The following is a 56,544-nucleotide window of genomic DNA, read 5'->3' on the forward strand; positions in this document are numbered from 1 at the left end:
ATGGTGCACTGGTAAATATAACTAGTTAATAAGGAATAGATCACATGCCGAACATCACTGTTCGGGCAGCCGCCGAAGGTATGCCCGATGTCAACCGCCGCCGCCTTCTGCTTGGCCTCGCGGCTGCTTCCACCGCCGCCGCCGCTCTTACCGTGGCACCGCCCGCGCACTCTGCCACGGTGGCAGAAAACCCCGAGCTGATCCGGCTTGGCAACCAACTGCCGGAAGCCTCCACCGAATATCTCGCCGCGCTCGAAGAAATTGAATGGATCGCCGCGGAATGGAAACACCGCTGGCCACTTGCGCCCGACGAAATCACCCTGCCGCGCGGGAACTACATAGACGGCGAGCGGGATATCGCCGGACGGTTCCTTAGGCGTCCAGGAGAAGAGCTTCGCTGTGTACGCGATATTGAAAACCTCACGGCCATAGTGGCCACCGACCGCCCGCTGCGACACAACGCGAGTGAGGCTATGCGCGTTAGGCGTGCGGACTGGCTCGCCAGAGCCAAGAGAGAGCTCAAGATGGGCAAGGCCTATCACGCTGAAACCGCCCGTCTTCGGGATGTCTCCGGAATGGATCGGGCGAAGGCGAGGGCCGCTGCTGCGAAGAAGTCACTTTCCGATCTGGTGACGGCTATCATGGAGCAGCCGGGAACGACCATGGAGGGGATGCTGATCAAGGCGCAGGCGATCACCACCTTCAACAAGGCGATTGCGCGCAAATACCCCTTCGAAGCCGAACTTTGGGCAGCGCAGTTGGCGGAATCGGTTCTCCAGTTGGCTTCGGAAGGGGAAGCATCATGAGCGACGCCAAGGAAAAGATGACGTTCGCAGATCAGGAGCAACGGCAATGACGGTCGCCTTCATCCTCACGGGCCTTGCCGCCACGTTCGTGATCGGCTTCCTTCTCGGCGATCGGCGCGGCGTCAAGCAGTGCAACGCAATCCTTGACGAGAATTGGCGCGAGCTGATGAAGTCGATCAGGGAAGACGGTTTGCCACAGCCCGCCGAGCGCGAGGAAACTGTCACACAGGCGACAATCCACTGAGGCATTCTCAACGCTTCTCAGGCAACAGCGCCCGTCACTGTCTCCACGGTGGCGGGCTTTTTGTTCGCCTGCTACTTACCGAGGTATGGCCAAGAACAAGCCGCCAGCCGACCATCATTTCGTGCCGCAGTTTCTTCTCCGAAACTTCGTTGACGATGCTGGCGCTTTGCACGTCTTTGATCGGCGAACGCTTGCCCGGGGGGTGTTCCAGAATCCACCTGGTAAGGTTTTCTTTGAACGACAGCTTTACACCTCATTTGAAGAAGACCTGTCTAAAAACGTCGACCTTGAGCTCGCCTTTTCCCATCTGGAGGGAATTGTAGCGCCGCTGATAGCGCGCATCGTGGAGACGGCGAAACACAACCGAGGCGTCGCACTGCATTCGAACGAACGTCAGTTGCTTGCGATCTATACCTACTACCAGTGGAAGCGGGTGCCAGACAATTTTAGGCAGTTCTCCAGCCTTGCAACGTTTCGGATCGATGGCGAGAAGGCGCTTCGCGAGTTCGAAACCCGATACCGCCCGCTCGATGATCATGAAAGGGAATACTTCGGAAAGGAGGAGACGTGGAGGCGGATGCTCCAGAACGTCCGGCGCGACGTAATTTCCAAAGGGAATGCGTCCATTGTCGAGACCGTCGAATCAATGAACCTCTGCATCATGAAGATCTCGAACCCGAAGAAGGCCTTCATCATATCGAGCTATCCGGTCTACAAACTCAATTTTCCAGGCAGAGCCGCACTCACCGATCCCACCGTTGAATGGTGGTTTCCTATTTCCTCCGAGGTCTCGCTGGTTTGGACAGGAAGAGGTCGAGCAACGCTCTTTCGAAATCTCTCTGATGACCAGGAGGTCAGGCGGCTGAACCAGGCCGCCGCGGCGAAAAGCAACATGATAGCTTCACGCTCAAGATCACTTACGGCGTCACTCCGAGATTCTGTTGGCGCACAGATAGCCTGACCTCGCCATCGCGGCTGCTGGAAATTGGCCAAAGGTTGGACAAAGGAGAGAAGTCTTCGGCTAAGTTATTGAAATCTTTGGTACGCCCAAGGGGAATCGAACCCCTGTTCCCGCCGTGAGAGGGCGTTGGGTGATACTGAAGCTCGTGCAAAGCCCATCCGTCACGCCGATCGCGGCAATCATCAGATCAGGCCCATAGCGAAACCAGATTCTGTAGATATGCTGTAGATCAGCCGCTTTCCGGAGATATTCAGGATCGACTAAGTCTTTGAAAAATTTGGCTCCCCGGGCCGGATTCGAACCAGCGACCAACCGGTTAACAGCCGGTTGCTCTACCACTGAGCTACCGGGGAACAGAGGCTCTCATGTGAGTGGCGCAGCCTATAGCAAACCCGTTTCGGCTTTGCAAAGAAGCATTTCGTTTTTTTCGACGCTTTTTCCCGCCACGATTTCTGGCAATCATGTGCGCGCGTCCTCATATGAGCCGTCTGACGGGGTGCGCGGAACCGAAAACGCGGTTGCGGCTTTCGTCAGCTGGTGCTTTTACCTTGCCCGAACGGACCATTAACCAGACATGAGCGCAGCGAGCCACAACCATCCACCGGCACGGAAAATATCGGTCTTCGGCCGTCAGTTCACCATGCCGCGTTCGCGCGGCCTCAGGATTGCGATCGGCGTCGTGCTGATCTTCGGCGGCATTCTCGGCTTCCTGCCGATCCTGGGGTTCTGGATGATTCCGATCGGATTGCTGGTGCTCTCCTACGAGTTTGCCTTGGTGCGCCGCCACCGGCGCCGGCTTGTCGTGTGGTGGGAGCGGCGGCGGCGGCCGAACTGACGGGTTTGCACCGCAGGGGCAAGCTTCTGTGAAGGGGCGTCTTTCCGGCTCGACTAAATCTGGCCAATGCCCGGAGCGCTTTTCCGGCCCTCGCAGCTCTCCTTCAGAATGGCGGACCTTCTGCTTACGCTACGTAAAGTCCAGGTCCCGGGCTTCCCTTTGCCATACTCCGTACTTAACAATTAACTAATATCTTAATTGCAGGATGCGTATCGACGATTCGATGCGTGGCATCATGGCCAAGGGGGAAACCGTCCGGAATGCACCATGGCCGCTTGACGGCATTTTCGCCGCAACCTATTGGAACCGGGTGGAACGCCGGGAGCAATGAGGCCTCGTGGCGGAGTGGTTACGCAGAGGACTGCAAATCCTTGCACCCCGGTTCGATTCCGGGCGAGGCCTCCAAATGCCCAAGCTCCCGCGCACCAGCGCCAGGGGGCTTGAGTTCCGGTCGAAATGAGCCGCGGTCTTGGCGCGGCAAGCAGATTGGTTTTGGGCGGATTGGTTGGAACATGAGCGCTGATTTTGCCGAACGTCGGGTGAAAATGGTCGATGGCCAGATCCGCACCACCGACGTGACCAGCGCGCCGCTGCTCGAGGCGATGCTTGTCGTGCCGCGCGAGGCCTTTGTCGCCCCCGGCCAGCGCGATCTGGCCTATATCGACGAGGACATCCGCATCACCAATGCAGCGGACGGCCCACGCTATCTCATGGAGCCTTCGCCGCTGGCCAAGCTGATGCAACTGGCCGAGATCGGCCCTGGCGATTCGGCGCTCGATGTCGGCTGCGGCACCGGCTATGCGGCGGCGATCCTGTCGCGGCTGGCAAAGTCGGTCGTCGCGCTGGAAAGCAATCCGGCATTGGCCGAGACCGCCATGTCGACGCTTTCGGCGCTGGGCTGCGACAATGTCAGCGTGGTCAAGGGACCGCTGCCGGAAGGCCATGCCGCAGGAGCACCCTACGACGTCATTTTCATCGGCGGCAGTGTGGAGAAAGTGCCGGAATCGCTGCTCGACCAGCTTGCGGAAGGCGGCCGGCTCGTCGCCGTGGAAGGGCAGGGGAATTCGGGTGTGGCCCGATTGTTTTTGAAAACAAGGGGGGGTGTAACCGGAAGAGGCGCATTTAATGCGGCAATTAAGCCACTACCGGGATTTGAACGTGCTCGTGCGTTTGAATTCTGAGTGATTTTGGCTTGCGGCAAAGGCGTTGTCATGTTCGCTTGCGCTTGAACAATCGTTGCTGATCCGCATAACCGGGGTGTTCTTTTGGGGGCTGACAGCAGGGGACCTGAAACACACCGCGCCGGCTGCTCGAATGGGAGAAGCCGGCGCGGTGTGGTTCCCATGCAAAACGAATGAGGGAATAACGTGCCGTCTTTACGCAAGAGTCTTTTTGCCGCCGTCCTCTTCTCGGCGACCGCGCTTTCTCCGCTGGCCGCCTCGGCGGAAACCATTCTCGGTGCACTTTCAAAAGCCTACCAGAACAATTCCGAGCTCAATTCGGCTCGTGCCGGCGTCCGCGTCACCGATGAGAGCGTTGCCATCGCCAAGTCCGGCTGGCGCCCGACCATCACCGGTTCTGCCGACATCGACTACTCGAACAGCCATTTCAATGCCCGCGGCAATGTCCCCGGCGCGAACGAAAGCACGCGTTTGACCACCGGCAACTTCGGCGTCCAGATCGACCAGACCCTGTTCGACGGCTTTCAGACCAGGAACAACGTCGCTGCAGCCGAATCCCAGGTCCGCGCCTCGTTCGAGAGCCTGCGCAATACCGAAGAGAACACTCTGTTCAACGCGGCAAGCGCCTACATGGACGTGATTCGCGACCGCCAAGTGGCGGTGCTGACGGAGCAGAACCTGCAGTTCCTGACCGAGCAGGCGCGCGCCGCGCGTTCGCGCTTCGAAGTCGGCGAAGGCACCCGCACCGACGTGGCCCAGGCCGATGCCGAGCGCTCCTCCGCTGTGGCGGAACTGGCCGCCGCCCGCGCGCAGGCGCTGGCAAGCGCTGCGACCTATCGCCAGATCGTCGGCGATGAGCCAGGCAGGCTCAGGGCCGCTTCGCCGCTGTCGAAGCTGTTGCCGTCGAACCTCGATGCGGCGATCGCGATTGCATCCAGCGAGCACCCGGCCATCCTCTCCACCCAGCATCTGGTCGACGCGGCGGCGTTTTCGGTGAAATCGGCCGAGGGCGCGCTGCTGCCGCAGCTTTCGGCTTCCGCCGGCGTTTCCAGCGCCTATCAAAACACCGTGCCGCGCTTCGATCCCGGGGAGGGGCAGGATGGCACAACCAATTCGGCCAGCATCGGTGCCACGCTGACCATACCGATCTATTCGGGCGGGCGGACCTCGGCGATAGTGCGTCAGAACAAGGAATCGCTCAGCCAGGCCCGGATCGAGGTCGATGTAAGCCGCGACACCGTGCGGCAAGCCGTGACCTCGGCGTGGACGCAATATATCGCCGCCCAGCAAACCGTGGTGGCCAACAGGCAGGTGATTGCCGCCGCGCAGCTTGCCTTGAGCGGGGTCATCGAGGAGCGCAATGTCGGCCAGCGCACCACGCTCGACGTTCTCAACGCCCAGGCCACCCTCATCACCGCCAAGATCAATCAGGCCAGTTCCGAACGCGATTTGGTGGTGGCGAGCTATGCCATCCTCTCGGCGATCGGTCGTCTATCGGTCGAGCGTCTCGCCCTTCAGGTGACGAAATACAGACCCGAAGAGCATTACAATGCGGTCAAGGACAAGTGGATCGGCCTGCGCACGCCAGACGGCCGCTGATCGCGCCAGCAGTTTCAAATCCCGTCCAGTTTCAAGGCACTGGAGCCCGCGCGTTCGAAGGAACGCGCGGGCTCTAATCTGTTGAAATCCAACATGCCCTCAGATTGGGGATTCTCGTAACGCGATCCGTCGGTTACGCTGTCGTCATGATTCGAATCCGGCTTTGGCCGGACAGGGAATCTACAACGAGTCACAAGGGCGGCGGATGTGACGATGGCGACGGCAAGCAGCGTACAGCGCGAACCTTCCATGGAAGAGATACTGGCTTCCATCAGGAGGATCATCGAGGACAACGATACCGGCCGCAAGCAGCCGGATGAGGCGGACGACCTGCTGCAGGATTTGGCGTCGGTTGCCGTGCCGGCACCGGCGGCAGGCGGGGCGCCGCCGGAGGCAGGCGGAGCGCCGCCGGAGGTGAGCGCGTTTCGCTCCGAATTGCGTTCAGGATTGGACGCCAGGGGGCCGGTCACGCTGACCGAGGTGCAGGCGCAACCGTCGGCCGTCGAGCCCGTCATCGCACGCATGGAGTCGCGGGTGCATTCCGATCCGGCTCCGGTCAAAGCGCCCGTGACGCTTGCTGGTGCCAGGGTCGCGGCCGAACCGGTCCCGGCCGCCAAGCCAGAGCTAGATGCGCCTGCGATGGCAAGGGTTGCGGAGACGACCGACAGCATCGTTGCCGACTGGCGGCGGGAAATCGCCGCAGTCGGCGAAGCGATGACCGCGGCCAAGCCGGACAACACCCCGGACGCGGCCGAGGGGCGACGGACGCCGGACGCCGAACCGAAGCCCGAGGTTTTCGACGCGGCCGAACCTGCTTTCGAGCCGGCCCCGTCGCGAAGCGGGTTGGCGCGCCCGGCAAGCGAGGCGCCATCGGCTCGTCCGGCGATCCTTTCCGAACATACGGGCCGGCAAGTTGCTGCCGCCTTCGGCGAGCTTTCCGATGCGTTCGCCAGCCGCAGCAAGAAAACCTTCGACGAGATGGCCGAGGAGATGCTGAGGCCGATGCTGCAGGACTGGCTGGACAACAATCTGCCGACGCTGGTCGAGCGGCTGGTGCGCGAGGAAATCGAACGCGTGGCGCGCGGCGCGCAGTAACGCGTGGCGCGCGGCGCGCAGTAATAATTCCGACGGTCGACAGATGAACCCCGCCGCTGCGGGCGGCGTCTTCGTTGATGCGCGATGCAATGCCCACGGCCTCGGCAGTGGCATTGCCTGTGATCTTGTCCGATCTATCTGTATGGCAGGCGAGCCAGCTCGCCTGCCGCCTCGCGGTTGACTTGGCCAAAACCTTCCGATTTACACCGGACCAGCAAAAACCCGACAGCTCGGACCATTTCCCTATGCTCGAAAAAACCTACGACGCCAAAATCGTCGAGCCGAAGATCGCCAAAATCTGGGAGGAGGCCGACGCGTTTCGTGCCGGCGCAGGCGCCGAGGAGGGCGCGGAAGCCTTCACCATCGTCATCCCGCCGCCGAACGTCACCGGTTCGCTGCATATGGGCCATGCGCTCAACAACACGCTGCAGGACATTCTGGTGCGCTTCGAGCGCATGCGCGGCAAGAACGTGCTGTGGCAGCCCGGCATGGACCATGCCGGCATAGCCACGCAGATGGTGGTCGAGCGCCAGCTCATGGAGAAGCAGATCCACCGCCGCGACCTGACGCGCGATGAGTTCATCGAGAAAGTCTGGGAGTGGAAAGCCGAATCCGGCGGCGCGATCCTAAACCAGTTGAAGCGGCTGGGGGCCTCCGCCGACTGGAGCCGGGAGCGTTTCACCATGGACGAGGGCCTTTCCAAGGCGGTGCTCGAAGTGTTCGTCACGCTCTACAAGGAAGGCCTGATCTACAAGGACAAGCGCCTTGTGAACTGGGACCCGAAGCTCTTGACTGCGATTTCCGACCTCGAGGTCGAACAGCAGGAGGTCAACGGCAATCTCTGGCATTTCCGCTATCCCGTCGAGGGCGAGGTCTTCGATCCGGAAAATCCAAAAACCTTCATCACCGTAGCGACGACGCGTCCCGAAACGATGCTGGGCGATACGGCGGTGGCGGTGCATCCCGACGACGAGCGTTTCCGGCATCTGGTCGGCAAGAACCTCGTCCTGCCGATCGTCGGCCGCAAGATCCCGGTGGTGGCGGACCAATATTCCGATCCGGAGAAAGGCAGCGGCGCGGTCAAGATCACGCCGGCGCACGACTTCAACGACTTCGAGGTCGGCAGGCGCCATAAGCTGCCAGCGATCAATATCCTCACCGTAGAGGCGGCGGTCACCCTCACGGACAATGACGACTTTCTCGCCGGGCTGGAGGTGACGCCCGAGCGCCAGGCCGTCTGGGACGAACTCAATGGCCTCGATCGTTTCGTCGCGCGCAAGAAGATCGTCGAGCTGATGGAGGCGGGCGGTTTCCTCGAAAAGGTCGAGCCGCATCGCCATGCTGTGCCGCATGGCGATCGCGGCGGCGTGCCGATCGAACCGTTCCTGACCGAACAATGGTATGCGAACGCGGCGGAGCTCGCCAAGCCGGCTATTCGTGCGGTGCGCGAGGGCCGTACCGATTTCGTGCCGAAAAACTGGGAAAAGACCTATTTCGACTGGATGGAGAACATCCAGCCCTGGTGCATTTCGCGCCAGCTCTGGTGGGGTCACCAGATCCCGGCCTGGTATGGACCGGATGGACGCGTCTTCGTCGAGAAGACCGAAGAGGAGGCGCTCGCAGCCGCCGTCGAATATTATCTGGCGCTGGAAGGGCCATGGAAGGCCTGGGTCGAGGACAAGCTCGAGAACTTCAAGCCGGGCGAGATCCTGACCCGCGACGAGGATGTGCTCGACACATGGTTCTCGTCGGCGCTGTGGCCGTTCTCGACGCTTGGCTGGCCGGACCAGACGCCGGAGCTGAAAACCTACTACCAGACCGACGTGCTGGTGACCGGTTTCGACATCATCTTCTTCTGGGTCGCCCGCATGATGATGATGGGCCTGCATTTCATGGACGAGGAGCCGTTCCACACCGTCTATGTCCATGCGCTGGTGCGCGACAAGAACGGGCAGAAGATGTCGAAGTCGAAAGGCAACGTCATCGACCCGCTCGAACTCATCGACGAATACGGCGCCGACGCGCTGCGCTTCACGCTGACGGTGATGGCCGCGCAAGGGCGCGACGTGAAGCTCGATCCGGCCCGCATCGCCGGCTACCGCAACTTCGGCACCAAGCTGTGGAACGCGACGCGCTTTGCCGAGATGAACGACGTCGCGAGGAACGACGAGTTCTGGCTGAACGACGCCAAGCTGGCGGTCAACCGCTGGATCCTGACCGAACTGACGCGCGCCGCGCGCGAAATCACCGATGGCATCACCTCATACCGGTTCAACGAGGCGGCGGGCGCGGCCTACCGCTTCGTCTGGAACCTGTTCTGCGACTGGTACCTGGAACTGCTGAAGCCGGTTTTCACAGGTCCGGACGAGGCTGCCAAGGCCGAAAGCCGGGCTTGTGTCGCCTTCGTGCTCGACGAGATCTATAAGCTGCTGCATCCGATGATGCCATTCATGACCGAAGAGCTGTGGGCTGAGACATCAGGCGAGGGCAAGGAGCGGCCATCGCTGCTTTGCCATGCCGCGTGGCCGTCGCCCGATTTCGAAGATGAGGCAGCGGCCGCCGACATCAACTGGCTGGTCGATCTCGTCTCAGGCATCCGCTCCGTGCGCTCGGAAATGAACGTGCCGCCGGCTGCGATCGCGCCGCTGATGGTGATCGGCGCCAATACCGCAACCCACGAAAGGCTTGAGCGCCAGGCGTCGGCCATCAAGCGGCTGGCGCGGGTCGGCGACATCTCGCTGGTCGATGCGGCGCCCAAAGGCTCCGCCCAGATCGTGCTCAACGAGGCGACCATCTGCTTGCCGCTCGGCAGCCTGATCGACCTTACTGCCGAGGCGGCGCGGCTGCAGAAGGAACTGGTCAAGGTGACCGAAGAGATCGCCCGCCTGCACAAGAAGCTGTCCAACGAGAAATTCGTCGCCAACGCGCCGGAAGAGGTCGTGGAAGCCGAGCGCGAAAAACTCGCCGAATATCGCGAGGCGCAAGAAAAGCTTTCGGTGGCGCTGACACGGGTGCGTGAAGCCGGTTGACCTATCTCTGGTGTTTGAGAATCAGATTTTCTGAGCATCGGATTGTCCCAAAAACCGGGCGCCGCTTTGGGTCCGATGCTCTAGGTTCGCGAGTCTCCGAACCTGCTTTTCGGACGGGGTCCCTGCCACGAAAATAGGCATTCCGCAGCGTAAATCTTGACGTAAACGGAATGTTTTAGCCCTATTGTTGCCATAATGTAACAATGGGGGTTGGTTCTCGCAAAACGGGCCGTTTTTGCGCCGTTCCATGCGAGTTTTCCGAGTTTTTTTCTCAATTTGCAGCCAAATGAGCCGTTTTCCCGCTCTGCGGTGAAGCTGCCACTTTGTCTAAAATACGGTCGGCGAAGGCGTACATGTACGCGTCGAGAATTCGTTGTTGCGCCGTTAACCTGATTTGGTTCTAGCTTCGTCCATTCGTATTCGGGGAGGAGAGTCATGAACAATTTGCGTCTGAAAGCGCTGCTGGGGGCGTGGTGCTTCTCGCTATTGATTTCGGGCGTTGCGAACGCGGGCGGCTTCGACCGGGGCGGTGTCAACATTGACCAGTTGTTTGATGCCGCGCCATATTCGTTCGACGCCGGCGTCACCTATGTTTCGCCACAGCGCACACTGAAGAATGTGCAGCGCCTGGATGGCTCGGGAATGTCGTCTTCGTCAGTTGATGTCGACGGCGACTATGCGGTGCCGCGCATCGGTATCAAGGCCAACATTTTTGAACCAGTGGATTGCCTTGCGAGCTATACGGAACCGTATGGTGCGGAGGCAGACTTCGGAATGAACAACGCCTATTCGCCAACCGCGGTCGAATACTACGTCAAAACAAATGATTTCGGCCTTACCTGCTCCTACAAGATAAACGTCGGCAAGGGCTCCCTGCGGTTCATCGGCGGCGTCTCCTACCAGGAGGTCGATGCGTTTCTGTCGCGCCAGACCTTGCTGGCCTTCGGCAATACCGGCCTCGGAAAATTCAAGCTTTCCGACGAGGCATGGGGTTGGCGCGTGGGCGCCGCTTATGAAATTCCCGAAATCGCCTTGCGCGCAAGCTTGATGTACTCTTCGAGCTACAAATATGACGGACTGTCGGGAACCGTCGACACGACCGGATTTGCAGGTGGGCCGCTAGGAAATGTTACCGGAGTGTTCCCTGTCTCCGCCTCGGCCGAGATACCCCAGGCCGTGGAATTCAAGCTGCAGAGCGGGATAGCGCCTGGCTGGTTGGCCTTTGGCTCGGTTCGCTGGCAGGAGTGGAGCAAGCTTGGCATTATTCCAATTAACGGCGTGATTAACCCGGTTTTCGGTACACCCTCGCCCGTTTCTTTCGATCTGCTTTATCGCGACGGCTGGACGGTTTCGGGCGGCATAGCTCACAAGTTCACCGACCAATTGTCTGGCGCGGTTTCGCTGACCTGGGACCGTGGAACCTCGACGACCTCCGGCTATCAGTCGGACACCTGGTCCGTGGCCAGCGGCATTTCTTATTCGCCGAACGACAAGATTGAGGTCAGACTTGGCGGTTCGATCGGTGTTCTGACCAGTGGGTCGTCGACCTTCACCGGTGTTGGCGACACGGCAAATGCCATCACCTACACGTACGACGACGATCTGCTCCTTGCCGGCTCAGCTTCGGTTAAGGTCAAGTTCTAAATATAAGTTTTCAATAGTAAAAAGCCGGGTCATGCCCGACTTTTTTACTTGAGGGGGGCTTCCCGGTAACCAAGCGGCGTTGCAACGAGCCGCTTCCCTCTGCCTCACGCGATCGTGATGTTTTGGCAACAGTTTCTGAACAACCCTCGCGCCACAAGGGCGCCCGCCGACATTGCCTACTTCCCGCCATAAACCCGGCGCACCTCGAATTCGTCTCAGGGCATGTGCCAAAAGGCTCGGCAATGGGGCAGGTCGCACCGCTCGCGGCAAGGGAAGAGTATGAACGCCAGAGTCATCTCCAAGGCCAAGCTGCCCAGCCGGTATGTGACCGTCGGTCCGGCGCGCGCGCCGCACCGCTCCTATCTCTATGCGATGGGATTGTCGGCGGCCGAGATCGCGCAGCCGCTGGTCGGTGTCGCGAGCTGCTGGAACGAGGCGGCACCGTGCAACATCTCGCTGATGCGCCAGGCGCAGGTGGTCAAGAGGGGCGTCGCCGCGGCTAACGGCACGCCACGCGAATTCTGCACCATCACCGTCACGGACGGCATCGCCATGGGCCACCAGGGCATGAAATCGTCGCTGGTGTCGCGCGAGGTCATCGCCGATTCGGTCGAACTCACCATGCGCGGCCATTGCTACGATGCGCTGGTTGGCCTTGCCGGTTGCGACAAGTCGCTGCCCGGCATGATGATGGCCATGGTGCGGCTCAACGTGCCGTCGATCTTCATCTATGGCGGCTCGATCCTGCCCGGTTCCTACAAGGGCCGCCAGATCACCGTGCAGGATGTGTTCGAGGCCGTCGGCCAGCACTCGGTCGGCACGATCGGCGACGCCGAACTCCTCGAAATCGAACAAGCCGCTTGTCCGTCGGCCGGCTCCTGCGGCGCCCAGTTCACCGCCAACACCATGGCCACCGTCGCCGAGGCCATCGGTCTGGCGCTGCCCTATTCCTGCGGGGCGCCGGCGCCCTACGAGATGCGCGACCGCTTCAATTTCGCCGCCGGCGAAAAGATCATGGAGCTGATCGCAAACAATATCCGCCCGCGCGACATCGTCACGCTGAAGGCGTTGGAGAATGCGGCAACCGTGGTTTCGGCCACCGGCGGCTCGACCAACGCAGCGCTGCATTTGCCGGCGATCGCGCATGAGGCGGGGATAAAGTTCGATCTGTTCGACGTCGCCAGGATCTTCGAGAAGACGCCCTACATCGCCGACCTGAAGCCGGGCGGTAAATATGTCGCCAAGGACATGTTCGAAGCCGGCGGCATTCCGCTTTTGATGAAGACGTTGCTCGACCACGGCTATCTGCATGGCGACTGCCTGACGGTGACCGGCCGCACTTTAGCCGAAAATATGGAGCACGTTGCGTGGAATGATAGCCAGGATGTGGTCCGTCCCGCCAACCGACCAATCACCCAAACGGGAGGCGTCGTGGGCTTGAAGGGAAACCTTGCCCCCGAAGGCGCGATCGTGAAGGTCGCGGGCATGTCGGAGCTGAAATTCTCTGGTCCGGCACGCTGCTTCGATTCGGAAGAGGAATGTTTCCAGGCGGTTACGGATCGCAGCTACAGCGAAGGCGAGGTCCTCGTCATCCGCTACGAGGGACCGCGCGGCGGTCCGGGCATGCGCGAAATGCTATCGACGACGGCTGCTCTCTACGGTCAGGGTATGGGCGGCAAGGTGGCTCTCATCACCGACGGACGTTTTTCGGGCGCGACACGCGGTTTCTGCATCGGCCATGTCGGGCCGGAAGCCGCCGTGGGTGGTCCGATCGGGCTGCTCAGGGATGGCGATTTGATCTCGATCGACGCGGTGAGCGGCACGATCGAGGTGGCGCTGTCCGACGCCGAACTGGCGGCCAGGGCGAAGGCATGGAAGGCGCGCGCGACCGACTATCAGTCGGGCGCGATCTGGAAGTATGCGCAAACGGTAGGGCCTGCCCGCGACGGCGCGGTCACCCATCCCGGTGGTGCGAAAGAAACACATTGTTATGCGGATATCTGAGTTGCTGAGGTTGTCTGTCTTTTCGGCACTGGTCGCGATCGCCACTTTTGGCGCGACCTTGGGCGCCGCGGGCCAGGCCATGGCCTTCGACGACAAGGTGTTCGACGACAAGACCGGCGTGAAGCCGCAGTCCAGCCCATGGGCGGTGTTTCAGTTCGGCTTCTCCGCCTATAAGAACGGCCGCAAGGAGCAGGCCGCGGAGGCTTATAAGTACGCGGCCGAAAACGGCCAGATCGGCGCCACCTGGAAGCTTGCGCGTATGTATGCCGAGGGTGACGGCGTGGAGCGCGACGATTACGCGGCGTTCAAGTTCTTCAGCGAGATCGCCGACCAGGACGTCGAGCCCGGTTCGCCGGAAGAGAGCTATGTGTCGGACGCGCTCGTGGCGCTCGGCGATTATCTGAGGAAGGGCATCCCCGGCAGCCCCATCACAGAGAACGAGGTGGCGGCCCAGGAATATTACATGCGCGCCGCCGCCAATTACCGCAACCCGAATGCCCAGTTCGAGATGGGCCAGATCTTTCTGAATGGCAAGGGCGGCGTCAAGGCTAGCCTCAAGCAGGCCGGGCGCTGGTTCCAACTCGCTGCGGAAAAAGGACATGCCGGCGCACAGGCGACGCTCGGCCACCTGCTTTTCCAGAGCGGCAAGATCGTTCGGGGGCTGGCGATGATGACCGCGGCACTCGAACGGGCGTCACCTTCCGACCAGCCATGGATACGCGGCATGCAGGAAGAGGCGTTTGCCGCCGCGGGCGAGGCCGACCGCCGCACCGCGATTTCACTGGCCGACGACATCCTCACCAAGGGCGGCGGCGACCGGTAGTCGCGAAGCCAGTCACAAAGCCAATAGTCAGGAAGACTGGGTATCTCGAAGTCGGACAGCCGAGATCAATTCTCGGTCGGTTTCGTCGGAACGAGGCCGGACTCCGGCGTTGAAATAGGCGTGGCCGGCGGCGTCAGCGTGGTTCCCGGACAATCGTCCCGGATCTTTGTCCATGACGTGTTGTTGAGCACCATGTCGCAGCGGGCGAGATGGCTCCGGCCGGAAAGCGTCAGGCAGGCGACCTGGCCGATCTGGAATGACTTTCCGTTGGCCAGGCATTCAGGATCTGCAAACGCCGGCGTCGCCGTGAGGGCGAGCGCGACGGCACATAGGCAAATCGCAAACCTGATCGTCATCCTGAACCCCGGCCGAACCCGGATTGCAGCGGAACCCCCGATTGTGGCGATATGACGGTCCATCAACCGGGAATCCGGCGGTCCGGACCTCGAAATGATCAGATCGGCGCAAAAGCCAGTTCGACGGCCACCGGCACGTGGTCGGAGGGTTTTTCCCAGGCGCGCACATGCTTTTCGATCGAGGCCGAGGAAAAGCGGTTGGCGGCCTCGGGCGAGAGCAGCAAGTGATCGATGCGAATGCCGTTGTTCTTCTGCCAAGCGCCCGCCTGATAATCCCAGAAAGTAAAGGTGTCCGGCGCGTCGGTGACCGCGCGCACCGCTTCGGTGAAGCCAAGATTCTTCAGCCGGCGAAACGCCTGCCTCGTCTCGGGCTGGAACAGCGCATCGGTCAGCCAGTTCTCCGGGAATTTTGCGTCGATCGGTTCCGGGATGACATTGTAGTCCCCGGCCAGCACCAGCGCCTCTTCGAGCAAGAGCCGTTCCTCGGCCCAGCGCTCCAGCCGCGCCATCCAGGAAAGCTTGTAGGAGAACTTCTTCTCGTCATCGATCGGGTTGCCGTTCGGCAAATAGAGCGAGGCAACGCGCAACGCGCCCTTGTCGGTCGAGAACACGCCCTCGATGAAACGCGCCTGCTCGTCCGTATCGTCGCCCGGCAAGCCTCTGATAACCTCGTCGAAGCGCAGCTTCGACAGGATGGCGACGCCATTAAAACCCTTTTGGCCATGGATTTCGACGTTGTAGCCAAGCGCCTCGATCTCGGCGCGCGGAAACTGCTCGTCGACCGTCTTGATCTCCTGCAGGCAGGCGATATCAGGCGCGCTTTCCGTCAGCCAATGGGTCAAATTGCCAATGCGGGCCCGAACGCCGTTGATGTTCCAGGTGACGATTTTCATGACGGCCTCATTGCTGTTCCGGCGGATGACGTTCGACGAGGCCGATCGTATTGCCTGCCGGGTCCTTTAGGAAGGCCATCCATTCGCTTTCCCCCGCCGGCCCGAACAGGCCCTCGGTATCGCGATGGACGAGCATCGGCGGCGCGGTGAAGGGGACACCGGCGGCTTTTGCCGAGGCGTGAAAATCGTCGAGGCCCGAAATGTCGAGATAGACGGTGCCGGCCGGCAGGCCATCGGTGAACAGCAGCCGCACGTCGCCGGCCATGATGAAGGCGATGCCGGGCGGATCAAAGCGTGCGTGCACCGTCATGCCGAGCACGTCATGCCAGAACGTCAGCGTTGCATCGAGATCGCGCCCGGCTGAAAGCGCGACCTGACGGACCGCGCCGATGGCAGGCATTTCTAAATACTGAAACTAGTGCCGCAGCCGCACGAGGCGACCGCATTCGGGTTCCTGATCTGGAACGACTGGCCCATCAAGTCGTCGACGAAATCGATCACCGAGCCACCCATATAGACCAGCGAGAGGTCGTCGATCAGTACGGTTGCGCCGTCTTTCTCGATGGCGACGTCGTCATCGTTGCGCGTGTCGACCAGGTCGAACTTGTAGGAAAAACCGGAGCAGCCGCCGCCCTCGACCGAAACGCGCAGCGCCTTCTTGCCGGCTTCGCCAGATACAATCTTCGCGATCCTCCTGGCGGCGGCGTCCGTCATCTCGACTTTCATGGCAGTCTTGGCATCCGCGCCCATGGGCGTCACCTTGCTTTCGGTTTCACATGATAGGTATGAAGCGCGAGAGGGCAAGTCAACTGCGGCATAGGCTATGACAATTGAGTTGGGGCGATGACAAATGAGTTGGGCGACATCGGATTCGGTTATCGGCCGCGCGCAGCCTATGCCTGCGATCCGGCGAAGTCGCGCGGGCGGCTGTTCGACGAGGTGGAGAGCCCGACCCGGACGCCGTTCCAGCGCGACCGCGACCGCATCATCCATTCGACGGCATTCCGCCGGCTGAAGCACAAGACGCAAGTGTTCGTCGCGCATGAGGGCGATCATTACCGCACCCGGCTGACGCATTCGATCGAGGTGGCGCAGATAGCGCGCGCCCTGGCGCGGGCGCTGCGCGGCGACGAGGACCTGGCCGAAGCGGTGGCGCTGGTGCACGATTTCGGCCACACGCCCTTCGGCCATACCGGCGAGGACGCGCTGAACGAGAAAATGGTCGCCTGGGGCGGCTTCGATCACAATGCGCAATCGCTGCGCGTGGTGACGCGGCTGGAGAGCCGCTATGCCGAATTCGACGGGCTGAACCTCACCTGGGAAACGCTGGAGGGGCTGGTCAAGCACAACGGCCCGCTGACCGACGCCAGGGGAAAAGGCCTGAAGGGGCCGGTGCCGCAAGCGATCCGCGACTATTCGGAGCTGCACGACCTCGAACTCGACCGCTTCGCCGGCATCGAGGCGCAGTGCGCGGCAATCGCCGACGACATCGCCTACAACACCCATGACATCGACGACGGCCTGAGATCCGGCTTCCTGACGCTGGACATGCTGGAAAAGGTCTCGCTGCCCGGCTCGATCCTGGAAGGCGTGCGCCAGCGCTATCCGGCGCTGGACGATGTGAGGACAGGGCACGAACTGATGCGACGGCAGATCACGATGATGGTCGAGGATGTCATCGTTTCCACCACCGCCAATCTGGCCCGCATCAAGCCGGACAGCGCCGACGCGGTAAGGGCGGCAGGCGAGACGATGGTGACCTTTTCAGCCGAAATGGCCGCGTTCGAAAAGGAATTGAAGGCCTTTCTCTACAAGCATCTCTACCGGCACAGCGAGGTCATGCGCGTGCGTAACGAGGCCGAGCAGATCGTCAACGACCTGTTCGAGGTCTATTTCGCCGATCCGCGCGCCATGCCCGACGGCTGGCGCGAAGGGCTCGACCGGGCCGACGATCGCATCAAGGCGCGCAGCGTCGCCGATTTCCTGGCGGGTATGACGGATACGTACGCTTTGAAAGAACACCGCCGTTTGTTTGACCATACGCCTGAATTAAGCTAGGCCGAACTCGATTTGCCGGCCAATAAGCCGGATCCCTGCAAAGCCGCCAGAGCCACACCCCAGAGCCACCCCAATGAACATCTTCGCCGATTTCAACGCGCGAATCACCAGAGCTGTCGAAGCGCTTGATTTGAAAGACAAAGACGGCGGTGCGCTGGACCTGTCGCGCATCGCCGTCGAGCCGCCGCGCGACGCCAGCCATGGCGACCTGGCGACCAATGCGGCAATGGTGCTGGCCAAGCCGACCGGCCAGTCGCCACGCGCACTGGCTGAAAGGCTGGCGCAGGCGCTGCGCGCCGACATCGACATCGCTGCTGCAGACGTTGCCGGTCCGGGCTTCGTCAATCTCAGGCTCAAGGACGCCTTCTGGCAGGTACACCTGACTGCGCTGCTCGGCGAAGGCCGCGATTACGGCCGCTCGACAGTCGGCGGCGGCAAGAAAGCCAATGTCGAATATGTCTCGGCTAACCCTACCGGACCGATGCATGTCGGCCATTGCCGTGGCGCCGTGGTGGGTGATGCGCTCGCCAATCTGATGGCCTTCGCCGGTTATGACGTGACCAAGGAATATGTCATCAACGACGCTGGTTCGCAGATCGACGTGCTCGGCCGTTCTGCCATGCTGCGTTACCGCGAGGCGCTCGGCGACGACATCGGCGAGATTCCGGCCGGGCTCTATCCGGGCGACTATCTCATCCCGGTCGGCCAGGCGCTGGCCAGCGAATTCGACCGCTCCCTGCTGCAGATGCAGGACGAAGAAGCGCTTGCGATCGTCAAGGACAGGACGATCGATGCGATGATGGCGATGATCCGTGAGGATCTGGCGCTGCTCAATGTGCATCACGACGTCTTTTTCTCGGAGCGCACGCTGCATGCCGACAACGCCCGGAAAATCCGCTCGGCGATCAACGACCTCACGCTCAAGGGTCATATTTACAAGGGCAAGCTGCCGCCGCCCAAGGGCGAGAAGCCGGACGACTGGGAGGATCGCGAGCAGACGCTGTTCCGCTCGACAGCGGTCGGCGACGACATGGACCGGGCGCTGGTCAAGTCGGACGGCACCTTCACCTATTTCGCCGCGGACGTCGCCTATTTGAAGGACAAGGTCGATCGCGGTTTCGTCGAGCTGATCTATGTGCTTGGCGCCGATCATGGCGGCTATGTGAAGCGCCTGGAAGCGCTCGCCCGGGCGATTTCCGGCGACGAGGTGAAGCTTACCGTGCTGCTTTGCCAGCTGGTGAGGCTTTTTCGCGAGGGCGAACCGGTGCGCATGTCGAAGCGGTCGGGCGATTTCGTGACGCTGCGCGAAGTGGTGGAGGAGGTCGGCCGCGATCCGATCCGCTTTATGATGCTCTACCGCAAGAACGATGCGCCGCTCGATTTCGACTTCGCCAAGGTGACCGAGCAGTCGAAGGACAATCCGGTGTTTTACGTGCAGTACGCTTCGGCGCGCTGCCATTCGGTGTTCCGGCAGGCGAGCGAACAGTTGGGCGAGGCCAATTTCGACCGCAATCGGCTGGCCGCCGCCACCGCTTCGCTGACCGACGAAGGCGAGATCGGCCTGATCAGGAAGCTTGCCGAATATCCGCGGCTGATTGAATCCGCGGCACTTGCGCTCGAGCCGCACCGGCTGGCATTCTACCTCTACGATCTCGCCTCTAGCTTCCACGGACATTGGAACCGCGGCACCGAGAATCCGGACTTACGTTTTGTTAAGGTTAACGACCGACAATTGACGCATGCCAGACTAGGGCTGGTGCAGGCTGTTTCGGACGTTTTGACGTCCGGCCTGACGCTGATCGGAGCCGATGCGCCCACCGAAATGCGTTAGGTTTGACTAAAAAACCTGTCACCTTTTGCCCACATTGCGCTGGTAAGGGCCAACCCTACGCGACGTCCATGGCGTCCGAATGAGTGCGAGTTCGGGAACAATAATGGCAGACAGAACCCAGCTGAGAGCAGCCGCCCAAAACGATATCGCTGACGATGATCCGTTCGCGGAACTGACCAGGATCATGGGGTTCGACCCGCGCCAGCCCGTCAAGCCGCAGGCCCAGCCGAAGGCGGCTCCCGCCAGCCAGCCGGCGGACGAGGGCGATTTCGACATCGATCTCGAGAAGGAGTTGATGGGCGAATTCGGCGCCGACGACAACGACGGCGCAACCGAGATTCGCGAGCCGGCTTTCGAAGCGGCTGCCACCAACGCCGTGGACGACGAGCTTGCCGCGTCGCTCGAACAGGATTTGCTGCTGGACGATGATGCGGCGGACGAAACCGCCCATGCCGTTGCTGCCGACGACTCGCGTTCTGGTGTTGCCGAAGCATCCGCGCCGGCTGTTGAAGCTGCGTTCGATGACGATTTCGACGATGCGCTTGCCAGTTCGCTCGAAGGCGTGTCGCCATTCGAAGACGATTTGCCAGTGAACGACAAGCTTGGGAACGACGAGCTTGCCGCGTCGCTCGAACAGGATTTCCTGCTGGACGACGATGCGACGGACGAAACCGCCCATGCCGTTGCTGCCGACGACGTTCGTTCTGTCGTTGCCGAAGCATCCGCGCCGGCTGCTGAAGCTGCTTTCGATGACGATTTCAACAATGGGCTCGCCAGTTCGCTCGAAGATGTGTCGCCATTCGAAGACGATTTATCGATGAACGACGAGCTTGGGAACGACGAGCTTGCCGCGTCGCTCGAACAGGATTTACTGGTCGACGACGATGCGACGGACGAGGCCGAACAGAATACTGCCGCCATCGATGCATCCGCGCCGGCCGCCGAACCCGCCTTCGACGATGAATTCGACAATGCGGTCGCAAGCTCGCTGGAAGACGAGCTGATGCTCGACGAGCACGTGCCGATGGAGCACGCCGTCGCTGCCGAACCCGCTGAAATCTCCGCGCCGGTCGCCGAACCCGTCTTCGACGACGAATTCGACAATGCCGTCGCAAGCTCGCTCGAAGACGAGTTGATGCTCGACGAACATGGGCCGATGGAGCAGGCCGCTGTTGAGGCTCCTGCTGGGCCTGTTCGGGCTGTTTCGGACGAGTCCGATGAGGACTTTGCCGGCCATTTCGACGATGCCATGGTCGATGTCGACATGGATTTCGACGGTCGCACGGCTGAACCGGTCGAAATTGACGAGCCAGAAATTGACGAACCGGAGGCTATCGTCGCCAAGCACGAGCCTTCCGCCGCGACCCCGGAAGATGCGTTCGACGCCGATTTTGACCTGAGCTTCGAGGACGCGCTTGCCGAGGAAGCCGAAGAGCCGGTTGCGCAGGCCTCCGGCGTGGCAGCCCAACCGACGGCGCCGGCCGCCGTAGTCCAGCCGGCGGCGCCAGCCCCCGTCGCTGACGAGCGGAGCCTCGAAGACGAGCTGAACGCGCTGTTGGGCACCATGCGCACACGGGCTGCCCCCGTGGCGGCCTCCGCGGCCAACGAACCCGCTAAGGTTCAGCACCCTGTAGCCGCGACTGAAAAGGTCGCCGACAAATCAGTGAATCCTGTCGAAGAACTGGACTGGAGCCTCGACGAGCAAGACCTTTCGGAGTCGCCGGATAATAGCGCGGTTCAGTCCGCCGACGCCGATCTCGATACCGTTCTCCTCGATGAACTCGAGGGCCAGGATTTCGGCGCTGAAGATGCCGCCGGGCCGGCCGATGTCGATTTCGACGATGATGCATTGCATACCGCCTTCGCCAAGGACATCGGTCTGGATCATGGCGATGGCGATAACGTTGCGGCCGCCGCTACCCAGGAGGATCCGAATGACTCGCTCAACTGGCTGGCGGCACGCTCCGCCCCGCCGGCGCCGGCCCGTTCGTGGAGCCGCGTAACGCCGGTTGCGCAGTCGCAACCTGCCTTTGCAGCCCAGCCGACGGCTTCGGCGAGGACCACGGAAGCGACACCGCCAATGGCTACGGCACCGTCCTATCAGGATGAGCCGGCGCAAGACGATGCCGCCGATGCGCGATCTGCGCCGGCGCAAAGCGAACAGTCTTCGGCGTATGACGAGATGCCCGACGTCGAGACGGTCGATGTACCCGAGCGCGTCGTGGCGCTGGCGGACGACCTCGATATTCCGGAACTCGACTTCAATGAAGACGAACCGGCGGCGCCTGCCTATGACGATCTCGACACCGAGTTCGCCAGCCTTCTCACGGAAATGAATACCGTAGACGTCGCTGCCGCCCCGGCGCGCAGTGCGGCGTATGACGACGAATCCTACAATGCAGGTTTCCAGTCAGCGGCCGGTTTCCAGTCAGCGGCCGGGTTCCAGTCAGGCTATGAGCCCGACCGCGTTGAAACGCGGACCTATGCGGCGAGACCCGCACAAGCGTCTGTCAGTGCGTCTTATGCCGATGCCGCCAGCGGCTTCGATCTGGGCGACTTGCCCAACGGCCGGCCGGCCTCGCAGGCCGACGACTTTGGATTGGACGAATTCGACTACGACCCCGAACTGGATGAGGCCATGTCGGTTCCCGGCTTGGCTGAGCACGATGCCGCGAGGCCGCGGAGCCGCGGCCTGCTGGTCGCCGCAGTCATCGGCGCAGTGGCGCTCGCCGGCGGTCTCGGCGCCTTCGCGCTGTCTTTTGGCGGCGCCGGCGGCACCGATGCGCCGGTCATCGTCAAGGCGGACAACGCACCGATCAAGGTCAGGCCTGAAAATCCGGGCGGCGCCGTCGTGCCGAACCAGGACAATAAGGTCTATGACGCAGTGGCCAAGGGTGGCGCAAAGCCTGCCGAACCGGTCCAGGAAAAACTGGTCACCAACACCGAAGAGCCGGTGGACGTGGCGGCCAAGGAGCCGCCGCAGAGCCGTGTGGTCGATCTTTCGCCCGACGATATCGACACGGCTGAAGCCGCCGATGCAATCCGAAATGCCGAATCCGCCGCTGAAGGCGCCAATGCGATCCGCGGCACGCAAGCGGCCGGAAATGCTGACGCCGCCGCCGCGCCGGCACCCAAATCCGAGGATCGTATCGCCCAGGTTCTGCAAGAGGCCGACCAGGGCATCGACCCCGACGTCGTCGCCGTTGCACCGCGCAAGGTGAGAACCATGGTCGTCAAATCAGATGGCTCGCTGGTTGCGCGCGAGGATCCGGCGCCTGCGGCACCGCAGATGGCCGCCGTCGAACCTGTCGATCCGGCGCCGCAGCATGTGGCCCCAGCGGGGGAGGCCGACGACGCAGCAGAACAGACCGGTACGGTACCGCCTGTTGCCGACCAGGCAAGCGGCGACCTATTGGGTGTCGACCCGGTGGGCGGCGACCAGACCGAAACCGCCAAGCCGGAAACAGCCAAGCCGGAAACAGTCAATCCGACAACCGCGCCGGCAGCCGCGCCTGAGGCTGAGGCCCAAACCGCCCAGCCTGCCAATACGCCGGCCACGGTTCCGGTTGCGCCGCAGCGTCCGTCCGACCAGCCGGTCGACGTCGTCGGCGAGGTCAAGCCCGACCAGGTTGCGTCCATCAATCCGGCGGCCGCCTCGACCGGCGGTGGCTCGTGGTCGATGCAGATCGCTTCGCAACCGACTGTCGAAAGCGCCCAGTCGACCTATCAGGATCTGCAGCGCCGCTACGGCAGCGTGCTTTCCGGCCACACCGCCAACATCGTCAAAGCCGAGATCGCCGGCAAGGGAACGTTCTATCGCGTCCGCGTCCCGGCGAAGTCGCGCAACGATGCGATCAACCTGTGCACCAACTACAAGGCTGCCGGCGGCAACTGCTTCGTGTCGCGCTAGCCATTCCAAGTCTCCGGCCCTTGGGCGGAAAGAACCGGCGCGGTCATGAACCGCGCCGGTTTTTTTGTGGAAGGGGGTTCTTTGTGTGGGTTCTGGCTCAACCGCATGTGGTTCGATGCGATTCCCTTTGTCCGCGTGAAGCTCTAAACTCCTGCCCATGACCGAATCAAAATCCATGATCCTCGGCTGCGCCGGGAAATCGCTCACTCGCGACGAAATCAATTTCTATCGCAATGAATGCCCGTGGGGCTTCATCCTGTTTGCGCGCAATATCGGCGAGACCGAGCAGATCCGCGATCTGGTCGCTGCGATGCGCGACTGTGTCGAGCGTCCGGACGCCCCGGTGTTCATCGACCAGGAAGGCGGCCGGGTGCAGCGCCTGCGCCCGCCGTTGGCGCCGAATTATCCGGCCGGTGGTGCGCTCGGAGCCTTGTGGCGCAACGACCACGACGCCGGCAACCGCGCCGCCTGGCTGATGGCACGGCTGCATGCCTTCGACCTGCTGCGCTACGGCATCACGGCGGATTGCCTGCCGGTGCTCGACGTGCCGATCGAGGGCGCCAGCGACGTGATCGGCGCGCGCGCCTATGGCAAGGAGCCTCGTGCCGTGATCGAACTGGGTGGCGCCGCGGCGGAGGGCCTGATGTCGGGAGGCGTGCTGCCAGTGATGAAGCACATTCCCGGGCATGGACGGGCCTTTGCCGACACGCATTTCGAACTGCCGACCGTCGATGCCTCGATGAGCGACTTGCAGCGGCATGATTTCGCCCCGTTCAGGGAGCTCAATCATTTGCCGATGGCGATGACGGCGCATGTCGTCTACAGCGCGATCGACCCGAAGAACCCGGCCACGACGTCCGGCAAGGTCATCAACGAGATCATCCGCGGCGAAATCGGCTTCGACGGGCTGTTGATGAGCGACGACACCTCGATGAAGGCGCTTTCTGGGGATTTCCCGACAAAGGCGGCCGCGATCCTTGCAGCGGGCTGCGATCTGGTCCTTCACTGCAACGGCGTTTTCGAGGAGATGGCCGGCATTGCGTCGCGCACAACGGGGCTTGAAGGCACGTCGCTGCAACGCGCGCAACGGGCGTTGACCTATATCAAGGACCGCGATCGGGCTGATGAAGCCGAGATACGCGCCGAATTCGCCACCTATTTCGATGCGGTGGCCTAGACCATGATCCCGAAAAGTGGGAGCCGACTTTTCGGAACAGATCATGGTCAAACAAGAAGCTAGAAGCAAAGGAAAGCGACAGGAAATGGCGGAAACATTGGACAGCAAGGCCGGCAAGGCCGCACCGATGGACCGTCTGTGGGCCGAGAACGACGATTCGCGGCTGACCGGCGATCCCGCGCTGGTCGTCGATGTCGACGGTTTCGAAGGCCCGCTCGATCTTCTGCTGCATCTTGCCCGCAACCAGAAGGTCGATCTGTCGCGCATCTCGATCCTGGCGCTGGCCGAGCAATATCTGGCCTTCGTCGAGAAGGTGAGGGCGCTCAGGCTGGAGCTTGCCGCCGACTACCTGGTGATGGCGGCGTGGCTGGCGTTTCTCAAGTCGAAGCTTTTGATCCCCAAGCAACCCGGCGACGACGGCGAAAGCGGCGAGGAGCTGGCGGCGGTGCTGCAATTCCGGTTAAAGCGGCTGGAAGCGATGCGCGACGCGGCGGCACGCCTGGTCAACCGCAACCGGCTTGGACGCGACGTGTTCGCCCGCGGCATGCCGGAAATGGTCATCGTCGAGAAACGCAACGCCTATTCGGCCTCGCTCTACGATCTGCTGACCGCGTATGCGGCGCAACGCCAGAAGCAGGCCATCACTAATGTGACGATCGCCAGGCGCGGTGTGTGGTCGCTCAAGGATGCGCGCGATATCCTCAACAGGCTGATCGGCTCGCTTGCCGACTGGAAGGCGCTGGACAGCTTCCTGATCGAATATCTGACCAACCCGGACGAGCGGCGTACCGCGATTGCCAGTTCGTTCGCGGCGACGCTGGAACTGGTGCGCGAAGGCAAAATGGAAATGCGGCAGGACGAGGTGTTCGCGCCGCTCTATCTGCGCGGCCGTGCGCAAGGGATCAGGGCAGTCGAGGTGGCATCATGAGTGAACGCGCCAACGCTTCGGTCATTCCGTTCAAGGTCGACGACGAGACCGAAGAGGGCGTGCTCGCCGGGGCACCGGCAGAAAGCCAGGCCCAGAACTTGTCCCAGAATCCTGGCGAGCGGCTGCATATGGCGGAAGCCGTGCGCATGGCCGAGGCGATCGTTTTCGCCAGCGCCGAGCCGGTCAGCGAAAAGCAGCTTGCCGCGCGCCTGCCCGACGGCATCAGCATTGCCGCGGCGATGGCCGAACTGCAGCAGATTTATGCGCGGCGTGGCGTCAATCTGGTGCGCGTCTCCGATGCTTGGGCGTTCCGCACCGCCGGCGACCTCGCCTTCCTGATGAGCCGCGATACGGTACAGCAGAGGAAGCTTTCCCGTGCGGCGCTCGAAGTGCTGGCGATCATCGCCTACCACCAGCCGGTGACGCGCGCCGAGATCGAGGATATCAGAGGTGTCGAGACCTCGAAAGGCACGCTGGACATGCTGATGGAGACCGAATGGGTGAAGATGCGCGGCCGGCGCCGCACGCCCGGCCGTCCCGTCACCTACGGCACGACCGACATCTTCCTCGACCATTTCGCGCTGGAGGAGATCCGCGATCTTCCCGGCATGGACGAATTGAAGGGCGCCGGGCTGCTTTCGGGCCGCATGCCGTCGAATTTTTCCATTCCGCTGCCGCCGGCGGATCCGGATGCGCTGACCGACGACGAGGATCCGCTGACCGACATCGACCTCGAGGAACTCGGCCTGTTGACGCCGCGCGTCGAGGAAGATTGACCCAAACGACGTGCCGAAAGCCGTTGGTATTTCGCGGCTGCGCCGATTGGTAGCGGGCTATGGCGCCGAAAGTGCGTGACTTCGGCTACTCATTTATAAACTCTGTCGCGGTTGTGTTTGAAACCCGACGCGAAAGCGCATAGATCATCGTCAGAGAAAACTTTCGAGAGAGATTGTTATGGGTTCATTTTCGATTTGGCACTGGCTGATCGTTCTGGTGATTGTGTTGCTGGTGTTCGGCCGCGGCAAGATTCCCGAGCTGATGGGTGACATGGCCAAGGGTATCAAGAGCTTCAAGAAGGGCATCGCCGACGACGAGGTTGCCGAGGACAAGCGCACCGTTGAACACCGTGCCGACGAAACTGTTTCGGCAGTGAAGGAAAAGGCCAGCAAGAGCTGAGCCCAAAACTTAGTCGGAACGTATCGCCATGTTCGACATCGGCTGGACCGAGATGCTGGTGATCGCGATCGTCATGATCGTGGTCGTCGGGCCTAAGGATTTGCCCAAGATGCTGCGCACTTTCGGCCGCACGACGGCGAAGATGCGCGGCATGGCAGCCGACTTCCAGAAACAGTTCAACGACGCGCTGAAGGAGGCCGAGCTTGACGACGTCAAGAAGTCGGTCGATTCACTCAGAAGCCTTAATCCGGCCGCCGAGATCAGGAAACAGCTCAACCCGTTCGAGCAGGCGGCAGCCGACGTCCGTTCAGGCGTCGACGCGGCGATGAAGCCGAAGCCGGCTGCAGACCCTGTCGCGCCGGCTGCTTCGAGCCCGCAGGATACCGAGCTGAAGAATGGCGCGACGGTGTTGCCGGGCGTCAATGGCCCGGAAGCGGCGCCGGCGGCGCCGACCTTTCCGGCGATGACCGATGAGTCGGTGGTGACACCGCCTGTCGCGGCGGCGATGCCGGCTGCACCGCAAAAGGCCTCGGCGGCGAAGACGAAGGGTGCGCCAGCGAAAGCGATCCCGGCCTCCAAGGCCGCAGCGAAGCCAGCGGCAGCAGCGGCAAAACCTGCTGCGACAAAGACCGTGGCTAAAAAGGCCGAGCCGAAGCCTGCACCGGCAGCGGTGAAGAAGCCGACTGCAGCCGCCAAAAAGACGGCGGGAGCCGCCAAGTGAGCATTTCGGAAAAGGACGAGATCGATAAATCGGCGGCTCCGCTGATGGAGCATCTGATCGAGTTGCGCCGGCGGCTGATGTGGTCGATCGGCGGGTTCTTCGTCGCCTTCCTGTTCTGCTTCTTCTTCGCCAAGCAACTGTTCAACCTGTTGGTGATCCCGTTCAAATGGGCGACTCAATGGGCAGGGCTCGACCCGCACAAGGTCGAGCTTATCTACACGGCGCCGCAGGAATTCTTCTTCACCCAGGTCAAGCTGGCGATGTTCGGCGGCATGGTGATCGCCTTCCCGCTGATCGCCACGCAGATCTATAAATTCATCGCGCCCGGCCTCTACAAGAACGAACGCAACGCTTTCCTGCCGTTCCTGATCGCTTCGCCGATCCTGTTCCTGATGGGCGCGTCGCTGGTCTATTTCTTCTTCACGCCGATGGTGATGTGGTTCTTCCTCGCCATGCAGCAGGCCGGCACTGACGACCAGGTGCAGATTTCGTTGCTGCCGAAAGTGTCGGAATATCTCAGCCTGATCATGACGCTGATCTTCTCCTTCGGCCTGGTGTTCCAGTTGCCGGTGGTGACCAGCCTGATGACGCGGGTGGGCATGCTGTCATCCGAGGCGCTGGTTGAAAAGCGCAAATGGGCGATCGTCATCGCCTTCGTCGTCGCGGCTGTTCTGACACCGCCCGACCCGATAAGCCAGATCGGCCTGGCCGTTCCCACGATCCTACTCTACGAGGTCTCGATCTGGTCGGCCCGGCTGATCGAGCGTAGCAAAGAACGGGAACGTCTGGCGCGCGAGAAGCGGGAAGCTGCGGAAGCGGCGGCCGAAAAGGCAGCGGACGCGTCGTCGACATAAGTGCATCTAGTGTTCCGTCTCTAACGAAAGGATTCCCTTTAGCTCTCTGATGTGCGAGTCAGAGGGCATGTCAACTGAATCGGGCATCCGGTTGTCTCCTGAGGATCGGGCGACGCTGGAAGGTTGGGTGGCGGACCGCAACTCGCCACAGAAATGGGTTTGGCGGGCGCGGATCGTGCTGATGTGGGCGGACGGCGACGGCGTCACCGCGATTGTACGGGCGACCGGCAAAACCAAGCGAACCGCCTATCGCTGGCGTGATCGTTACGTTGCGTGCGGCATTGAGGGGCTGAAGCGGGATGCCAGCCGGCCGAGCCGCAAGCCGCCGCTTTCGGCCGAGGTGATCAAGCGTGTGGTGGATATGACGCTGCATCAGAAGCCGCCGGCGAGCACCCATTGGTCGGTGCGCAAGCTCGCCAAGGTGGTGGGGCTCAGCCCGTCGAGCGTGCAGCGCATCTGGGCAGCGCACGGGCTGAAGCCGCATCTGATCAAAAAATTCAAGCTGTCCAATGACAAGGCGTTCGTCGAGAAGGTCCAGGACGTCGTCGGCCTTTATCTCAACCCGCCGGACAAAGCCCTGGTGCTTTGCGTCGACGAGAAGAGCCAAATCCAGGCGCTCGACCGCACGCAGCCGGGGCTGCCCATCAAGAAGGGGCGGGCCGGCACGATGACCCATGACTACAAGCGCAACGGCACCACGACACTGTTTGCCGCCCTCGACGTGGCCACCGGCAAGGTCATCGGCGAATGCATGCCGCGACACCGCCACCAGGAGTTCCTGCGCTTCCTGCGCACGATCGATCGCAACACGCCCAAGCACTTCGCCCTGGATTTGGTGGTCGACAACTACGCCACCCACAAGCATCCCAAGGTCAAAGCCTGGCTTGCCCGGCATAAGCGCTTCCGCCTCCACTTCACCCCGACCTCTGGCTCCTGGCTGAACCAGGTCGAGCGCTTCTTCGGGCTCATCACCGACGACGCCATCCGCCGCGGCGTCTTCCGCAGCGTGACCGACCTGACGATCGCGATCGAGGCCTACCTGGAGCATCACAATGCCGACCCCAAACCCTTCATCTGGGCCGCCAAGGCTGCTGACATCCTTGAAAAGGTCGCACGAGGGCGTCGAGTGTTAGAGTCACAACACTAGAAGGCCTCGCTCCTTCGCGCCCCCTCTGTCCTGCCGGACATCTCCCCCACAAGGAGGGAGATCGGCAGTTTCGCCGACGGCTCGCTCCTTGGATTCTGGAGATTGGCGAAAGTCGTGATGGCAGCCAATCTCCCCACCCGTGGGGGAGATGTCCGGCAGGACAGAGGGGGCGCGAAGGAACTCGATCTTGACATCTTGCATCGGTCAAGGATGCGGTTTACGCCCTCTGACCTAGCTCAGGAGCGTTCAGGACCATGCTTGACATCAAATGGATTCGCGACAACCCGAAGGCCCTTGTCGACGCGCTCAGGAAGCGCTCGTGGTCCAGCGAGGACGCGCAGTCCACGGTCGATGATCTGATCGCCAGGGACGAGGCGCGGCGCGAACATCTGACCGAGCTGCAGACCAGGCAGGAGCGCCGCAACGCCGCCTCGAAGGAAATCGGCAACGCCATGCGTTCGGGCGACGCCGCCCTTGCCGAAAGGCTGAAGGCCGAGGTGGGCGAGATCAAGGCCTTCATCCAGAACGGCGAGGCGCGCGAACGCGAACTCGACAAGGCGCTGAACGACGCGCTGGCGGTGCTGCCCAATGTGCCGCTCGACGACGTGCCGGTCGGCAAGGACGAGCACGACAATGTCGTCAAGCGCATCGTCGGCAAGGTGCCGACCCGCCCGAACTGGATGAAGGAGCATTTCGAGATCGGCGAAGCGCTCGGCATGATGGATTTCGAGCGGGCGGCGAAACTGTCCGGCTCGCGGTTCACGGTGTTGAAAAGCGGACTGGCGCGGATGGAGCGCGCCCTCGGCCAATTCATGCTGGATCTGCACACGACCGAGCACGGCTATGAGGAGATCCAGCCGCCGCTGATGGTCAAAGACGAGGTTCTTTTCGGTACGGGGCAACTGCCGAAATTCGAGGAGGATCTCTTCTTCGCCCCGCGTGGAGACGGTAGGCTTGGCCTCATCCCCACCGCTGAAGTGCCGCTGACCAATCTCATGCGCGAAGAACTCATACCGCATGAAAAGCTGCCGTTGCGCTATACAGCGCTGACGCCGTGCTTCCGTTCGGAAGCGGGCTCGGCCGGACGCGATACGCGCGGGATGCTGCGTCAGCACCAGTTCTACAAGGTCGAACTGGTGTCGATCACCGACCAGGACTCCTCGCTCGCCGAGCACGAGCGGATGACCGAATGCGCCGAGGAAGTGCTGAAGCGGCTCGGCCTGCCGTTCCGCACCATGACGCTGTGCACCGGCGACATGGGCTTTGGCGCGCGCAAGACCTACGACATCGAGGTCTGGCTGCCGGGCCAGAACGCCTATCGCGAGATTTCGTCATGCTCGGTTTGCGGCGATTTCCAGGCGCGGCGCATGGACGCCCGCTACAAGGACAAGGACGGCAAGGGCAACCGCTTCGTCCACACGCTGAACGGCTCCGGCACCGCCGTCGGCCGCGCTCTGATTGCTGTCATCGAAAACTATCAGAATGAGGATGGCAGCGTAACCATTCCTGAAGCGCTTCGGCCTTACATGGGCGGTCTGGAAAAGATCGAATCAAAATAATGCGCATCCTCCTGACCAATGATGACGGCATCCATGCCGAGGGCCTTGCATCGCTCGAACGCATCGCCCGCACGCTGTCGGACGACGTCTGGGTGGTGGCGCCGGAGCAGGACCAGTCCGGCTACGCGCATTCGCTGTCGATCTCGGAGCCGCTGCGCCTGCGCAAGATTGGCGAAAAACACTTCGCCGTGCGCGGCACGCCGACCGACTGCGTCATCATGGGCGTGAAGAAGATCCTGCCCGCAGCACCCGACCTGATCTTGTCCGGTGTCAATTCCGGCGCCAACATCGCCGACGACGTCACCTATTCGGGCACCGTTGCCGGCGCCATGGAAGGCGCGCTGCTCGGCGTGCGTTCGATCGCGCTCAGCCAGGCCTATTCCTATCTCGGCGAGGATCGCGTCGTTCCCTATGAGACCACCGAGGCGCTGGCGCCGGCGCTGCTCAAGAAGCTTGTCGCCATGCCGCTGCCGGACGGCGTGCTGCTCAACGTCAATTTTCCGAATTGCGCGCCAGAAGAGGTCGCCAGCACGGTGGTCACCTCGCAAGGCAAGCTCGTACACAGCCTGTGGGTCGACGAGCGCCGCGATGGACGCGGGCTTCCCTACTATTGGCTGCGCTTCGGCCGCGAGCCGGTCGAGGGCAAGCAAGGCACCGACCTCCACGCCATGCGCAACCGGCAGGTATCGGTGACGCCGCTGCAGCTCGATCTCACCGCTCATGAAATCCGCGATCAACTGACCAAGGCGCTCGCATGAACCTGAACCATGGTCCGACGGTCGACGACCGCGAAGGCTTCGCCGCTTTCCTGCTCCGTCTGCGTGGCAAGGGCGTGGTGCCGAAGGCGCTGATCGCCGCCTTCGAGGCGACGCCGAGGCGCGGCTTCCTTTCCGCTCAGTTCCATCCGATCGCCTGGTCGGACCGCATGCTGCCGATCGAATGCGGCGAGGCGATCGAGGGCTCCGATCTCCAAGCTGCGGTGATCGCAGCACTTGCCATCGAGCCGGGCAACCGGGTGCTTGAGATCGGCACCGGGTCGGGCTACACGGCGGCGGTGATGTCGCGGCTTGCCGCGCGGGTCGTCACCGTCGACCGCTACAAGACGCTGGCCGAGCAGGCCAAGCAGCGCTTCGAGGCGCTCGGCATCGGCAATGTCATCGTGCGCCAGGCGGACGGCTCCAACGGACTGGCCAATGAAGCGCCGTTCGACCGTATCGTCGTATGGGCGGCCTTCGACAGCCTGCCGCGCTTTCTGCTCGACCAATTGTCGAGCGGCGGCATCGTCATCGCTCCGATCGGACCCGAAGAGGGCGAGCAGGTGCTGGCCAAACTGACCAAGGTCGGCAGCCGCTTCGAACGCGAGGACATCGGTCTCGTCCGCCTGCAGCCGATCCTGCGCAGTGTAGCCGCGGTCATCTAGGTTCTGTCGATATTCAGGTGATGGCGCAACCGACCTGTCTGGTCGCTTCGCGCCCGTCTGTGACTCGGCCCTACCTGAACCTCAACCCGACCAGGTCCAGCCTTAAATATTTTAAGAAAATTTGCGTCTGATTCTAAAGGTTTAACCGACCGGTAACATTAACGCGCTTTAATCACGGTCAGTCTGTACCGGGTATCTGCGGGTAAAAGCGATGCAATTCAGTATTTTGAAGGCAAACGGACGCAACCTGGCGCGTGGTTTCGCTGTCCTTATGGTTGCGGGCACCGCGGCGGGATGCAGTTCCCAGGTCTCGCGGTTCAACAGCGTCGATGACGTCTTCACCTCCTCGACCAACAACCAGCGCGCCATCATCGACAAGCAGGACGCGGCACAGCCTTATCCGGGCGATGCCCCGGTGTCCGCCGCCCCGCCCGACGGCAGCCATACCCAGTCGGTCAGCCGATCAAGCCTTGAACCGGTTACGACGCAGCAACTGCCGCCGGTCAGCCAGTCGCAGCCGGCCCCCGCCGCCAGTCCGGCTCGCACCGCTTCTGTGCCCGCCGCCCCACAGGTCGACCGTACTGCGACCGGGACCGCGGCAAAGCCGTTCAAGAACGCACAGCCTGATGCTCCGCGCATGGCGACGGCAGGCGGCGAACCGCGTGCCACCGAAATCATCGTCAAGGACGGCGAGACCATTTCCGGCCTGTCGCGGCGCTACGGCGTGCCCGCCGACGCCCTTATGAAGGTCAATGGGCTAAGCGCGACTAACGGGCTGAAGACCGGCCAGAAGCTCGTCATCCCGGCCTATGCGTATTCAGGCAAGAAACCGGCGCCGAAGCTTGCCGACGCCAAGCCTGCGAGCGACACCAAGCACGATTTGCCGGCCAAGGCGCCGGAGATGGTGGCCGTGCTGCCGCAGCAGCCGAAGCTCAAGGAGGGCAAGTCCGCCGCGCAGGTGGATGCATCGGCCGCGGCAAGCCAGCCGAAGGACGCCGCACCCAAGGCGGCTGGTGCCGGTGGCTCCTACACGGTCCAGCAGGGTGATACGCTGTCGGCCATCGCCAGGAAGACCGGCGTCGGCGTGGTTGCGTTGAAGCAGGCGAACGGTTTGCAGGACGGTCTGCTCAAGATCGGCCAGACCCTGAAGGTGCCGGCTGGCGGAACCGCGACGGTTGCCAGCGCCAAGCCGGCAAAGGTCGATCCGGTAACGACTGCCACCACCCCGCCTGCGGCGAAGACCACGCCGTCGGAGACGCTCGCCGCCTACACGCCGCCCCAAAAGGCCGCGAAGGTCATCCAGCAGGCAGAGGATGACGACGCGGTGGCGCCAAACGCCACCGGTATCGGCAAGATGCGCTGGCCGGTGCGCGGCCGCGTGATCTCCAGCTTTGGCGGCGGCAAGGATGGTGTCGACATCGCCGTGCCGGAAGGAACCCCGGTCAAGGCGGCCGAGAACGGTGTCGTCATCTATGCCGGCGATGGTCTCAAGGAATTCGGCAATACGGTGCTGGTGCGCCACGAGAACGGGTTGGTCACTGTCTATGGCCACGCCCGTTCGATCGAGGTCCAGCGCGGCCAGAAGGTCAAGCGTGGCCAGGAAATCGCGCAATCCGGAATGAGCGGCACCACCGACTCGCCGAAACTGCATTTCGAAGTCCGCAAGAATTCGGCGCCGGTCGATCCTTCGACCTATCTTGAGTAAAAGAAAGTCGATCCTTCGACCTATCTCGAATAGAACAAGAAAAGCAATTGCGCGCCGCCTGACCTCCAGTCCGGCCCGCCGGCTCAGCCCGCTCCGCCAGGGGCGGGCTTTTTCAGTCCTTGTCCCTAATCTTGGAGAGATTTGCCGAGCCGACCTGCCAGGTCCTGGGTGAATTGCCAGGCAACGCGGCCCGAACGGCTGCCGCGCGTCGTCGCCCATTCCAGCGCCTCGGCGCGCAGCGTCTCGGGATCGATGGCAAGACCGTGATGGCTGATATAACCGTCGATCATGTCGAGATACTCGTCCTGCGAGCATTTGTGGAAGCCGAGCCAGAGGCCGAAACGGTCGGACAGCGAGACTTTTTCCTCGACCGCCTCTGACGGGTTGATGGCGGTCGAGCGCTCATTGTCGATCATGTCGCGCGGCAACAGATGCCGCCGGTTCGACGTGGCATAGAAGATGACATTTTCCGGGCGGCCCTCGACGCCGCCTTCGAGCGCCGCCTTCAGCGACTTGTAGGAGGTGTCGTCGTGGTCGAAGGAGAGGTCGTCGCAAAACAGGATGAAACGGTAAGGTGCCGCCTTCAGCAAATTCATCAGCTTCGGCAGCGTGTCGATGTCCTCGCGGTGGATCTCGATGAGCTTGAGCGGCAGGTCCAGCTTTGCCGATGCGTTGACCGCTGCATGCACGGCCTTGACCAGCGAGGATTTTCCCATGCCGCGCGCGCCCCACAACAGCACGTTGTTGGCTGCGTAACCGGCGGCGAAACGCTCGGTGTTGTCGACCAGTATGTCGCGGACGCGATCGACGCCGCGGATCAGGCCGATGTCGACCCGGTTGACCTTGAGCACCGGCTCCAGATAGCCGGGATCAGCCTGCCAGACGAAGCAGTCGGCCCCGCCGAGATCGGTTTCCGGCACCGGCGGCGGAGCGAGGCGGGCGACCGCCTCGATCAGGCGGTCAAGCTTCTTGTTCAGGGCTTCGATGGTGCTGTCGGTCATTTCCTGTCTTTTTTTTGCATTCAGAAAGGCGTGACAACGGAACCTATTTGATTCCGGCGGTTTGGGAACCGGGTCCAACCTTTTGTTAGAGCATGATCTTTTTCAAAAACCGCGCTCCATTTTCTGGATCATGCTCTAACACGGCTCAACCAGCCCGAAAAGCAGCCGAAATGCCTGGCCGCAGTTGCATTGGCAACTTTACCGACTATATTCCGGCCAAATTTCACGGGGCCGCCAAATTTCCCCAGGACGGTTTGGCGGCTGTTTTTCAAAATTCAGGAGTACCTCGATGTTCGTGACACCGGCATATGCCCAAGGCGTCGGCACCTCCCCGGATATGTTCATCAGCATTTTGCCGTTTGTCCTGATTTTCGTGATCATGTATTTTCTGATCATCCGGCCGCAGCGCACGCAGTTGAAGAAGCGCGGCGAGATGCTGGCGGCGGTTCGCCGCGGCGACACGGTCGTCACCGGTGGCGGGTTTGTCGGCAAGGTGACCAAGGTGATCGACGACAACGAGCTCGAGATCGATCTCGGCGGTGGCACCAAGGTAACGGCGCTGCGCTCGACGATCGCCGATGTGCGCGTCAAGGGCGAGCCGGTGGCGAACCAGAACGCCAAGAAATAGCCTGATGTCGGCGGAACGATCCGCGGCGGGGCTCTGACGGACGACGCAATTTGCTGTATTTTCGCGATTCAAGACCATTTTGATCTGTCTGGCCACCCCAGGGCGCCAACGATCTTGTGATGCCATTGCGCGCTGGTCGCTTGCCGGCAAGATTGACAATAGTTGAAGAAAGCCCGATGGCAGCACCAAAGTGAATTGCCTGTGTTCGACAATCACCCATGTGCGGACCAAAGGCGAGGCAGTGGCAAAGCAGAACGCCAACAAATAACCCAATTCCGGGCGGAACGATCCGCCAGAACGCCCTGACGGACGACGCCATATGCTGTATTTCTCGCGCTTCAAGATGATCCTGATCTGGCTGGCCGTGGCCGCCACAGTGATCTTCGCTGCGCCCAATCTTTTCTCAGCCAGCACGCTGGCCAAGCTTCCCGACTGGGTGCCGAAGCGCCAGATGACGCTCGGCCTCGATCTGCAGGGCGGCTCGCATATCCTGCTCAGGATGGATCCGAACGATCTGACCAAGGATCGGCTGGAGACGACGCGCGACCAAATCAGGACACTGCTGCGCGATGCCAAGATCGGTTACACCGGCCTTGCCGGATCAGGCCGGACCGTGCAGGTCCGCATCACCGATCCCGGTCAGGTCGATGCCGCCAAGACGGCGCTGAAGACACTGACCGACCCGGTGGCCGCCGGCCTGTTCAGCGGCGGCTCCGTCCAGGAGATGTCGCTGGATGATTCCGAGCCCGGCCTGCTCAAATTCACCGTTACCGACGCCGGCATCAAATACCGCACGTCGACCGCGTTGGCGCAGTCACTCGAGGTCGTCGAACGTCGCGTCAACGAGCTCGGCACCACCGAACCGATCGTGCAACGCCAAGGCGAAGACCGCATTCTGGTCCAGGTGCCGGGCCTGCAGGATCCGCAGCGGCTGAAGGACATTCTTGGCCAAACCGCCAAGCTGACCTTCCAGATGGTCGACCAGTCCATGCCAGTGCAGGACGCGCTCAACGGTCGTCCGCCGGCGGGATCATCGGTGTTGTATTCGCAGGATGATCCGCCGGTTCCGTACCTGATCGAGAACCGCGTCATCGTTTCGGGCGAAAATCTCACCGATGCGCAGGCGACGTACAATTCCCAGACCAACGAGCCGGTGGTTTCGTTCACCTTCGATTCCAAGGGAGCGGCGCGCTTCGGCCAGGCGACCTCGCAGAATGTCGGCAAGCTGTTTGCCATTATCCTCGACAATCAGGTGATTTCGGCGCCGCAGATCCGCGAACCGATCCTTGGCGGCAGCGGCCAAATCTCGGGCAATTTTACCGCCGAGAGCGCCAACGACCTCGCCGTACTGTTGCGTGCCGGCGCGCTACCGGCGACGCTGACGGTGATCGAAGAGCGCACAGTTGGTCCTGGGCTCGGCGAAGATTCCATTCACGCCGGCAAGGTCGCCGGCGTGGTCGGGTCGATTCTCGTCGTCGCCTTCATGTTCGTCGCCTACGGCTTCCTCGGCTTCCTCGCCAACCTTGCGCTGGCGGTGCATGTGGCGATGATCATCGGGCTGCTGTCGCTTCTGGGCGCGACGCTGACCTTGCCGGGCATTGCCGGTATCGTGCTGACCATCGGCATGGCGGTCGATTCCAACGTTCTCATCTACGAGCGCATCCGCGAGGAGCGACGAGCCGGCCGCTCGGTCATCCAGGCGATCGACACCGGTTTCACCAAGGCTCTGGCGACCATCGTCGATTCCAACGTCACAGCGCTGATCGCGACCGTGGTGCTGTTCTGGATCGGCACGGGGCCGGTGAAGGGTTTTGCCATAACCTTCGCCATCGGCATTCTGACCACCGTCTTCACCGCCTTCACCTTCACCCGGCTGCTGGTGTCGATCTGGCTTCGCCGGGCGCGGCCGAAGGAATTGCCGCGGGCGCCGGTGACCTTCATTCCGCCCGGTACGAGAATTCCGTTCATGGGCATCCGCCGCTGGACGTTCGCCCTGTCGAGCCTGCTATCGGTGCTGTCGGTCGTGCTGTTCATGACCGTCGACATCAATTATGGCATCGACTTCAAGGGCGGCTCGCTGATCGAGGTGCAGGCCAAGACCGGCGACGCCGATCTTGCCGATATCCGCGGCAGGCTGACGGAACTCAACATCGGCGAAGTGCAGGTCCAGCAATTCGGCGAGCCGAACGACGTTTTGATCCGCGTCGGCACACAGGATGGCGGCGAGAATGCCGAGCAGACCGTCATCGACAAGGTGCGCGGCGAGCTGCAGGACCAGTATGATTTCCGCCGCGTCGAAGTGGTGGGGCCGACGGTTTCTGGCGAGCTCGCCAAGCAAGGCACGATCGCCATGCTGGTCGCGCTGCTTGGCATCCTGGCCTATGTGTGGTTCCGCTTCGAATGGCAGTTCGCGGTCGGCGCCATCATCGCGACGGTGCACGACATCGTCATGACCATCGGCTTCTTCGTCATCACCGGGCTCGAATTCAACCAATCGTCGCTGGCGGCGATCCTGACCATCATCGGCTATTCGCTGAACGACACGATCGTCGTCTATGACCGTGTTCGCGAGGATCTCAGGAAATACAAGAAGATGCCGCTGCCGCAATTGTTGAACAACGCCATCAACGAGACGCTGTCGAGAACGACGCTGACCGCGGTGACGACGATCCTGGCGCTTCTGGCGCTGGTCCTGTTCGGCGGCGAGGTGATCCGTTCGTTCACGCTGGCGATGCTGTTCGGCGTCGTCTTCGGAACCTATTCGTCGATCTTCATTGCCGCCCCTCTGCTCATCCTGTTCAAGCTGCGGCCACAGGCCGCGGCGGCCGATGAGGAGAAGCGGGTGAGCGGCGGCAAAGCCGTGGCAACCTGACGATTGCTGCGCCCGTGGCAAAAGGCATCGTCATCCGCGAAGCGCATTTCCCTGGCCGTGCGCCGATCGAGGCCTACGGCAATGGCGGGTTCCGTTTCGCCGACATGTCGCATCGCGGCTCGCTGCTGTGCCTGCCGTCGGGCATCTACGGCTGGGAGCCGGCCGATCCCCTGGCACTGACGGCGGCGGATTTCGCCAAGCTGCTCAACGAGGCTGACAAGGTCGAGATCCTGCTGGTCGGCGCCGGCAAGGATCTCAGGCCGTTGCCGGCTGCGTTGCGTGCCGCGCTGAAGGCGGCGGGCATTGCGGCCGACCCGATGTCGACCGGCGCGGCCGTGCGGACCTATAATGTTCTTCTTGCGGAAAACCGTGCGGTGGCCGCCGCACTGATTGCCGTCGAGTGACGTGAGCGAAAACGCCAAAATCGTCATGGAAACGGTGCGAGCCGCCGACCATGACCGCTATGTTTCCGCGCTCTATGCGCCTGAAGACAAGCGTGAGGCACTTTTTTCGCTTTATGCCTTCAATGCTGAGATATCTGGCATCCGCGAGCGTATCCGCGAGGCGCTGCCGGGCGAAGTGCGGCTGCAATGGTGGCGCGATGTCATCGCAGCCGAGGACAATGGGGTAGGCGTCGGCCATCCCGTCGCGGATGCGTTGAAGGCGACGATTTCCGCCCACCACCTGCCGAAACCCGCCTTCGAGAATATGCTCGAAGCCCGCATCTTCGATCTCTATGACGACCCGATGCCGTCGCGCACCGATCTGGAAGGCTATTGCGGCGAGACCGCAGCGGCGCTCATCCAGCTTGCGGCGATGGTGCTTGATCCCGCCGAAGCGCCGCGGTTTGCCGAACTTGCGGGCAGGGCAGGCTGCGCACAGGCGATGACCGGCCTGTTGCTGCTGCTGCCGCAGCACCGCAAGCGCGGGCAATGCTTTGTCCCGGCCGACATTCTGGCGGCGGCAGGGTCGTCGCCCGAGGAGTTCGTTGCGGGCGATGGCGGGCCTGGAGCGCAACGCGCTGTCGCAGCGATGATCGCGCTGGCGCGGGAGCATCTTGCGGCATTCGAGCAAGGCGCACCGTCATTGCCGGTTTCGCTGCGCCCGGCATTTCTGCCGCTTGCCTTGGCCCGCGCTTATCTCGGCAAGATGGAAAGTTCTCGTCATTCGCCTCTGAGCGGCGTGGCACGGCTCTCGCCCTGGCGCCGCCATTGGCTGCTGTTGCGCCGCGCGACTCGAGGCTGGCCGGACGCCTGAAGGCTGACACGAACTCCGTAACTGCTACTCCGCCGCTTCCGCCTGCGAAGGCAATCCCAGCCATTCGCGGCAGTCGGCCAGCGCGCGCGATGTCACCGCACGCCGCTTGGCGACGGTCTTGTCCTTGCCACGCAGGCGCTTTCCCTCTGACTTCAGCGCTTCCACCGGTGGGAACAGGCCGAAATTGACATTCATCGGCTGGAAGGAGCGCTTTCCCGGTTCGTCGTCGGAGACGATATGACCGCCGGTGATGTGGTTGAGCAGCGCGCCGAAAGCCGTGGTCATCGGCGGCAGCGCCGGCGCGTGGCCCAACCGCTCGGCGGCGGCAAAGCGCCCGGCAAGCAGGCCGATGGCGGCACTTTCGACATAGCCCTCGCAGCCGGTGATCTGACCGGCGAAGCGCAGGCCGGGCCGCGACTTCAGCTGCAGCGATTGGTCAAGCAGCGTCGGCGAATTGATATAGGTGTTGCGATGCAGGCCGCCGAGGCGGGCAAACTCGGCGTTTTCAAGGCCCGGGACGGTGCGGAACACGCGCACCTGCTCGGCGTGCTTCAGCTTGGTCTGAAAGCCGACCATGTTGTAGAGCGTGCCGAGCGCATTGTCCTGGCGAAGTTGCACGACCGCATAGGCCTTTACCGACGGGTTGTGCGCATTGGTCAGCCCCATCGGCTTCATCGGCCCATGGCGCAGCGTCTCGACGCCGCGCTCGGCCATGATCTCGATCGGCAGGCAGCCGTCGAAATAGGGCGTGCCTTCCCATTGCTTGAATTCGGTCTTTTGGCCCTCCAGGAGCGCCCCAACGAAGGCGAGATATTGCTCCTTGTCCATCGGGCAGTTGATGTAATCCTTGCCGGTGCCGCCAGGCCCGACCTTGTCGTAGCGTGACTGGAACCAGCAGATGTCCATGTTGATCGTGTCGAAATGGACGATCGGCGCGATGGCGTCGAAGAAGGCGAGCGCATCGGCGCCGGTCGCTTCCGCGATCGATTGGGCGAGCCCAGGTGCGGTCAGCGGGCCGGTGGCGATGATCGCCTGGTCCCAGTCCGCCGGCGGCAGGCCGGGCACTTCCTCGCGCTGGATGGTGATGAGCGGGTGCGCTTCGAGCTTTTTGGTCACCGCTTCGGAAAACCCGTCGCGGTCGACGGCCAGCGCACCGCCGGCCGGCACCTGGTGGGCGTCGGCAGCGCTCATGATCAGCGAACCGGCCAGCCGCATTTCGGCGTGCAGCAGGCCGACGGCGTTGGTTTGCGCATCGTCGGAGCGGAAGGAATTGGAACAGACGAGCTCGGCCAGTCCATTCGTCTTGTGCGCATCGGTGCCGCGGACGGGACGCATTTCATGCAGGACAACGGGAACGCCGGCCTCGGCCGCCTGCCAAGCGGCTTCGGAGCCGGCGAGACCGCCGCCGATGACGTGAATGGGATTCTTGCTCATGAGCGCCGAAATAGTCGCTTGTAGCTGCGATTGCAATTGCCCCGGTTAGCGGCGCAGTTGCCGCCAAGTGCTGCAATCGTCTACTGTCGGAGAATGGACGGGAGTCTCGGGATCTTTGCCAGAGCGACCTTTCTGACAGTCGTGATCGCCATGGGCGGATCAGCGGCCGCCGGCGAACTGGCCGCGACGGCTTCCAAGCGGATCCCCATATGCCACGGCTACAGTTGCAACTATCGCACGATGCTGGCGCTTGGCCCCGGTGACGGCGCGCGTTTCCGCTCTATCCTGCGTGCGGGTGCGGGTTCGCCCCAAGCCGAGCGCTCCGCTATTTCGAAGGCTGTCCGCTATTTCGAGCAGCGCATTTTCCGGGCCACCGGCATTCGCGATCTGCCGCAATCGGAATTCGGTGCATCGCGCATCAGGGGCCAGATGGATTGTGTCGACGAATCAACCAATACGTATGCGCTGCTGGTTTATCTTGCCGAGCGAAAACTGCTCAGGTTTCACAAGGTCGAGGACAAGGCTTCGCGAGGCCTGTTTGTCGACGGACGCTATCCCCATTGGACGGCGGTGATCAGCGACCGCGGGGGCACCGAATGGGTGGTGGATTCCTGGTATGCGCCGATGGGCGGCGCACCGGACATTTTTCCGTTGAGCCAGTGGAAGAAACGGGGCGTTCTGGAAAGCGGTGCGCTGGACTGACGACAGGGACGTCCCGCAAAACGGCTCTCCTAAAATCGCCCTCAGAGTGCCTCGACCCTGAAAACAACAACACCCGCCGGGGGAGGAGGTCCGGCGGGTGTCGTTTTGCTGGTCGATCCTCGGGAGGAGGTGAAGATCGACCGTATTCGTCATCGCCGGGGAGGAGGTCGGCTTTGACGAAATTCCTTTCGCCTGATCAAAGGGGGCGAAACCCTGGGCGAAATTCGTTTCGCCCCTTGGGAAACAACGCCCGCCGCGGGAGGAGGTGCGGCGGGCGCCGTTTTTGTGGTCAACCCTCGGGAGGAGGTGAAGGCCGACCGTATCCGTCAGGGTCGGGGAGGAGGTCGACCCTGGCGAAATTCCTTGACTAGATCGCCTTGCGGGCGACGGTCTTGATCTCGTCGCGGACGATGCCGAGATCATGCAGCTGGCGGTTCGAAAGGCGACCCAGCTCGGTAACCGTCGAGCGATAGACGCGCCAGTTACGATAGTTGCGGATCAGGTTCATTGTCGTTCTCTTTTCAAAACTGGTTCGGACCATTTGCGGTCCGAAGAGGATTAGACCGCCTTGCGGGCGACGTAGTGGATGTCGCTGCGGCTGATGCCGAGGTCGGTCAGTTCGCGGGTGCTCAGGCGGCTCAGCTCGGAAACGGTGTCCCGGTAGCGGCGCCAGTTGCGGTAGTTGCGGATCAGGTTCATGGTATTTCTCGTTTCGTCTTTCTTCCGGATCATTCCGTCTTTGTGTACGCCCTGAAGATAGGTGGGGTAATATCGATTTAAAAGCGCTATTGGTGCATGGCAGCAATGCAAATTGTGCAATGCACCATCGCTGCCAAATCACGTCTTCGACCTAGATAGGCCAGAATCGGAAAATGCCGTAGCGTCAACGGTTTGGCCGGATCGGCTGAAAAAAGGACCAAGTTGGGGGAGAAAGGCATGGCGAGCTATTCGTCAAGCGTCAGGACCGATATCGCACGATGGCTGCAGGCTGGCCTGATCGACGCCTCGACGGCCGACGCGCTGACGCGCGACGTCGAGGCCAAAGAGCGCAAATCACTAAGCTTCGGCTCGATCCTGGCGATGATGGCGGCGCTGCTTTTTGGTGCGGCCGTCCTTATCTTCGTCGCCGCCAATTGGGAAGCCATCCCGCGGCTTGCGCGGGTGGCAGCGCTCTTCGCCATCATCCTCGCCGGCTATGTCGGCGGCGCGGTGCTGAAGACACGCGACCATGCTGCTATCGGCGAGGCACTCTGGATCATCGCCGCGGCGGCATTCGGCGGATCGATCGCGCTGATCGGCCAGATGTATCATTTATCCGGCGACGAAAAATCGGCCTTGATCACCTGGGGCGCTGGCACGGCCTTGGCGGCGGTTGCGCTGCGCTCGAACCCGCTGACCGTCGCTTCTATCGGCATTGCCGACACATGGCTGTTCCTGAGGGGGGTCGACTATTTCGGGCGGGCGGAATTTCCGCATCTCTTCGTTGTCATGGCGATGGTGTTGTTCGCCATTTCGTTCTGGACCCGCAGCCAGGCGGCGCGGCACCTGATCATCCTGTCGATCATCTTCTATCTCGTGCTGCTGTTTGCGGAATACGAAACGCTGCAGGTCGCTGTCCCGCTCATTGTCGTGTCGACCCTGCTTTTCGCGGCTGCGATCTTCGCTGCTGGGCCCGTCGACCGGATATTGCAGCTTGGCGGCCGTCTGCCCTTACATGCGCTGATCGGATTTCTCACCGGTCTGGCGATGATCCAGTTCGAACTAGCCGGTGAGAGCAACAACAGCGGCTTCGGCATTGCCTCGGCCGTTGCGCTTGCCGGCATTGTCGCGGCGATTGTGCTGGGAGGCCGCGAGAGCAGGGGCTTGCGCTGGGTTGCCTATGCCGGCTTCGCCTTCGAACTCGCCATCATCTATGTGGTGATGTTGCAGTCGATGCTCGACACGGCAGGCTTCTTCCTTGCGGCAGCAGTGCTTCTCGGCCTGCTTGCCCTTGTCATCCTCCGCGTGGAAAAGCGCATGAGGGTCCCGAGCGTGGAAGGAGCGGCGGCATGATGACCGGTAAAAGACTGATCATTTCCGCGGTGGCGCTGGCGCTCGTCCAGATCGGCTTCCTGAGCTGGATCATCGCCGGCCGGGCGGCGATCTTGCGCGACGGCAGGCAAGTGCTGCTGAGGGTCGAACCGATCGATCCGCGCGATCTCCTGCGCGGCGACTTTATTCGCCTTGGCTATGAGATTTCGCGCATACCGGTGAAGCTGATCGCCAACATTCCGGCCGGTAAGCTCACGAGCGACGACACGCCGATCGTCGTCAGGCTGAAGCAGGGCGCCGACGGCTATTGGGAGGCGACCGCGGCCTGGTTCGGGCAAGCGCCTGCGCCGGCATCATCCGACGAAGCCGATATCGTCGGGCATGTAGCTGAGGGGTGGGATCTCAGCGCAGCCACGACGATCGCGCCGAATTACGGCATTGAACGCTTCTATCTGCCGGAAGGCGAGGGGATGGCGATCCAGAACGACATGCGGGTGCGGCCGTTCGGCGTCCGCGTCGCAATCGCAGCCGATGGCGCCGCGCAGATCAAGGCGCTGATGGACGGCGACAAGACGCTGTTCGAGGAACCGCTTTATTAGAATTGGCCCGGATTAGAATTGGGAAAGCGCGGCCGGCTCGGACAGCATCAAACATGACCATTATCCTGACGACACGAGAAGACATAAATCTCAGCTCGGTTTTCCGCGTCGCCTGGAAAAAAGACACGGTGCAAATCAGCGGCAAGGCCCTGCAGCGCATCGCAGAGTGTCGCACATCGTTCCTGCGTCTCATCGAGACCGACCCTGTACCGGTCATCTATGGCGTGACCACCGCCATGGGAGAACTGGCGAGCAGGCGGCTCGAACTTGGCGAGCGGGATCGCCATGCGCGCATCAAGGCTTTCGCAGCCGCCACATCGTTCGGCGAGCCTTTGCCAGATCGCGTGGTGAGGGCGATCGTGCTCGCCCGCCTGGCGAATTTCCTCGAAGGAAATGCTGCGACCACACCACGCGTGGCGCTCGCCGTCGCTGCGATGCTGGATGGCGGACCCATGCCCCTGGTGCCATCCTCCGGCCAGGGCGGTGCCGGTGAAATCCTCGCCCTCTATCCGCTCTTTGCAGAACTTTCGACGCGCTTCGACCTGGAAGTCAAGGAACGGGGATCTTTGATCAATGGCTCGCCCTGCGCTGCCGCACTTGTGGCCGACGCGGCCTTGGCGGCTCGCCGCCGCATTCGCCTTGCCGAAAAAGTTTTTGCGCTTTCGATCGAAGCGTTTCGCGCGCCGCTCGAACATTACGACCCGGCGCTCGACGCGCTTTGGGGCGATGAACACGAAGCAGCGGCCCTGCGCGGATTGAGGGAGTTTCTTGCCGGCGCCGGCACCGGGCGCCGCAATTATCAGGCGCCGGTCAGCTATCGCATCGTTCCTCGCATCCTGGGGCACGCGCATCGCGCGCTGGCATCGGCGGAACGCGCGGCCACCGTGTCGCTCGCCTCGGTATCGGACAACCCGGTCTACATCCCGCCTGACGACGGCCATCCGCTCGGGCGCTGCATCAGCACGGGCGGCTATCACAATGCCATGGCAACACCCGCCCTGGATGATCTGGCGGCGATATGGGCCGATACCTGCCTGTTGTGCGACCGCCACGCCTCGAAGCTTTTGAACGGCAAGGTCTCGCTCCTGCCCGATCTGCTTTTGACAGGGCGGGACTGGAGCGACAGCGACGGCCACGGCAATGTCGGCTATGTGCCGATGGCGATCACGGGTTATCTGGAGCAGGCGAAACTCGCGGCCCAGCGAACCTTCATCCCGGGAACGGAATCGGCCGGCGCCGGGCAGGACGATGTCGCCACGACGATCTTCCTCGCATGGACGAAGGAGGCACGCGCTGGCCGCTGCCTCGATGCGGCGATGGCGATGCTGGCTGTGATCGCCTCGCAGGCGCTGCATGTCACCGAGCGCGTGGCTCCTCCGGCGCTTCAGTCGTTCGTCGCAGATGTCAGAAGCATCGTGCCGCCGGTCGGTGACGATCGCGTGCTGGGGCCTGAACTTGCGACTTTGACCGGATGGTTTACGCGCCAGGTCTTTGAGGAGTAGGCACCAAATTGATGCGGATGAAGGGACTCGAACCCCACGCCTTTGGGCACTGGAACCTTAATCCACTGTTCGAGGGGACCAGTGGTGCGGGTAGAGGGACTCGAACCCCCACGTTCTCACGCCAGAACCTAAATCTGGTGCGTCTACCAATTCCGCCATACCCGCTGGCTTCGTGTCACCGTGACATGTCTATGTCACAAGCCATGTCACAAGTTCAAGACTTAGATTTTCGAGGTCTTTGGGCCTCGCGTTGGCGTCTACGCCGTTCGCTTGGGCAGGTCCGAGCCCCTGGACCGTGGGCCCGCGCGCGCCATGCATCGGCATCGCCTTTCGAACAGACGGATCATATTAGGATTGTCGATCCGCCGCTGGAGCATAAAGCCGTGACGGGATATTCGGTTTCCTTGCAAAGCTGTCGGCCAAGACGAGCACCTGATGATGCCATCGGCGGCCACGGCGCGGACCCTCGGTCTAAAGTAGGCGACAGCGGCGCGAACGAACTCGTCGGCGGTCAGGTCTTCCTGCCCGGGAATGTATTCACAATTCGTTCAAATTGATTCGGATTTTTTTGCTACCCGTAAGTTACGATCGAAAACAAAGTTCCGGGTTGGCAATTCAAAAACTCTCTGAGTTCGTTATCGCTAAAGTAGCAGGCTTTGAAACTGCTGCTTTGAGGTAAGGAGAGTGTCATGGCAAATGTCGTTAAGAGTTTCGCCACGGCTTTGGCCGGTGGTGCACTTGTTTTATCTCTGTCTTTTCCTTCCAGCGCAGGCGGCGTTAACGTCGGCGCCGGCGCATCCATTGGCGGCCGAGGCGGCATAAACGCCGGTCTCGGCGCCTCGATCGGCGGCAGTGGCGGCATCGCGGGAGCTGGCGCCTCGATCGGCGGTAAGAGCGGGGTGAATGCCGGCGCCGGTGCATTGATTGGCAGCAGCAGGCGCATTACCGCCGGTCTCGGCGCCTCGATCGGTGGCAGTGGCGGCATCGATGCGGGAGCTGGCGCCTCCATGGGCGATAGGAGCAGGGTGAATGCCGGCGCCGGTGCATCGATTGGCGGCAGCAAGGGCAATACTGCTGGTGCCCGCGCCAATGTGGGCGGCACTGGTGGCGTTACGGCAGGCGCAGGCGCAAACATGGGCGGTACTGGTGGTATCACTGCCGGCGCAGACGCAAATGTAGGCGGCACCGGCGGAATTACAGCGGGCCTGGGCGCCAATGTCGCCGGCACGGGCGGTGTCGGCGTTGGAGGCGGAACCCTTCCTGGTACACTTGGTATTTTTGGAGCACCAGGGACGCCGGGCACTCCCGACGTGCCGAGCGTGGTCGCGCAGATGTCCAGCAGCCAACTGATGCGCATGAAGAAACGCTGTGTCGACGTGCTCAGCAGCGAAGGCACCTATGACCGTGACCTGCGGCAGCTTTGCATGCTGATCGCGCGTCGCTGAGCACTCGCAAACGAGAGTGCGCATCGGCCGTGATGGCTTTGACAATACTCTCCTGGCCTCGCGGCCTGCCCGCCACTCGCAAGGTGGCGGGCTTTTCTGCGTCAGGACCGCTGCGCTGAGCGGCTGACTCCAGCGGGTAGCTACCGCTGGTCTAGCGGAGCCAAGACGGAGTGGAACCTAAAATCCAGGGCGTCTACCAATTCCGCCACATCCGCGTTGCCGACAACCCGATGTAGTCATCATTCTGTCAATGTCGCGGTCAAAATAGGGGCCGTTCGCCGGCGCATGATCCCGAAAATCGAAAAATCGATTTTCGGAAAGGATCACGCGCCAAAATCAAGGTGCTACAGCGTCCTTTGCGCGTCCAAGAGGACGCGCGGCGCTGTAGACGCGAAGATGGTTGAAAATTGGCCGCGCCTGTGACAAAAGGCGTGTCGAATGTGACGGGATGCGACGATCCGCTTCTGCAGAATGTGATAAGAAGTAGGAAAAACAAAGACTTATTCACATTTTGGAGCGTATTTCTGGAGGATTTGAGCCGCGTTGGGCGGACAGATCGCCAAGTCCCGCACCAAAAGCCATTCCCGGCAAGATCATACCGGCAGGCTGTAAACGGCAGGAGCCGTTTGGCTGCCTCATTGGTGGAAACAAAGGTTCTATGATGCAGGTCACCGAAACGCTCAACTCAGGTCTCAAGCGCGAGATCAAGATCACCGTGCCGGCCGGTGACATGGAAGCCAAGCTGATGGCGCGGCTTTCCGATGCCCGGAACAAGGTCCGCATCAACGGCTTCCGCCCCGGCAAGGTGCCGGTGCAGCACCTGCGCAAGGTCTACGGCAAGTCGTTCATGGCCGAAGTGGTCAATGAGATCCTCAACGATTCGACCCGTTCGATCATTACCGGACGCGGCGAAAAGGCTGCCATGCAGCCCGAAGTGATCATGACCGAGGACGAGAAGGAGGCCGAGAAGATCCTGGCCGGCGGCGCCGACTTCGAGTTCCGGCTGAACTACGAGATCATTCCGCCGATCGAGATCAAGGATTTCTCCGACATCAAGGTGACGCGTCAGGTGTTCGACGTGCCTGACACCGAGATCGACGAGCAGGTCCGGCGTGTCGCCGAATCGGCGCGCAGCTACGAGCCGAAGGCCGGCAAGGCCGCCGAAGGCGACCGCGTGACGATCGACTATGTCGGCAAGATCGACGGCGAAGCCTTCAACGGCGGCGCCGGCACGGACCAGCCGCTGGTGCTCGGTTCCAAGGAATTCATTCCCGGCTTCGAGGATCAGCTCATCGGCAGCAAGGCCGGCGACGAGACGCAGGTCACGGTCACGTTCCCGGAAAACTACCAGGCGGCGCATCTTGCCGGCAAGGAAGCGACCTTTGACGTCACCGTCAAGGAAGTGTCCAAGCCCGGTGCGTTGGAAATCAACGACGAAACGGCCAAGAATCTCGGCCTGGAATCGCTGGAGCGCCTGCGTGAAGTGGTGCGCGGCCAGATCGAGAACCAGTTCGGTTCGATGACGCGCCAGAAGATCAAGCGCCAGCTGCTCGACCAGCTCGACGCCGCCTACTCGTTCGAGGCGCCGTCGAAGCTCGTCGAGGCCGAGTTCAACAACATCTGGAACCAGGTCAACCGCGATCTGGAAGCCGCCGGCCGCACCTTCGCCGACGAGGAGACGACAGAAGAAGAGGCGCGCGCCGAATATATGCGGCTTGCCGAGCGCCGCGTGCGTCTCGGCCTGGTTCTCGCTGAAATCGGCGAGAAGGCCGGCGTCACCGTGTCGGACGAGGAATTGCAGCGTGGCCTGTTCGAGCAGGTGCGCCGCTATCCGGCCGCCCAGCAGCAGGAAGCCTTCGAATTCTACCGCAGCAATCCCGAAGCGCTGAACACGCTGCGCGCGCCGCTGTTCGAGGAGAAGGTGGTCGACCATCTGCTCAGCCAGATTTCGGTCACCGACGTCAAGGTAAGCAAGGAAGAGCTGATGGCCGACGACGAGGACAGCGAGACGACCAAGGTGAAGCCAGCGAAGAAAGCTGCCGCGAAGAAGGCCGACGCCAAGAAGGCCGACGACGCGGAAGAGCCCAAGAAGAAGGCCGCGCCGAAGAAGAAAGCTGCCAAGGACGCCGAATAACACGGCATTCTGCTGGATGTGAAAGGCCGCCCTCGAGGCGGCCTTTTTCGCTGCTATCAACGCCGCAACGCCGCTGCGTCACCGCCGACGCCCTAGTCGCGAGGCAATTGATGATTGACGAGGATCTGCATCACCGTCACTCGCTTGGGCAGTTCAACGAGAAACTCTTCGTCACGCGGCAGGTGGTGGATCTTGTGCGGGTCGCCGCCGGTGAAGCTCGCCATAGCTTCGACGTCAGCCCAGTATGAGATCGTCACGAACTCTGTTTCTTCTTCGCGATCTTCGCGAAACAACTGCACGCCAAGTGCCTTCTCCTGAAGCGGCGGAATGCCTTGGCGGCGTAAATATGGCTCGTAGGCGTCCGCCAGATCACGGCGTGTCCTTCCCCGCCAGATCCGGGCAATTGTAGCGTTGTCGGTCATGACGTGCTCCTCTCGATGGGTTGTGATGAGGATCGGGCGGCGATGGCGGGATCCGCTGCGGTGTCGTGCGGGCGATCAATGCAGGACCTTGCCGAGAAACCGTCGCACCAACGGCAGGGCGACTTCGAAATGGGTCTCCAGCAGCCAGTGCCCTGCGTCGTCCAGCAAATGCAGTTCGGCCTCCGGGAGATCGCGCAGATAGGCGCGCGCTGCCGGCTCAGGCATGTATTCGTCCTTCGGCCCCCAAAGGATCATTGCCGGCGGCCGCTGCTCACGCAGGTATTCCTGGTAACGAGGGAACCAGTCGAGATTAGCCTTGAGCTTCTCCATCAGCCCGACTGAAAGCGCACGGCGCACAGGCGTATCCATCAGCGGCCAATGCAACTTCCACAGATCGGGCGGCACACGTCGAGCGACGTCGTCATCGACTTCGCCTACGAACTCGGCGCGAAAACCGTCCTCGCTCACCGCCTTTTCGAGCGGCGCACGGTTCGCTGGTGAAGGATCCCGCCAGAAACGCCGGATCGGGGGTGCCACTGTAGCCAAAGCCGGGGAAATCCGGCGCGACCGTCCGCCAGCGATCGGCGAGCGCCGGCATCAGCCGGCGATATTGGAAGGATGAGCAGGGATAGCCATGCGGAAGCAGCAGCACCGGCGCGGCTTGAGGGCCTGCGTCTCTGAAAAAGACCGTCTCGCCTTCGATCGTGCGGGTGCCGTGGCGCACCTCCAGGACGCTCCTGTCGTTCATGGACGCTTCTCTGATCTTTGATCTTGCAGACGTTGAACCGTAGCTGGTCTAACGCCTTTTAGCCGGTATGCGTTCCGACTGCGCTCGACGCCGATCGAGCTGCCTCATCGCTTCTGGGGCAATCCTGCTGGTCGACTTCTTCTATCTGCCGGCCAGTTTCTGTGGTATGTAGATGCCGCAATTCCATGCGGGAGACGCGGATATTCCGCTCTGTCGTGCAAGGGGCGCATGCCGTGTCGGCACGCGCAGATCGTCCAAGGCAGATTTGGCGATCGGGGAGGGAATGCCATGCATGCAATCGCGTTTTTCGCCGTCGTCTCCGTTGCGACGTTCATCACAAACCAATCGCAGGCACAGGATGCCGCCGCGGGTGAGAAGGTCTTCACCAAATGCAAGGTCTGTCACGTCGTGGACAAGGACCAGAACAAGGTCGGTCCGTCGTTGAGCGGCGTCATCGGCCGGACGGCCGGCACGCATCCGGGATTCAAGTATTCTAAAGCCATGACCGAGGCGGGTAAATCTGGCGTCAAATGGGACGAAGCCACGCTGACGAATTACCTTCGCGATCCCAAGGCCATGATCAAAGGTGGGAAGATGGCGTTTCCCGGTCTCAAAAAGGACGAGGATCTCGCCAACGTCATCGCCTATCTGAAGCAATTCTCCAAATGACCCGGTTCTTCCGCCAGGAAGTAACCTGGCTCTTCCGCCGGCTGATGGGCCGGCCAGATTGCCTGTCCCCATCGGTGGTCGCCTGAATGTCGACTCGGGAAAGCGGCCTCAAGGATACCGGTATCCAGATCTCGGAAGCGACGGTCAGTGATTTTTTCGCGCTTCTGAAACCACGCGTCATGGCGCTTGCTGTTTTTACCGCTTTCGTCGGCCTGATGGTGGCGCCTGGGGCAATGAATCCGGTCATCGCCGTGATTGCAATCGGTGCAATTGCGGTTGGAGCGGGAGCGGCCGGGGCACTCAACATGTGGTACGATGCCGATATTGACGCGCTGATGTCGCGCACGTCGAAGCGGCCGGTCCCGTCAGGCCGGGTCATGCCAGGCGAAGCTCTCGGCTTCGGCCTGGTGCTTTCCGTACTTTCGGTCATGACGCTCGGCGTGCTGGTTGGGTGGCTTGCCGCATCGCTGCTGGCTTTCACCATCTTCTTCTACGTCGTCATCTACACGATGTGGCTGAAACGCTCGACGCCGCAGAATATCGTCATAGGCGGCGCCGCGGGTGCCCTTCCTCCTGTCATCGGGTGGACGGCGGCCACCGGCGCCGTCGGGGCTGAAAGTCTCATCCTGTTTCTGATCATCTTCCTCTGGACACCGCCGCATTTCTGGGCGCTCGCGCTGTTCAAGATCGGCGACTATGCTGCTGCCGGCATTCCCATGATGCCGAACGTGGCCGGCCAGGCTTCGACCAGAAAACAGATCTTCGTCTATTCACTGATCCTGGCACCAATCGGCGTGCTGCCTTGGGCCTTTGGATTCGCGAGCGGATTGTACGGGATTGTTTCGGCCGCATTGGGCGCGGGTTTCATCTGGCATGCCTGGAAGCTTCTGGTCGACAACGAGATGAAATTGGCAAAGGCGCTGTTTGCCTATTCCATTCTCTATCTTTTCGCGATCTTTGCCGTGCTGCTTGCCGATACCATTGCAATGCGTGCCGTCATGTCAGCCGGAAATTGACGGCATGACCTGCCTCGTGGCTGTGTTGAATCCCGATATTCTCGGATTGCTTCCGGTTGAGAATCGGCGATTGCTGAACGAGGTGCGCCCCGAACCTGCTCAAACCTCACATTGGCACTGCGCAGAATCCCAACAACAGCAGAATAACTACGCCAAGGCCGAGCATGAGAACGGTCTTTCCATCCATGACCTTCACCCTTCAACCCAGCTTGGAGAATATCGAAGAAAGGCGGCTAGAGCTAGCCGGATCACCGGAGCCGCCCTCCCAAGACAAAGGGCGGCGACAAATCCCCTGCAAGAGCGTATGTTGATCATGGTGCAGGTCGCGGTTTTGCGTGGCCAGTCACGCTGAACGACAGCACCGTAAAATCGCGACCTTACCGGACCTGGTCTGGAGGAATGGTCATGGCAAGTTTTCACGTGATTGCAGGCGCCAGCGAGACGCTGGAGCACACCAGAATTCGAAAGATCGGCGTTTCCGACCTTTTCGACGCGCTCAAGCGTGGCGTCGACGATTTCATGGTCAAACCGTCGCATATCGTTTTCCTCTGCCTGATCTATCCGCTTGTCGGCGTCGTGCTCGCCGTCTGGACATCGGGCAACAATGCGCTGCCGCTGTTGTTTCCGCTGGTGTCGGGTTTTGCGCTGATCGGTCCATTCGCGGCGATCGGCCTCTATGAGATCAGCCGGCGACGGGAGGCCGGGCTCGACGCCTCCTGGAGCCACGCTTTCGGCGTCAGGAATTCTCCGGCGCTGCCGGCCATCGCGGCGGTCGGGATCATGCTGCTTGCGATCTTCATCGCCTGGCTTTTGACCGCGCAGATGTTTTACCAGCAAGTGTTCGGCCCGGCCCCGCCGGAATCGCTCTCCAGCTTCATCAGTGAAATATTCGCCACCGGGCGCGGCTGGACGCTGATTATCCTTGGCCACGCCATCGGCTTCGTCTTCGCCGCGGTCGTGTTGTGCACCACGGTCGTCGCGTTCCCGTTGTTGCTCGACCGTGACGTCGGCGCCTACGAAGCCATCCACACCTCGGTGCGCGTGGTCCTGGCGAACCCGATCGTGATGGCTGTGTGGGGCCTGATTGTCGCCGTCGCCCTGATCATAGGCTCGCTGCCGGTGTTCGCCGGGTTGGCGGTGGTGCTGCCGATCCTCGGTCACGCCACCTGGCACGTCTATCGCAAAGTCGTGGAATCGCCGGCTTCCACCAGACCGGCGGACTGAAAAATCCTGCCTAGCCGTGCCGGCGAGCGCGCCCGGTGCGGCAAGGCCTGAGCGTTCAGTAAGCCGGGTAGCTAAAGCGGGCTTTCTGTGCGTCGCTGGTCAGGTTGCGGAAATCCTTGCCGCTGACATGCACGAGCGTCCTGTGGTCACCGCCCTCGAAATAGATGTCGGCGGCATTGCCGAGGCTTTCATCGAGGATCACCGGCACATCGTAGGCCGCGCCGATCGGCGGGATGGCGCCGGTGTCGCAATCCTTGAAAATCGACTCCACCTCGTCTTCGGAGGCGAGTCCGATACGTTTGTCCATGACATCCTGCAACGTGCCGAGCTCGATCCTGTGCGTGCTGGGGACCACGGCCAGCGCATAGCCACCGTCGTGGTGAACCACCACCGATTTGGCCATTATGCTGCCGGGCACATGCGCCGCTATGGCGGACTGCCTGCTTGTCGAAGTGCGGTGGTGCTCGACGGTGTCGTAGGAAATTCCTTTCTCGTCGATAAAGTCCTTCAGTCTGTTTGCGATCGTCATCTTGAGCCTCCCTCGCTGGAGTTCGCGACGCATGTGGAAACGAGGGCATTCATTTTGCTTCTGTCGTTTCCGCTACCAACAGAAATGGGCCAGCTGTCAATTGTTTCAAGGCACAGAGCGGCCCGCAAATAGCGCTTCCTGCTCTTGACAGGAGACGCCGTCGACAAACCCTGTACCCGGATGCGCGTCAGGGCTCGGCCCCAAAAAACACGGTCCGGGTGAGAAGCGTGTAATCCGATTCGAAGACCATCATTGCCACGAACACCAGCACCAGTATCGGCGGCAATATAATCGCATATGTCAGCGCCAGCCGTTCCCAGGCCATGTGCATGAAGACCGCGACGATCAGCCCGGCCTTGAGCATCATGAAGATCAGGATCAGCGACCATCTGAGATAGCCGTGGAGTCCGAGATAATCGACCATATAGGAGCAGGCGCTGAGGATGAACAGCCATGCCCAGACGACCAGATAGAGCTTGATCGGGTGCTCCTGATGAACCTCCGCGGGGGCGATGCCGGTTGCTGTCGCATCATGCGCTTGAGCTCCGTGCAGCGTATGTTGCCCCAGGCCATTTGCGGTTGCTTCAGCCATATCTGCCTCTCACCAAAGCCATGTCTGCCTCTCACCAAAGATAGAAGAATGCAAAAATGAACACCCAGACCAGGTCGACGAAATGCCAGTAGAGCCCCATGATCTCGACGTTCTCGTAGCGACCCCTGCGGCTGGTGAAGAAACCAGGCCGTCCCGTGTCGTAATCGCCGCGCCAGACCTTTCGCGCCACGATGATCAGGAAGATCACCCCAAACGTCACATGGGTGCCGTGAAAGCCGGTGATCATGAAGAAGGATGACCCGAACTGCGCCGCACCCCACGGATTGCCCCAAGGCCGTACCCCTTCGGTGATCAGCTTGGTCCATTCGAAGGCCTGCATGCCGACGAAGGTCGCGCCGAGTGCTGCGGTCAGAAGCATGAGGATCGCCGTCTTGCGGCGGTCGTGGCGATAGCCGAAATTCACCGCCATGGCCATCGTTCCGCTGCTCGAGATCAGCACGAAGGTCATGATGGCGATAAGGATCAGTGGAATATCCGAGCCGCCGATATGAAGCGAAAAGACCTCGCTCGGATTGGGCCACGGCACTCGGGTAGACATGCGCGCCGTCATGTAGGAGAGCAGGAAGCAGCCGAAGATGAAGGTGTCGCTGAGCAGGAAGATCCACATCATGGCCTTGCCCCAGGACACGTTCTTGAACGCGCGCTGATCCGAGGACCAGTCGGCGGCGACGCCTTGCAAGCCCGCCGGCCGCGGCTGTGCTTGGCCAGTATGCGTCAGTGTCGTGTCTGCCATCCGCCCGGCCCTCCTAGGTCAGCAACTGTCGGCAAATCTCGATAAAAGTAGCGGCCCAGCCGGCCAGAAGTGCGAAGATGGCGAGCCAGACGAAAAGCAGGAAATGCCAGTACATGGCGCACAATTCGACGCTGAGGCGAAGCCGCTCCGGCGGTGTTCCGTTCCAGGCGCCGGCAGTCGTTCTGCTCAAGGCGACCAGCCCTCCGAGTATGTGCAGGCCATGCATCCCGGTTATCAGGTAGAAAAAACTGTTGGCCGGATTGGCGGTCAGCAAGTAGCCGTCGGCGGTCAGTTCCCGCCATGCCACAAGCTGTCCGATCAGGAAGACAAGCGCGGTGAGCCCAGCCGTGACGAGGCCGAGCCTGACCGTGTCGATTTGGCCCCGGCGCGCGGCGACCGAGGCGCATTGCAGCGCGATGCTGCTCAGGACCAGCACGCCGGTGTTGAACCAGAGCACGCGCGGCAGCGGCAGCGCCTGCCAGTCCGACAGCGCCATGCGCATGAAATAGGCGCTGGTGAAAAGTGCAAACAGGCAGCCGACGACGGCGAGGAAGACGCCGAGCCCGATCTTGGCAGTCGGCAGCGCCGATCCTTCCGGGCCGATAATATCCCCGATCACGCCTTGCTCGAGCCATGGCTTGGCCATCAGCCGCTGATGGGAAAGCCACCATCCGGCAAAGCCGACGATCACGAGGAGGAAGACCAGAATGACGCTCATGCCGGCTCCCTGGAAGATCCGAAGGAGCCCGGCATGTTTTGCGGGATAAAATCCTCCTTGGCACCCGGCACGCTGTAGTCATAGGCCCAGCGATAGACGATCGGCAGTTCCTTGCCGAAATTGCCATGGGCGGGCGGTGTTTCGGGCGTCTGCCATTCGAGTGTCGTGGCGCGCCACGGATTGCCGCCGGCCTCCCGGCCGTGGCGGATGCTCCAGATCAGATTGAACAGGAACACGACCTGGGCGAAGCCGACAAGGAACGCCATGATGCTGATGAACGAGTTCAGATCGTGGGCCGAGTCGGTCATCAC

The 56,544-nt window shown here is 61.9% G+C and carries 53 protein-coding genes, 3 tRNA genes and 1 pseudogene (1 of these 57 only partly in view); 40 read left to right on the forward strand and 17 right to left on the reverse strand.

Annotated elements, in window-relative coordinates; all coding sequences use genetic code 11:
- Positions 1-44 precede the first annotated feature (44 nt).
- From IHQ72_RS19285 to IHQ72_RS19295, 3 genes are all read left to right on the forward strand, one after another.
- Positions 45-806 carry a hypothetical protein gene (locus IHQ72_RS19285; protein ID WP_258116555.1) on the forward strand — a complete coding sequence of 254 codons (762 nt, stop codon included), beginning with the start codon at positions 45-47 and terminating at the stop codon, positions 804-806.
- Positions 807-852: 46 nt separating this feature from the next.
- Positions 853-1,050, forward strand: a complete 198-nt coding sequence (locus tag IHQ72_RS19290; protein ID WP_258116556.1) for a hypothetical protein — start codon at positions 853-855, stop codon at positions 1,048-1,050.
- A gap of 85 nt (positions 1,051-1,135) precedes the next feature.
- The gene (locus IHQ72_RS19295) at positions 1,136-2,011 is read left to right on the forward strand and encodes a DUF4238 domain-containing protein (protein WP_258116557.1); all 876 of its coding nucleotides are present in this window, start codon (positions 1,136-1,138) and stop codon (positions 2,009-2,011) included.
- A 278-nt stretch (positions 2,012-2,289) separates the two neighbouring features.
- Here IHQ72_RS19295 and IHQ72_RS19300 read toward each other — a convergent pair.
- Positions 2,290-2,364 (reverse strand) — tRNA-Asn (locus IHQ72_RS19300).
- A gap of 221 nt (positions 2,365-2,585) precedes the next feature.
- Between IHQ72_RS19300 and IHQ72_RS19305 the strand changes: the two genes are divergently transcribed.
- The 9 genes from IHQ72_RS19305 (at position 2,586) to IHQ72_RS19345 (ending at position 14,221) form a co-directional block, all read left to right on the forward strand.
- Entirely contained in the window at positions 2,586-2,846 is a 261-nt protein-coding gene (locus IHQ72_RS19305; protein ID WP_029353198.1) for a hypothetical protein, read from the forward strand.
- Between the two features lie 331 nt (positions 2,847-3,177).
- Positions 3,178-3,251: transfer RNA gene (locus tag IHQ72_RS19310), tRNA-Cys, on the forward strand.
- 107 nt (positions 3,252-3,358) lie between these two features.
- Entirely contained in the window at positions 3,359-4,027 is a 669-nt protein-coding gene (locus IHQ72_RS19315) for a protein-L-isoaspartate O-methyltransferase family protein (protein WP_258116562.1), read from the forward strand.
- Positions 4,028-4,213: 186 nt separating this feature from the next.
- On the forward strand, positions 4,214-5,626 hold the full coding sequence (locus IHQ72_RS19320; protein ID WP_258116563.1) for a TolC family outer membrane protein: 1,413 nt from the start codon (positions 4,214-4,216) through the stop codon (positions 5,624-5,626).
- A 213-nt stretch (positions 5,627-5,839) separates the two neighbouring features.
- Positions 5,840-6,721, forward strand: coding sequence for a PopZ family protein (locus IHQ72_RS19325; protein ID WP_258116564.1), 882 nt, complete (start codon positions 5,840-5,842; stop codon positions 6,719-6,721).
- Between the two features lie 245 nt (positions 6,722-6,966).
- Complete coding sequence (locus tag IHQ72_RS19330) at positions 6,967-9,750, forward strand: valine--tRNA ligase (RefSeq protein ID WP_258116566.1); 2,784 nt, start codon at positions 6,967-6,969, stop codon at positions 9,748-9,750.
- 435 nt (positions 9,751-10,185) lie between these two features.
- Positions 10,186-11,394, forward strand: a complete 1,209-nt coding sequence (locus IHQ72_RS19335; RefSeq protein ID WP_258116567.1) for an OmpP1/FadL family transporter — start codon at positions 10,186-10,188, stop codon at positions 11,392-11,394.
- A gap of 279 nt (positions 11,395-11,673) precedes the next feature.
- Entirely contained in the window at positions 11,674-13,398 is a 1,725-nt protein-coding gene (ilvD, locus tag IHQ72_RS19340) for a dihydroxy-acid dehydratase (RefSeq protein WP_258116568.1), read from the forward strand.
- Positions 13,385-14,221: a tetratricopeptide repeat protein gene (locus tag IHQ72_RS19345; protein ID WP_192364098.1), complete on the forward strand. Its 837-nt coding sequence runs from the start codon at positions 13,385-13,387 to the stop codon at positions 14,219-14,221. The genes ilvD and IHQ72_RS19345 overlap by 14 nt, the downstream gene beginning before the upstream one ends.
- A gap of 65 nt (positions 14,222-14,286) precedes the next feature.
- On the opposite strand, the gene IHQ72_RS19350 is transcribed toward IHQ72_RS19345, so the two are convergent.
- The 4 genes from IHQ72_RS19350 to erpA form a co-directional block, all read right to left on the reverse strand.
- On the reverse strand, positions 14,287-14,577 hold the full coding sequence (locus IHQ72_RS19350; RefSeq protein ID WP_258116572.1) for a hypothetical protein: 291 nt from the start codon (positions 14,575-14,577) through the stop codon (positions 14,287-14,289).
- 98 nt (positions 14,578-14,675) lie between these two features.
- Positions 14,676-15,470: an exodeoxyribonuclease III gene (xth, locus tag IHQ72_RS19355; RefSeq protein ID WP_258116573.1), complete on the reverse strand. Its 795-nt coding sequence runs from the start codon at positions 15,468-15,470 to the stop codon at positions 14,676-14,678.
- A gap of 7 nt (positions 15,471-15,477) precedes the next feature.
- A complete protein-coding gene (locus IHQ72_RS19360; protein WP_258116575.1) occupies positions 15,478-15,870 on the reverse strand; it encodes a VOC family protein in 393 nt (130 codons plus the stop codon).
- Between the two features lie 2 nt (positions 15,871-15,872).
- Positions 15,873-16,220, reverse strand: coding sequence for an iron-sulfur cluster insertion protein ErpA (gene erpA, locus IHQ72_RS19365; protein ID WP_126106215.1), 348 nt, complete (start codon positions 16,218-16,220; stop codon positions 15,873-15,875).
- Between the two features lie 93 nt (positions 16,221-16,313).
- On the opposite strand from erpA, the gene IHQ72_RS19370 reads away from it, so the two are divergent.
- From IHQ72_RS19370 to IHQ72_RS19435, 14 genes are all read left to right on the forward strand, one after another.
- Positions 16,314-17,528, forward strand: coding sequence for a deoxyguanosinetriphosphate triphosphohydrolase (locus tag IHQ72_RS19370; RefSeq protein ID WP_258116578.1), 1,215 nt, complete (start codon positions 16,314-16,316; stop codon positions 17,526-17,528).
- A gap of 73 nt (positions 17,529-17,601) precedes the next feature.
- Entirely contained in the window at positions 17,602-19,359 is a 1,758-nt protein-coding gene (gene argS / locus IHQ72_RS19375) for an arginine--tRNA ligase (RefSeq protein WP_258116579.1), read from the forward strand.
- A 103-nt stretch (positions 19,360-19,462) separates the two neighbouring features.
- A complete protein-coding gene (locus IHQ72_RS19380; RefSeq protein WP_258116580.1) occupies positions 19,463-23,269 on the forward strand; it encodes an SPOR domain-containing protein in 3,807 nt (1,268 codons plus the stop codon).
- 157 nt (positions 23,270-23,426) lie between these two features.
- Positions 23,427-24,446: a beta-N-acetylhexosaminidase gene (nagZ, locus tag IHQ72_RS19385; protein WP_258116581.1), complete on the forward strand. Its 1,020-nt coding sequence runs from the start codon at positions 23,427-23,429 to the stop codon at positions 24,444-24,446.
- Positions 24,447-24,531: 85 nt separating this feature from the next.
- Entirely contained in the window at positions 24,532-25,374 is an 843-nt protein-coding gene (locus IHQ72_RS19390; protein WP_258116582.1) for a segregation and condensation protein A, read from the forward strand.
- The gene (scpB, locus tag IHQ72_RS19395) at positions 25,371-26,150 is read left to right on the forward strand and encodes an SMC-Scp complex subunit ScpB (protein ID WP_258116583.1); all 780 of its coding nucleotides are present in this window, start codon (positions 25,371-25,373) and stop codon (positions 26,148-26,150) included. Before IHQ72_RS19390 ends, scpB begins: the two co-directional genes overlap by 4 nt.
- 178 nt (positions 26,151-26,328) lie before the next feature.
- Positions 26,329-26,550 (forward strand): twin-arginine translocase TatA/TatE family subunit, encoded by a 222-nt coding sequence (locus tag IHQ72_RS19400; RefSeq protein WP_095493766.1) that lies wholly within the window; start codon positions 26,329-26,331, stop codon positions 26,548-26,550.
- A 28-nt stretch (positions 26,551-26,578) separates the two neighbouring features.
- Positions 26,579-27,271 (forward strand): Sec-independent protein translocase protein TatB, encoded by a 693-nt coding sequence (gene tatB, locus IHQ72_RS19405; protein WP_258116585.1) that lies wholly within the window; start codon positions 26,579-26,581, stop codon positions 27,269-27,271.
- Between the two features lie 44 nt (positions 27,272-27,315).
- Positions 27,316-28,125, forward strand: coding sequence for a twin-arginine translocase subunit TatC (tatC, locus tag IHQ72_RS19410; RefSeq protein WP_123150775.1), 810 nt, complete (start codon positions 27,316-27,318; stop codon positions 28,123-28,125).
- A 67-nt stretch (positions 28,126-28,192) separates the two neighbouring features.
- Positions 28,193-29,272: an IS630 family transposase gene (locus IHQ72_RS19415; RefSeq protein ID WP_258116586.1), complete on the forward strand. Its 1,080-nt coding sequence runs from the start codon at positions 28,193-28,195 to the stop codon at positions 29,270-29,272.
- 254 nt (positions 29,273-29,526) lie between these two features.
- On the forward strand, positions 29,527-30,831 hold the full coding sequence (serS, locus tag IHQ72_RS19420; protein ID WP_258116587.1) for a serine--tRNA ligase: 1,305 nt from the start codon (positions 29,527-29,529) through the stop codon (positions 30,829-30,831).
- A complete protein-coding gene (gene surE, locus IHQ72_RS19425; protein WP_123150650.1) occupies positions 30,831-31,589 on the forward strand; it encodes a 5'/3'-nucleotidase SurE in 759 nt (252 codons plus the stop codon). The genes serS and surE overlap by 1 nt, the downstream gene beginning before the upstream one ends.
- Positions 31,586-32,251, forward strand: a complete 666-nt coding sequence (locus IHQ72_RS19430) for a protein-L-isoaspartate(D-aspartate) O-methyltransferase (protein ID WP_258116589.1) — start codon at positions 31,586-31,588, stop codon at positions 32,249-32,251. The genes surE and IHQ72_RS19430 overlap by 4 nt, the downstream gene beginning before the upstream one ends.
- A gap of 211 nt (positions 32,252-32,462) precedes the next feature.
- Entirely contained in the window at positions 32,463-33,956 is a 1,494-nt protein-coding gene (locus IHQ72_RS19435) for a peptidoglycan DD-metalloendopeptidase family protein (protein WP_258116590.1), read from the forward strand.
- Between the two features lie 125 nt (positions 33,957-34,081).
- Here IHQ72_RS19435 and IHQ72_RS19440 read toward each other — a convergent pair whose 3' ends face one another.
- Positions 34,082-34,957: an ATP-binding protein gene (locus tag IHQ72_RS19440; RefSeq protein ID WP_258116591.1), complete on the reverse strand. Its 876-nt coding sequence runs from the start codon at positions 34,955-34,957 to the stop codon at positions 34,082-34,084.
- Positions 34,958-35,246: 289 nt separating this feature from the next.
- Here IHQ72_RS19440 and yajC point away from each other — a divergent pair, with 289 nt between their 5' ends.
- The 4 genes from yajC to IHQ72_RS19460 all read left to right on the forward strand — a co-directional run bounded on the left by yajC (position 35,247) and on the right by IHQ72_RS19460 (position 39,714).
- The gene (yajC, locus tag IHQ72_RS19445; RefSeq protein ID WP_023802565.1) at positions 35,247-35,585 is read left to right on the forward strand and encodes a preprotein translocase subunit YajC; all 339 of its coding nucleotides are present in this window, start codon (positions 35,247-35,249) and stop codon (positions 35,583-35,585) included.
- A gap of 319 nt (positions 35,586-35,904) precedes the next feature.
- Entirely contained in the window at positions 35,905-38,457 is a 2,553-nt protein-coding gene (gene secDF / locus IHQ72_RS19450) for a protein translocase subunit SecDF (protein ID WP_258116598.1), read from the forward strand.
- A gap of 14 nt (positions 38,458-38,471) precedes the next feature.
- A complete protein-coding gene (locus tag IHQ72_RS19455; protein ID WP_126106226.1) occupies positions 38,472-38,861 on the forward strand; it encodes an Mth938-like domain-containing protein in 390 nt (129 codons plus the stop codon).
- 1 nt (position 38,862) lies between these two features.
- Complete coding sequence (locus tag IHQ72_RS19460; protein WP_258116599.1) at positions 38,863-39,714, forward strand: phytoene/squalene synthase family protein; 852 nt, start codon at positions 38,863-38,865, stop codon at positions 39,712-39,714.
- A 24-nt stretch (positions 39,715-39,738) separates the two neighbouring features.
- On the opposite strand, the gene trmFO is transcribed toward IHQ72_RS19460, so the two are convergent.
- Positions 39,739-41,148, reverse strand: a complete 1,410-nt coding sequence (trmFO, locus tag IHQ72_RS19465; RefSeq protein WP_258116601.1) for a methylenetetrahydrofolate--tRNA-(uracil(54)-C(5))-methyltransferase (FADH(2)-oxidizing) TrmFO — start codon at positions 41,146-41,148, stop codon at positions 39,739-39,741.
- A 150-nt stretch (positions 41,149-41,298) separates the two neighbouring features.
- Between trmFO and IHQ72_RS19470 the strand changes: the two genes are divergently transcribed.
- Positions 41,299-41,850 (forward strand): hypothetical protein, encoded by a 552-nt coding sequence (locus tag IHQ72_RS19470; protein ID WP_258123883.1) that lies wholly within the window; start codon positions 41,299-41,301, stop codon positions 41,848-41,850.
- A 367-nt stretch (positions 41,851-42,217) separates the two neighbouring features.
- On the opposite strand, the gene IHQ72_RS19475 is transcribed toward IHQ72_RS19470, so the two are convergent.
- Together IHQ72_RS19475 and IHQ72_RS19480 are read right to left on the reverse strand one after the other, a co-directional pair.
- A complete protein-coding gene (locus IHQ72_RS19475) occupies positions 42,218-42,358 on the reverse strand; it encodes a DUF1127 domain-containing protein (RefSeq protein ID WP_258116602.1) in 141 nt (46 codons plus the stop codon).
- 50 nt (positions 42,359-42,408) lie between these two features.
- Positions 42,409-42,549, reverse strand: coding sequence for a DUF1127 domain-containing protein (locus tag IHQ72_RS19480; RefSeq protein ID WP_091596947.1), 141 nt, complete (start codon positions 42,547-42,549; stop codon positions 42,409-42,411).
- A gap of 237 nt (positions 42,550-42,786) precedes the next feature.
- On the opposite strand from IHQ72_RS19480, the gene IHQ72_RS19485 reads away from it, so the two are divergent.
- From IHQ72_RS19485 to IHQ72_RS19495, 3 genes are read left to right on the forward strand one after another with little or no spacing between them, the layout of a single operon-like run.
- The gene (locus IHQ72_RS19485) at positions 42,787-43,902 is read left to right on the forward strand and encodes a DUF2157 domain-containing protein (protein WP_258116607.1); all 1,116 of its coding nucleotides are present in this window, start codon (positions 42,787-42,789) and stop codon (positions 43,900-43,902) included.
- Positions 43,899-44,480 carry a GDYXXLXY domain-containing protein gene (locus IHQ72_RS19490; protein WP_258116609.1) on the forward strand — a complete coding sequence of 194 codons (582 nt, stop codon included), beginning with the start codon at positions 43,899-43,901 and terminating at the stop codon, positions 44,478-44,480. Before IHQ72_RS19485 ends, IHQ72_RS19490 begins: the two co-directional genes overlap by 4 nt.
- Positions 44,481-44,533: 53 nt before the next feature.
- On the forward strand, positions 44,534-45,982 hold the full coding sequence (locus IHQ72_RS19495) for an aromatic amino acid lyase (protein WP_258116610.1): 1,449 nt from the start codon (positions 44,534-44,536) through the stop codon (positions 45,980-45,982).
- Between the two features lie 82 nt (positions 45,983-46,064).
- Here the strand turns inward: IHQ72_RS19495 and IHQ72_RS19500 are convergent.
- Positions 46,065-46,147: transfer RNA gene (locus IHQ72_RS19500), tRNA-Leu, on the reverse strand.
- Positions 46,148-46,671: 524 nt separating this feature from the next.
- Here IHQ72_RS19500 and IHQ72_RS19505 point away from each other — a divergent pair.
- Entirely contained in the window at positions 46,672-47,427 is a 756-nt protein-coding gene (locus IHQ72_RS19505) for a hypothetical protein (RefSeq protein WP_258116611.1), read from the forward strand.
- A gap of 661 nt (positions 47,428-48,088) precedes the next feature.
- A complete protein-coding gene (gene tig, locus IHQ72_RS19510) occupies positions 48,089-49,561 on the forward strand; it encodes a trigger factor (protein WP_258123884.1) in 1,473 nt (490 codons plus the stop codon).
- Positions 49,562-49,653: 92 nt separating this feature from the next.
- On the opposite strand, the gene IHQ72_RS19515 is transcribed toward tig, so the two are convergent.
- Both IHQ72_RS19515 and IHQ72_RS19520 read right to left on the reverse strand, forming a co-directional pair.
- On the reverse strand, positions 49,654-49,983 hold the full coding sequence (locus IHQ72_RS19515; protein WP_258116613.1) for an antibiotic biosynthesis monooxygenase family protein: 330 nt from the start codon (positions 49,981-49,983) through the stop codon (positions 49,654-49,656).
- 75 nt (positions 49,984-50,058) lie between these two features.
- Positions 50,059-50,731: pseudogene (locus tag IHQ72_RS19520) on the reverse strand (alpha/beta fold hydrolase).
- Between the two features lie 288 nt (positions 50,732-51,019).
- Between IHQ72_RS19520 and IHQ72_RS19525 the strand changes: the two are divergent.
- From IHQ72_RS19525 to IHQ72_RS19540, 4 genes are all read left to right on the forward strand, one after another.
- Entirely contained in the window at positions 51,020-51,400 is a 381-nt protein-coding gene (locus tag IHQ72_RS19525) for a c-type cytochrome (RefSeq protein WP_258116614.1), read from the forward strand.
- A gap of 86 nt (positions 51,401-51,486) precedes the next feature.
- Positions 51,487-52,416 carry a heme o synthase gene (locus IHQ72_RS19530; protein ID WP_258116616.1) on the forward strand — a complete coding sequence of 310 codons (930 nt, stop codon included), beginning with the start codon at positions 51,487-51,489 and terminating at the stop codon, positions 52,414-52,416.
- A gap of 4 nt (positions 52,417-52,420) precedes the next feature.
- Positions 52,421-52,768, forward strand: coding sequence for a hypothetical protein (locus IHQ72_RS19535; RefSeq protein ID WP_258116617.1), 348 nt, complete (start codon positions 52,421-52,423; stop codon positions 52,766-52,768).
- Positions 52,769-52,821: 53 nt separating this feature from the next.
- Positions 52,822-53,640, forward strand: a complete 819-nt coding sequence (locus IHQ72_RS19540) for a DUF2189 domain-containing protein (protein ID WP_258116619.1) — start codon at positions 52,822-52,824, stop codon at positions 53,638-53,640.
- A 55-nt stretch (positions 53,641-53,695) separates the two neighbouring features.
- Here the strand turns inward: IHQ72_RS19540 and IHQ72_RS19545 are convergent, their stop codons facing one another.
- The 5 genes from IHQ72_RS19545 to ctaD form a co-directional block, all read right to left on the reverse strand.
- Positions 53,696-54,169, reverse strand: a complete 474-nt coding sequence (locus IHQ72_RS19545) for an aminoacyl-tRNA deacylase (protein WP_258116620.1) — start codon at positions 54,167-54,169, stop codon at positions 53,696-53,698.
- A gap of 187 nt (positions 54,170-54,356) precedes the next feature.
- Positions 54,357-54,761, reverse strand: a complete 405-nt coding sequence (locus IHQ72_RS19550; RefSeq protein WP_258116621.1) for a cytochrome C oxidase subunit IV family protein — start codon at positions 54,759-54,761, stop codon at positions 54,357-54,359.
- A gap of 31 nt (positions 54,762-54,792) precedes the next feature.
- The gene (locus tag IHQ72_RS19555; RefSeq protein WP_258116623.1) at positions 54,793-55,515 is read right to left on the reverse strand and encodes a heme-copper oxidase subunit III family protein; all 723 of its coding nucleotides are present in this window, start codon (positions 55,513-55,515) and stop codon (positions 54,793-54,795) included.
- Between the two features lie 13 nt (positions 55,516-55,528).
- Positions 55,529-56,233, reverse strand: a complete 705-nt coding sequence (locus IHQ72_RS19560; protein ID WP_258116624.1) for a cytochrome c oxidase subunit 3 — start codon at positions 56,231-56,233, stop codon at positions 55,529-55,531.
- Positions 56,230-56,544, reverse strand: partial view of a cytochrome c oxidase subunit I gene (ctaD, locus tag IHQ72_RS19565; protein ID WP_258116625.1) — the 3' end only. The gene runs 1,455 nt beyond the window's last position; 315 of the gene's 1,770 nt are visible here — the last part of the coding sequence; the start codon falls outside the window, past its right edge; the stop codon is at positions 56,230-56,232. The genes IHQ72_RS19560 and ctaD overlap by 4 nt, the downstream gene beginning before the upstream one ends.

Source organism: Mesorhizobium onobrychidis (assembly GCF_024707545.1).
In the GTDB taxonomy this organism is placed as follows: Bacteria; Pseudomonadota; Alphaproteobacteria; order Rhizobiales; family Rhizobiaceae; genus Mesorhizobium; species Mesorhizobium onobrychidis.

Bases quoted from the DNA above. Each gene is read 5' to 3' on its own strand.
- IHQ72_RS19505 (WP_258116611.1), top strand. From the start codon at position 46,672: ATGGCAAATGTCGTTAAGAGTTTCGCCACGGCTTTGGCCGGTGGTGCA.
- IHQ72_RS19560 (WP_258116624.1), bottom strand. From the start codon at position 56,233: ATGAGCGTCATTCTGGTCTTCCTCCTCGTGATCGTCGGCTTTGCCGGA.
- IHQ72_RS19285 (WP_258116555.1), top strand. From the start codon at position 45: ATGCCGAACATCACTGTTCGGGCAGCCGCCGAAGGTATGCCCGATGTC.
- IHQ72_RS19540 (WP_258116619.1), top strand. From the start codon at position 52,822: ATGGCAAGTTTTCACGTGATTGCAGGCGCCAGCGAGACGCTGGAGCAC.
- IHQ72_RS19435 (WP_258116590.1), top strand. From the start codon at position 32,463: ATGCAATTCAGTATTTTGAAGGCAAACGGACGCAACCTGGCGCGTGGT.
- IHQ72_RS19290 (WP_258116556.1), top strand. From the start codon at position 853: ATGACGGTCGCCTTCATCCTCACGGGCCTTGCCGCCACGTTCGTGATC.
- IHQ72_RS19555 (WP_258116623.1), bottom strand. From the start codon at position 55,515: ATGGCAGACACGACACTGACGCATACTGGCCAAGCACAGCCGCGGCCG.
- IHQ72_RS19530 (WP_258116616.1), top strand. From the start codon at position 51,487: ATGTCGACTCGGGAAAGCGGCCTCAAGGATACCGGTATCCAGATCTCG.
- IHQ72_RS19480 (WP_091596947.1), bottom strand. From the start codon at position 42,549: ATGAACCTGATCCGCAACTACCGCAACTGGCGCCGCTACCGGGACACC.
- tatC (WP_123150775.1), top strand. From the start codon at position 27,316: ATGGAGCATCTGATCGAGTTGCGCCGGCGGCTGATGTGGTCGATCGGC.
- IHQ72_RS19390 (WP_258116582.1), top strand. From the start codon at position 24,532: ATGGCGGAAACATTGGACAGCAAGGCCGGCAAGGCCGCACCGATGGAC.
- IHQ72_RS19335 (WP_258116567.1), top strand. From the start codon at position 10,186: ATGAACAATTTGCGTCTGAAAGCGCTGCTGGGGGCGTGGTGCTTCTCG.
- trmFO (WP_258116601.1), bottom strand. From the start codon at position 41,148: ATGAGCAAGAATCCCATTCACGTCATCGGCGGCGGTCTCGCCGGCTCC.
- IHQ72_RS19380 (WP_258116580.1), top strand. From the start codon at position 19,463: ATGGCAGACAGAACCCAGCTGAGAGCAGCCGCCCAAAACGATATCGCT.
- IHQ72_RS19430 (WP_258116589.1), top strand. From the start codon at position 31,586: ATGAACCTGAACCATGGTCCGACGGTCGACGACCGCGAAGGCTTCGCC.
- xth (WP_258116573.1), bottom strand. From the start codon at position 15,470: ATGAAAATCGTCACCTGGAACATCAACGGCGTTCGGGCCCGCATTGGC.
- IHQ72_RS19535 (WP_258116617.1), top strand. From the start codon at position 52,421: ATGACCTGCCTCGTGGCTGTGTTGAATCCCGATATTCTCGGATTGCTT.
- secDF (WP_258116598.1), top strand. From the start codon at position 35,905: ATGCTGTATTTCTCGCGCTTCAAGATGATCCTGATCTGGCTGGCCGTG.
- IHQ72_RS19315 (WP_258116562.1), top strand. From the start codon at position 3,359: ATGAGCGCTGATTTTGCCGAACGTCGGGTGAAAATGGTCGATGGCCAG.
- tatB (WP_258116585.1), top strand. From the start codon at position 26,579: ATGTTCGACATCGGCTGGACCGAGATGCTGGTGATCGCGATCGTCATG.
- IHQ72_RS19330 (WP_258116566.1), top strand. From the start codon at position 6,967: ATGCTCGAAAAAACCTACGACGCCAAAATCGTCGAGCCGAAGATCGCC.
- argS (WP_258116579.1), top strand. From the start codon at position 17,602: ATGAACATCTTCGCCGATTTCAACGCGCGAATCACCAGAGCTGTCGAA.
- IHQ72_RS19295 (WP_258116557.1), top strand. From the start codon at position 1,136: ATGGCCAAGAACAAGCCGCCAGCCGACCATCATTTCGTGCCGCAGTTT.
- nagZ (WP_258116581.1), top strand. From the start codon at position 23,427: ATGACCGAATCAAAATCCATGATCCTCGGCTGCGCCGGGAAATCGCTC.
- IHQ72_RS19525 (WP_258116614.1), top strand. From the start codon at position 51,020: ATGCATGCAATCGCGTTTTTCGCCGTCGTCTCCGTTGCGACGTTCATC.
- IHQ72_RS19550 (WP_258116621.1), bottom strand. From the start codon at position 54,761: ATGGCTGAAGCAACCGCAAATGGCCTGGGGCAACATACGCTGCACGGA.
- tig (WP_258123884.1), top strand. From the start codon at position 48,089: ATGCAGGTCACCGAAACGCTCAACTCAGGTCTCAAGCGCGAGATCAAG.
- IHQ72_RS19495 (WP_258116610.1), top strand. From the start codon at position 44,534: ATGACCATTATCCTGACGACACGAGAAGACATAAATCTCAGCTCGGTT.
- IHQ72_RS19360 (WP_258116575.1), bottom strand. From the start codon at position 15,870: ATGCCTGCCATCGGCGCGGTCCGTCAGGTCGCGCTTTCAGCCGGGCGC.
- erpA (WP_126106215.1), bottom strand. From the start codon at position 16,220: ATGGGCGCGGATGCCAAGACTGCCATGAAAGTCGAGATGACGGACGCC.
- serS (WP_258116587.1), top strand. From the start codon at position 29,527: ATGCTTGACATCAAATGGATTCGCGACAACCCGAAGGCCCTTGTCGAC.
- IHQ72_RS19440 (WP_258116591.1), bottom strand. From the start codon at position 34,957: ATGACCGACAGCACCATCGAAGCCCTGAACAAGAAGCTTGACCGCCTG.
- IHQ72_RS19545 (WP_258116620.1), bottom strand. From the start codon at position 54,169: ATGACGATCGCAAACAGACTGAAGGACTTTATCGACGAGAAAGGAATT.
- IHQ72_RS19345 (WP_192364098.1), top strand. From the start codon at position 13,385: ATGCGGATATCTGAGTTGCTGAGGTTGTCTGTCTTTTCGGCACTGGTC.
- IHQ72_RS19515 (WP_258116613.1), bottom strand. From the start codon at position 49,983: ATGACCGACAACGCTACAATTGCCCGGATCTGGCGGGGAAGGACACGC.
- IHQ72_RS19415 (WP_258116586.1), top strand. From the start codon at position 28,193: ATGTCAACTGAATCGGGCATCCGGTTGTCTCCTGAGGATCGGGCGACG.
- ilvD (WP_258116568.1), top strand. From the start codon at position 11,674: ATGAACGCCAGAGTCATCTCCAAGGCCAAGCTGCCCAGCCGGTATGTG.
- IHQ72_RS19325 (WP_258116564.1), top strand. From the start codon at position 5,840: ATGGCGACGGCAAGCAGCGTACAGCGCGAACCTTCCATGGAAGAGATA.
- scpB (WP_258116583.1), top strand. From the start codon at position 25,371: ATGAGTGAACGCGCCAACGCTTCGGTCATTCCGTTCAAGGTCGACGAC.
- IHQ72_RS19350 (WP_258116572.1), bottom strand. From the start codon at position 14,577: ATGACGATCAGGTTTGCGATTTGCCTATGTGCCGTCGCGCTCGCCCTC.
- IHQ72_RS19305 (WP_029353198.1), top strand. From the start codon at position 2,586: ATGAGCGCAGCGAGCCACAACCATCCACCGGCACGGAAAATATCGGTC.
- IHQ72_RS19485 (WP_258116607.1), top strand. From the start codon at position 42,787: ATGGCGAGCTATTCGTCAAGCGTCAGGACCGATATCGCACGATGGCTG.
- IHQ72_RS19470 (WP_258123883.1), top strand. From the start codon at position 41,299: ATGGGCGGATCAGCGGCCGCCGGCGAACTGGCCGCGACGGCTTCCAAG.
- IHQ72_RS19400 (WP_095493766.1), top strand. From the start codon at position 26,329: ATGGGTTCATTTTCGATTTGGCACTGGCTGATCGTTCTGGTGATTGTG.
- IHQ72_RS19370 (WP_258116578.1), top strand. From the start codon at position 16,314: ATGACAAATGAGTTGGGCGACATCGGATTCGGTTATCGGCCGCGCGCA.
- IHQ72_RS19490 (WP_258116609.1), top strand. From the start codon at position 43,899: ATGATGACCGGTAAAAGACTGATCATTTCCGCGGTGGCGCTGGCGCTC.
- IHQ72_RS19475 (WP_258116602.1), bottom strand. From the start codon at position 42,358: ATGAACCTGATCCGCAACTATCGTAACTGGCGCGTCTATCGCTCGACG.
- yajC (WP_023802565.1), top strand. From the start codon at position 35,247: ATGTTCGTGACACCGGCATATGCCCAAGGCGTCGGCACCTCCCCGGAT.
- surE (WP_123150650.1), top strand. From the start codon at position 30,831: ATGCGCATCCTCCTGACCAATGATGACGGCATCCATGCCGAGGGCCTT.